The following is a 55595-nucleotide window of genomic DNA, read 5'->3' as shown; positions in this document are numbered from 1 at the left end:
CAGTTCGGCGAGTTCGTAGCCGTCCATCAACGGCATCGAGATGTCGAGCACCGCCATGTCGGGCAGGAAGTCGGCCGCCTCGCGCGCGCCCTGCTCGCCGTCGTAGGCCACCCGGGTCTCGCACGACAACAGGCCGAACAGCATCGCCAGGCTGTCCGCAGCGTCGCGGTTGTCGTCGACGATCAGGACGCGCGGCCGGCGTTCGTCCACTCCCGTGCCGGTCGACCGTGCAAACGGTGCCGACGCCCCTGAACCGCGAAGTGCCGCCTCGTCGTGTGATCGATCGCCAGACTGCCGTGCCATGAAGATGAGGTAAGACTTGCAGGCCCTACTGTCCCCCTTACGGGTTCAGGCCGACGCCGTCCCGGAATCGGGACGCAGACTTGACTTCAAAGCAAGGATCGCTCCTGCGGGGCACAGCGATGGTGAACCGGACGGCGCGGTGGGCATGCCCGTGTCGCGTCTGTCGGTGACCGGTCGTTCAGCGGATCGGGGCGGCCGGAGCCCCCGGCGTCAGCAGGCCGGCGTCGCGCCAGGGGCTGCGCTTGCCGAGCCGGCGCTCGCGCAGGTCCAGGGCGCTCCAGTACAGCGGCGCGCGGCGCGCGGCGATGCCGGGCAAGGACAGCAGGTCGGCGCCGGCCCACGGCAGAAACGGGTTGCGCCGGCCATAGCCCCACAACTCGATGCGCAGCGCAGGCCGCAGCGACGGGCCGCGCGCGTGGAAGCCGAAGGTGTCGGCCACCACCAGCGTGTTGGCCGGCACCGTGAACAACCGTGGTGGCGGCAGTCCGAGCGCCGGGAGCGCTTCGACGCCGACCCTGAAAGAGCCGCGCGAGGTCAGCCGGTCGGCGGTGCGCGCCACCAGGCTCATCTGGCGCTCCCAGGCCAGCCGCTGCGGCGTCAGCCGGTGCGAGCCCGGCACATAGCTGAAGGGCCCCGCGTCTTCTTCGACGTCGGTCAGGAAGTACCAGGCCTTGACGGTGGGGTGGAAGGTGTCGGCATGCAGGTGCGTCTGCGGATCGGGCGGCGCGTCGATCACCTGCGAAAGTATGCTCTGCACATAGGTGACCGGCTCCTGGTCATAGCTGCCGACATAGCGTGTGAGGCCGCGCCACAGCATGCCGTCGACGATCTCCCGCACCTCGGGTATCGCGCGCAGGAAGGCGGGGTCGAGCGCGATGCGACGCGTGATGGTGTCGCCCTGCACCATTTCGCGCGCTGGTGCGCGGTGGCCCAGCACGCGCTCGCGCAGCTGCTCGAAAGCCGCCGCGGGCAGCACGTCGCGCCGGATCACGAAGCCGTCGCGGTCGAAAGCCGCGCGGTCGGCAGCACTGATGCCGGCAGCCAGCCGGGCGCGCCGGCTCGCCGCCAGCGCGTGGGCCAGCTGCACGCGCCCTGCATGCAACCCCCATTCATTGAGGCGGCGCGAGCCGATCAGCGGGTTGTCACGGAACGATTTGGCGCCGGTCAGCAGCGCGAGCGCGTGGATCGGCGCCAGTGCAAAGTTCTTCAGGGCAAGGGTCATGCGGCGAGAAACAAGCGAACAGCCGCTACGGTAGCAGGTCGCGGCACGGCCTGCGCGTTCGCCTCTGCCCGCCGGGTCGAGCCGCTGGCTATCCTGAGCATCGACACAAACGATTGGTTGATTTGTTTGATTAGATTCAAACTATCGAACAGTATCGTTCCCACAACAGCGCAGCCAGGACCAGGAGCCCCTCATGGCCAAGACCGCAAGCTTCGGCGTCATGCACCTCGGCATCGCCTTCTCGGTGAGTTACATATTGACGGGAAGCGTCGCCATCAGTGGCGCCATCACGCTGATCGAGCCGCTTTGCAACACCGTGGCGCACTATTTCTTCGATAAATACTGGGGTCACCCTGAAGTGGTTGCCCGCCTTCAAACGTGGCGTCGACGCCTGCGAGCCCAGCCAAAGTCCCCTGCGTCGGTCGGAATCTGACCGCCGAGGCGCGGTTTTTGCCCTATGGTCGGGGCCATGCAGCCCAGGTCCCACCCCCTACGGCCGCCCTCGCTCGACGCGAACAGCGCCCTTTTTCTCGACTTCGACGGCACCCTGGCCGATCTCTCGCCCCGCCCGGAGTCGGTTCACGTTCCTCCCGAGCTGATCGACACGTTGCAGCGCCTGCAGCATGCGCTGCAGGGCGCAGTCGCGGTCGTCTCGGGCCGCCCCATCGAGCAGCTCGACGCCCTGCTGCGGCCGCTGCGGTTGCCGATCGCCGGGGTGCACGGCGTCGAGCGCCGTTGCGCCGACGGCTATCTGCAGCGTCTGGCGGCGCCGATGCTCGACCATGTCGAGGCCTGCGCCCGCGCGTTGGCCGCGCAGGCCGACGGCCTGCTCGTCGAGCGCAAGCCGGGTGCGGTCGCTCTGCACTACCGGCTGGCGCCCGAATGGGCCGACCGCTGCCGCGACGCGATGACCGTGGCCGTGAGCGAATCGCCCGGTTTGTCGCTGCTGCACGGCAAGATGGTGCTGGAAGCCAAACCCGCCGCCGCCACCAAAGGCCACGCGATCGAAGCCTACCTGCGTGAGCCGCCGTTTCTCGGCCGCCGTGCGGTGTTCGCCGGCGACGACGTCACCGACGAAGCCGGTTTCGTGGCCGTGCAGGCGGTCGGCGGCACGGCGATCAAGATCGGCGACGGCGACAGCGTCGCACAGCACCGCATCGACAGCCCCGCCGATTTGCGCGCCTGGTTGACGGCTGCCGCAGCCGCCCTCGGCCCGGACCGCGACCGGGCGCAGGAAGCGGCGCTGTCCGAGACATGAGTGAAATCTGGCGTCAATTTCAGCTCGACAGAATCGAGGATCCACAACACTCCCAAGGATCCTTTTCATGAGCACGCGAGCTGAACTGCCGTCCACCTCCTCGCTCGAAGTCGGCGCCATCGGCAACTGTGCCTACAGCGCGCTGGTCGACCGCTACGCCCGCGTCGTCTGGTGCTGTCTGCCACGCTTCGACGGCGACCCGGTCTTCAATGCACTGGTCGACCCGTCGCCCGACGGCGCGCTGTGGAGCTTCGAGCTGGAGGATTTCGCGCGCAGCGAGCAGTTCTACGAGCCGAACACCGCCATCCTGCACACGCGGCTGTTCGACTCCCGCGGCCAGGGGGTCGAGGTGGTCGACTTCGCACCGCGCTTTTTCAGCCGCAACCGCATGTTCCGGCCGCTGACGCTGGTGCGCCGCGTGAAACCGATTGCCGGGGCGCCGCGCCTGCGCGTGGTCGTGCGTCCGCGCTTCGACCTCGGCGCCACCCAGCCGACCATCACGCAGGGCAGTCATCACATCCGCTACTGCAGCCCCAGCCAGACGCTGCGCCTGACGACCAACGCGCCGCTGAGCTACATCCTGAACGAAACGGTGTTCGTGGCCGACCGGCCGATGGATTTCATCCTCGGCCCGGACGAGACGCTGATGGAAGGCATCCGCGAGGTGGCGCGCTCGTTCGAGCAAGACACCGCCTCGTACTGGCGCACCTGGAGCAGCCGCCTGCACATCCCGCTGGAATGGCAGGAGGCGACCATCCGTGCCGCCATCACGCTGAAGCTTTCGCTGTTCGAGGACACCGGCGCCATCGTCGCCGCGATGACCACCAGCATCCCGGAGGCGCCGCACAGCCAGCGCAACTGGGACTACCGCTTCTGCTGGCTGCGCGACGCCTTCTTCGTCGTGCGGGCGCTCAACAGCCTGTCCGAGATCGGCACGATGGAGGACTATCTGCGCTGGCTCGGCAACGTGGTCTCGCAGGCAGCCGGCGGCCACATCAAGCCGCTGTACGGCATCGGACTGGAACTCGACCTGACCGAGAACATCGTGTCCCACCTGCCCGGCTACCGTGGCATGGGGCCGGTGCGCGTCGGCAACCAGGCGCATGAGCACTTCCAGCACGACGTCTACGGCAACATCGTGCTGGGCGCGGCGCAGGCCTTCCACGACCGGCGGCTGCTGCGGCCGGCCGGCCTGGCCGAGTTCGAGCAGCTGGAGCTGGTGGGCGAGCAGGCCTGGCGCGTCTACGACTCGCCGGACGCCGGCATGTGGGAGCTGCGCACCCGCGCACGCGTGCACACCTCGTCGGCGCTGATGAGCTGGGCCGCATGCGACCGCCTCGGCAAGATCGCGGCGCGTTTCGGCGTGACGGAACGCGCGCGCTTCTGGCACGACCGCGCCGGCATCATCCGCGAGCGCATCTTGCGCGAGGCATGGAGCGACGAGCGCAAGGCGTTCGCCGAAAGCTTCGGCGGGCGCGACCTCGACGCCAGCGCGCTGCTGATGGCCGAGGTCGGCTTCATCGACCCACGCGACCCGCGCTTCGTGGCAACGGTCGACGCCCTCGAACATTCGTTGTGCGACGGGCCGTACATGCGCCGCTATGAAGCCCCGGACGACTTCGGCAAACCGGAGACGGCATTCAACATCTGCACCTTCTGGCGCATCGACGCGCTCGCGCGCATCGGCCGCAAGGAGCAGGCACGCGAGATTTTCGAGGCGATGCTCGCCGCGCGCAACCATCTGGGACTGCTGTCCGAGGACACGCACCCGGTGACGCGCGAAATGTGGGGCAACTTCCCGCAGACCTATTCGATGGTGGGACTGATCAACGGCGCAGTGCGCCTGTCGGTGCCCTGGGATACGCAGATCTAGGAAGCAGGAAGAGGAGCGCTGCACAACGGCGGGCTTCTTCGTTGCTTCCTTTTCATACTTGGAAAAGGAGCAGTGATGGCACGCGTAGTCGTTGTGTCGAACCGCCTGGCGGACCCCCGCAAGGCAGCGGCCGGCGGGCTGGCCGTGGCATTGGGCGACACGCTCAATGCCACCGGGGGCTTGTGGTTCGGCTGGAGTGGCAAGGTCGTCGATGAAAGCGAGGGGGGCACGCCCGGGGAAGGCGAGCTGCACACCCACCAGGCCGGCAACGTCACGCTCGCCACCGTGGACTTGTGCAAGGAAGACCACGACAGCTATTACCTCGGCTACGCCAATCGCGTGCTGTGGCCGATGTTCCACTACCGGCTGGACCTGGCCGACTTCAACAAGCAGTCGCTGGCCGGCTACCGCCGCGTCAACCAGATGTTCGCGCGCAAGCTGATGCCGCTGCTGAAGCCCGACGATCTGATCTGGATCCACGACTACCACCTGATCCCGCTGGCGGCCGAGCTGCGCTCGATGGGTTGCGGCAACCGCATCGGCTTCTTCCTGCACATCCCGCTGCCGCCGCCGCTGATGCTGGCCGCGTTGCCGGGCCACGAGTGGCTGATCCGGGCCCTGTTCGCATACGACGTCGTCGGCTTCCAGGCGCAGGCCGACGTGAACCACTTCGAACGCTACGTGCACAGCGAAGCCGATGCCGAGATGCTGGGCGATGGCCACTACCGCGCGTTCAACCGCACCGTGCTGGCGCGCGCCTTCCCGATCGGCATCGACGTCGACGAGTTCGCGCAGCTCACGCACGGCAAGGAGGCGCGCGAGACCTACGAGACCATGCGCGAGCAGTACTCGCGCCGGCGTCTGCTGATCGGCATCGACCGGCTCGACTACTCCAAGGGTCTGCCGCAGCGCATCAAGGCCTTCCAGGAACTGCTGGCGAGCTATCCCGAGAACCGCAAGAGCGCCACGCTGATCCAGATCGCCTCGCCGACACGCGAGAGCGTCGACGCGTACGCCGACATCCGCCACGAACTGGAGCACCTGTGCGGCCAGATCAACGGCGATTACGGCGAGCTGGACTGGATGCCGGTGCGCTACATCCACCGCACCGTCGCGCGCAAGCGGCTGCCCGGGCTGTGCCGGGCCGGGCGCGTGGCGCTGGTCACCCCGCTGCGCGACGGCATGAACCTGGTCGCCAAGGAATACATCGCTGCACAGGACCCGGCCGACCCGGGCGTGCTGGTGCTGTCGCGCTTCGCCGGCGCAGCCGAACAGTTGCGCGAGGCCCTGTTGGTGAACCCGTACGACACCGAAGGCAGCGCCCAAGCCATCCAGCGCGCCCTGCAGATGCCGCTCGAAGAGCGCCAGGCACGCCACCAGAAGCTGCTCGAGCGCATCCGCGCGCAGGACGTGCACTGGTGGCGCAAGACCTTCTTGCAGACGCTCGAGAACGCCCAGCCCTGAGCGGCCCGATGAGTTGAACCTGGAGAACCCGATGGAAGAGAACCTGACCGAGACGCTGCAACAGAGCTGGACCACCATGGGCGTGGCGGCGACCACCGGCCTGCGCATCCTGCTGATCGCCGTCGCGGCGTGGATCGCGATCGCCGTGCTGCAACGCATGATCCGCGGCTTTCGCACGCGCCTGGCTGCGCGCATGGCCGACCGGGAGCAGATCAAGCGCGCCGAGACGCTCGGCCGTGTGGCGCGCTACCTGGTGGCGGTGGTCGTGTCGCTGATTGCGGTGATGCTGATCCTGGCCGAACTGGGCGTCTCGGTCGCGCCCATCCTCGGTGCCGCGGGCGTGGTCGGCCTGGCTGTCGGTTTCGGAGCGCAAAGCCTGGTCAAGGACTACTTCACCGGCTTTTTCCTGCTGCTGGAGAACCAGGTGCGCCAGGGCGACGTTGTCAATGTCGGTGGACACGGCGGCCTGGTCGAGGAAGTGACCTTGCGCTACGTGCAATTGCGCGACTATGACGGCAACGTGCACTTCGTGCCCAACAGCGAGATCACCACCGTGGTCAACATGAGCCGCGGCTTTGCCCAGGCGGTGATCGACGCCGGTGTCGCCTATCGCGAAGACGTCGACGAGGTGATGGCGGTGATGAAGGAAGTCGGTGCCGAGTTGCGTGCCGACCCCGCCTTCTCGGTGCGCATCCTGGAAGACCTGGAGATGGCCGGCGTGGAGAAGTGGGACGATTCCGCGGTGGTCATCCGCTGCCGCTTCAAGGTGGCGCCGCTGGAGCAATGGGGCGTGAAGCGCGAATACCTGCGACGGCTGAAGAAGGCCTTCGATGCGCGCGGCATCGAGATCCCGTTCCCGCACATGACGGTGTACGCCGGTGAAGGCAAGGACGGCAACGCGCCGGCGTTCCGCGTGCGCGGCCTGGAGGCGGCCAATGCGCCCGATGGGGCCGACCGTGCGCGGCAGCGGCCGGCAGCACCGCTGGCCAGCTGATCGGGCGTCCGGGTGGCGGCGCATGCGCACCGCCCTGCCCTCGGTGCTTCACGGCGCCGTTTCGCGCTCCACCACCCCGAGCCAGCGCAGCGCCTGTGCGCGGCTGTCACCGCACATGTCGGGGTCGGGCCGCAGCGCCGAGCACACCGCAGGGCGCTCGGGCTGCCCGAACAGCCGGCAGCGCAGGTCTTCGGTGAGTTGCACGCACGGCACACCGGCCGGCTTGCCGTTCGGCATGCCGGGTATCGGGCTGGAAATCGAGGGAGCGATGCAGCAGGCGGCGCAACGCGGCCGGCAGTCCATGGATGAAACTCTGGAGCGGAAAACCCGACTGTATAGCGTGCCGCTCACCAGTGGCAGCTGCCGGGTGCAAAGCGGAAGTCGCTGCCGCGCGCCTGCAGGCGGGCCAGTGCCGCCTGCTTGAAGGCTTCTTCGGTCGGCGGCTTGCCGAGTGCGGCCGTCTGCGCCTCCAGGGCGCGTACCCGCGCTTCGAGCGCGACGACCCAGGCGCTGGACCGTCCCTCGAACAGGCTGGTGAGCAGCAGCAGGCGCTGCTCCCACGACAGCTCCGGCGCGCCCGCACGATGCAGCATGGCCCACGCGCGCCGCAGCTCGGTGAAACACACCGTGGCCGCCTGCCACGCACCGTGCGCAGGGGCGCTCGCGTCCATCGATGAAGGAGCCGTCGCGGGGGACATTGCTCGCCTTGTCGTCCAGGGAAGGTCGATTCTCAAAAAACAGACCCGGGTTGCGCAAGGGCCCGACCCCCTGCATCCCCCATCAGAGGGGGGCGGGCGAAATTCGGGGGTTCACGAATGGAAATGCGGGCGCCTTCCTCCGGCGCCTGTTGCACAGGACGGAACAACGGAGACCCCGCCCATGACTTCCCCCGGGCGGGAAACTAAAATCCGCGGTTTGCCCATGCTCCGCCCCAGGAGCACACTCGGGACGACAGGCCGAGGGGCCGGCGCTCCTTTCAGGGGCCAGCGAGGTGCAGATGCTCTACCCCAAGGAATTCGACGTGATCGTGGTCGGCGGCGGCCACGCCGGCACGGAGGCCGCGCTGGCCGCCGCACGCATGGGCTGCGCGACGCTGCTGCTGACGCACAACATCGAGACGCTGGGCCAGATGAGCTGCAACCCGTCGATCGGCGGCATCGGCAAGGGCCACCTGGTCAAGGAAATCGACGCGCTCGGCGGCGCCATGGCGGCTGCCACGGACGAGGCAGGCATCCAGTTCCGCATCCTCAACGGCTCGAAGGGCCCTGCGGTGCGCGCCACGCGGGCACAGGCCGATCGCATCCTCTACAAGGCCGCGATCCGGCACCGGCTCGAAAACCAGCCCAACTTGTGGCTGTTCCAGCAGGCGGTCGACGACCTGATGATCGAAGGAGACCGGGTGGTCGGCGCCGTCACGCAGGTGGGCGTTCGCTTCCGTTCACGCACCGTGGTGCTGACCGCCGGCACCTTTCTCGACGGCAAGATCCACGTGGGGCTGCAGAACTACGCGGCCGGCCGTGCGGGCGACCCACCCGCTGTGTCGCTGTCGGGCCGGCTGAAGGATTTGAAGCTGCCGCAGGGTCGGCTGAAAACCGGCACGCCGCCGCGCATCGACGGCCGCTCGATCGACTTTTCCAAGCTGACCGAGCAGCCGGGCGATCTCGACCCGGTGCCGGTGTTCAGCTTTCTCGGCTCGGCCGATCAGCACCCGCGCCAAGTCCCGTGCTGGATCACCCACACCAACGAACACACGCACGAGATCATTCGCTCCGGCTTCGACCGCAGCCCGATGTTCACCGGCGTGATCGAGGGCGTGGGCCCGCGCTACTGCCCCAGCATCGAAGACAAGATCAATCGCTTCGCCGACAAGGGCTCGCACCAGATCTTCCTGGAGCCGGAGGGGCTGACCACCCACGAGTTCTATCCGAACGGCATTTCCACGTCCCTGCCCTTCGACGTGCAGCTGGCCGCGGTGCACTCGATGCCGGGCCTTGAGAACGCGCACGTCCTGCGGCCGGGGTATGCGATCGAGTACGACTACTTCGACCCGCGCGAGCTGAAGGCTAGCTTCGAGACGCGCGCCATCGGCGGTTTGTTCTTCGCGGGGCAGATCAACGGCACCACCGGCTACGAGGAGGCCGCGGCGCAAGGCCTGTTCGCCGGCGCCAACGCGGCGCTTCAGGTACAGGGCCGCGCACCGTGGGTGCCGCGGCGCGACCAGGCCTATCTGGGCGTACTGGTCGACGACCTGATCACCAAGGGCGTGACTGAGCCTTACCGCATGTTCACGAGCCGCGCCGAGTTCCGGTTGCAGCTGCGCGAGGACAACGCCGACCTTCGGTTGACCGACACCGGTCGTGAACTCGGACTGGTGGACGACGCGCGCTGGGACGCGTTCAACCGCAAACGGGACGCTGTTTCACGTGAAACAGAGAAGCTGAAGACCACCTGGGTGCACCCCGCGATTCTTCCGGCGGCCGAGGCAGAGCGTCTGGTCGGCAAGGCTCTCGAGCACGAATACAACCTGGCCGATCTGCTGCGCCGCCCGGGCGTCTGGTTCGACAGCATTGCGGCAGCCGCGGCCATCGCCAGGCCAGAAAGCGGTGTTTCACGTGCAACATTGCGCTCGACGCTGGGTCAGAGCACAGCCGACGCAGTCATCGAGCAGATCGAAATCAGCATCAAATACGCCGGCTACATTGACAAGCAGAACGAGGAAGTGACCCGGGCCGCACACTACGAGCACCTGAAACTGCCGGCCGAATTGGACTACATGGAAGTCAAGGCGCTCAGCCATGAGGTGCGGCAGAAACTCAACAAGCACCGGCCGGAGACGTTGGGCCAGGCGTCCCGAATTTCAGGCGTTACGCCCGCAGCCATTTCATTGCTGCTGGTCCACCTGAAGAAGGGCCGCTTCAAGGGTTTCGACCGCGCCGCGAACGACGGCGCCTCACCGGCGGATGCCGCCTGATGACCGACACCCCCCTTCCCTTCGGGCACCTCGCTGACCGGCTGCGCATCGGCGCCGCCGCACTGGGCGTCGCCCTCGACGTGCGACAGCAGCAGCAGCTCCTCGACTACCTGGCGCTGGTCGCAAAGTGGAATCGCGTCTACAACCTGACCGCGATACGCGAGCCCGCCGAAATGCTGACGCAGCATGTTCTCGATTGCCTGGCCGTCGTCAGGCCGCTGCAACGTGAACTCGGTGACCGCGCGTTGAGGGTGCTCGACGTTGGCAGTGGCGCCGGGCTTCCGGGTGTCGTGGTGGCCATCGCACTGCCCGCGTCCACTGTCACTTGCGTCGACACTGTGGCGAAGAAGGCCACGTTCATGCGACAGGTCGCCGCAGAACTCAAGCTCGGCAACCTGCACGCAGTGCATGCGCGCATCGAAGCCATGGCGCCGGCCGCGGCCGACGTGATCACGTCACGCGCTTTTGCCTCACTGCACGACTTCGTCTCACTGACGCGCCCGCACCTCGCACCCGGCGGGTGCTGGATGGCCATGAAAGCCAAACCGGGTGCCGACGAACTCACCGCCCTGGGCGACGACCTGGAAGTGTTTCACGTGGAACAACTCGAAGTCCCCGACCTCGAGGCCGACCGTTGCCTGGTCTGGGTCCGCCCCATCCAGACCGCTTTGCTCTGAACGGAAACCCTATGCTCGGCATCTCTGACTACCCCGCCTTCTGCGCCGCGGTGCTGCTGTTCCTGGCGCTGCCGGGCCCCGGGACCTTCGCGCTGCTGACCGCCACCGGGAAAGGCGGGTTCCGCGCCGGCGCGGCGGCGACGTTCGGCATCATCGCCGGCGATCAGGTCCTGCTTTGGATGGCGGTGGCCGGCGTCGCTGCACTGCTTGCCGCCCACCCGACGGTGTTCCATCTGGTGCAGTACGCCGGGGCCGCCTACTTGTGCTGGATCGGCGTCAAGCTCATTCGCGCTCGCGACGGTGCCGCACCGGTGGTCGACCTGCAACCGCGTCGCTACTTCCGGCAGGCTTGCCTGATCACCTTGCTCAACCCCAAGGCCATCGTCTTCTACATGGCCTTTTTCCCACTGTTCCTCAACCCGGCCGTGCACCAGGGCGCCCTGACGTTTGCAACGATGGCCGTCACGATCGCTGCCATCACCCTCGCCTACTGCCTGACGCTGTGCGCTTGTGCCAACGCGGTGGCCGCACAGGTCAAGGCGCACCGGCGGCTCGCGAAGTGGCTGGAACGCATCGCCGGCATGTTTCTCGTCGGCTTCGGCATCAAACTGACAACGCAATAGGCAAGCGTCCTTGACGCTCGCAAGCCCGGGCCAGGAAAATCCGGGCGTTCACTCCAGCCTCCGGCGCTGCCCCGCCCGTGCGGCGCTCCACCCTGAACCAGCCCTGTCGAGCACCGCCGCCCGCGGCGAGCGCTCTTTGCGCCCCTGCACCGAACCCAGGACCCGATGGCCAAGATTTTTTGCATTGCCAACCAGAAAGGCGGCGTCGGCAAGACGACCACCGCCGTCAACCTCGCCGCCGGGCTCGCCAAGGTCGACCAGCGGGTGCTGCTGATCGACCTCGACCCGCAGGGCAATGCAACGATGGGCTCGGGGGTCGACAAGCGCGCGCTGCCGATGACGGTCTACGACGTGCTGCTGGAATCCGCCCACATCGCCGAAGCCAAGACGCGCTCGGAACTGGGCGGCTACGACGTGCTCGGCGCCAACCGCGAGTTGGCAGGCGCCGAAGTCGAGCTGGTCGACCAGGAACGGCGCGAACGTCGGCTGAAGGCGGCACTCGAAGCCGCCGATGCCGACTACGATTTCGTGCTGATCGACTGCCCGCCGTCGCTGTCGATGCTGACGCTCAACGGCCTGGTCTCGGCGCACGGTGTGATCGTGCCCATGCAGTGCGAGTACTTCGCGCTCGAAGGCCTGTCCGACCTGGTCAACACGATCAAGCAGGTGCACGCCAACTTGAACCCCGACCTGAAGATCATCGGCCTGCTGCGCGTCATGTACGACCCACGCATCACGCTGCAAAGCCAGGTCAGCGAGCAGCTGAAGCAGCACTTCGGCGACAAGGTCTTTCACACCGTGATCCCGCGCAACGTTCGGCTCGCGGAAGCACCCAGCTACGGCCAGCCGGGCGTCGTCTTCGACCCGGCGGCCCGAGGCGCCCAGGCGTATGTCGAATTCGCGCGCGAAATGGTTGCGCGCATCGCCGCCACCTGAAGCAGGGCCCGGGCCGATCCATGCGTGTCCTTGTCCTGCTGCTGATCCTCGCCGGTGTTGGTGCTTACTACTGGAAAGATCGCCGAGAAATCAGCGAAACCAAGATCAGTCGTTACGTACGGGCGCATGTCGACGCCATGCAACGCAAGGACGCCGAGGCCTTGTGCAACCAGCTGGCGCCCGACTTCCAGGGCAACTACCTTCGGGTCGCGGGCGGCTCGCTGCAGGCGCAACAGATCGACCGCAAGCAGAGCTGCCAGAACCTGCAGGAGTTCTTCGACCTGAAGATCTCGATGGACCGCACCCTCCCGGCTGGCTCTGAATACGCCGTCGACTACTCCATCAACGTCGACCGCATCGACATCAGCGCCGACAAGAAGCAGGCGACCGTGCAGACCCGCTCGCGGCTGAACCTGGCAAACCTCATGACGGTCGATTCGACCACGACCGACACCTTGCGCATGCTCGACGGCGCGGTCGTGATGCAAGCCTCCGAGGGCAGGGTCCGGGTGTCCGGCGCTGCCATCGGCGCTCGCCCGTGAACATCCATCTTCCGGAGCCGCACGTGCCCCTCGCCCCCCGCATCCTCACGCTGCCCGGCTGGCTCGGGTCCGGCCCCAGGCACTGGCAAAGCCGATGGGAAGTCCTGTACGGCGACCAGCGCGTCGAACAGGAAGACTGGGAATGGCCGCGGCGCGGCGACTGGATGGCCCGGCTGGAAGAAGTGCTGCTCGCCGACCCACGGCCGACGGTGCTGGTCGCCCACAGCCTTGGTTGCCAGCTGGTCGCCTCATGGGCCGCGCATTCCCGCCACACGCAGCGCGTGCGCGGGGCGCTGCTGGTTGCACCGCCCGACCCCGAGCGCACCGACACGCCGCCGCAACTCTATTCCTGGCGCCCCGTCGTGCGCCAGCCGCTGCCCTTCCCGGCCACTGCCGTGATCAGCAGCGACGACCCCTTTTGCAGCCCCGAACGCGCCATCGACATGGTGGTGCAGTGGAGCGGCACGCTCGTCAATCTGGGCCCGCGAGGCCATCTCAACGCCGATTCCGGGCTGGGCGACTGGCCCGAAGGCCGCGCACTGCTCGAAGCGCTGTGCGCCGCCGGCTGACCGGCTCAACACTTACCTTACATACTGTCCGACATGGTCACCAAGAAACCGAAAGGCCTCGGCCTGGGCCTCGAAGCGCTGCTGGGCCCCAAGGTCAGCGAAGCCCCGGCCGCAGCCTTGCAGAAAGACGGCGCGCCGTCGGTGCTGAAGCTCGCCCAGCTGCAGCCCGGCAAGTACCAGCCGCGCACCCGCATGGACGAAGGTTCGCTGTACGAGCTGGCCGAAAGCATCAAGGCCCAAGGGGTGATGCAGCCCATCCTCGTGCGGCCTGTCGGCCCCGGAAGGTACGAGATCATCGCCGGCGAACGGCGCACGCGCGCTGCCAAGCTGGCCGGCCTCGACGAAGTGCCGGTGCTCGTCAAGGAGGTGCCCGACGAGGCCGCCGCCGCGATGGCACTGATCGAGAACATCCAGCGCGAAGACCTCAACCCTCTTGAAGAAGCGCAAGGCCTGCAACGGCTCGTCAACGAATTCGGGCTGACCCACGAGCAGGCCGCGCAGGCGGTCGGCCGCTCGCGCAGCGCCGCCTCCAACCTGCTGCGCCTGTTGCACCTGGCCGAGCCGGTGCAGAACATGCTGATGGCCGGCGACCTCGACATGGGCCATGCGCGCGCGCTGCTGCCGCTCGATGCAGCGCAGCAAATTCTGAGCGCGAACGAGATCACCGCGAAAAAACTCAGCGTGCGCGAAGCCGAGAAGCTGGTTGCCCGCATCGGCCACGCCCGCCAGTCGCCCCTGTTGCGGGTCAAGAAAGACAAGCCGCGCGACATCGCGCGCATCGAGGAAGAGCTGTCCGACCACCTGACCGCGCAGGTCGAGATCCGCGTCAAGAAGCGCACCAAGCGCGGCGAGCAGGGCGAGATCGCGATCGGATTCGGCTCGCTCGAAGAGCTCAACGGCGTGCTGGAGAAGCTGGGCTTCGGGAGTCGCTAGGCCTGTCGAGCAGGGCGCGCTTGAGCGTGCTCCACGCTCGATCGGCACCAGGGCTGGGCGACATTCAGCGGGCCCGGCTCAAGAGTGCCCACGCGCGGCAGCCCATTGTTCCCGCACACGCAAAAGCGCACCTGCAAGGTCCATCGCCGTCCGCCCCCGCGTCGACACGGTGCAAACCCTCATCGGTGCGCACGCGGCCGGCATGTCTTGCTGCACGATCGCCTGTCGGCATCCGAGCGCACCCGCAGTGCCGCCCACGCGAAACATCGCGACGCCACCCCTCGCTCGAGGGATATGAAGCCCGTCGTCGCGCAACTTGTCACATGCACATGTGGGGTTGACCGCATATACCCGGTGGAACTTTCGCGCTCGCTGTGCTCTCCTTGAGACAGGATGTTGAAGAGTGTCGCGTATGCGCATGAGCCCTCTTCCCAGGGCACGCTCCTTGCACTACAAGACTCGTTAAACAGACTAGTGTTTCACCCTCTGTTCGTAGCATGTCGGCCGCAGTTTTCGCCCATGCTGAAATCATGACGAGGCGCCGTGCCGCACACTGAGCGGCAACGTCGAGTCGGAAAGGGATCTAGGAGGTCTGCGATGGACGTCATCAGCAACTTCGCCGCTCGCTACGAGCGCACCCGTGAAGAGGAACTCTCGCTGCAGGAGTACCTCGAGATCTGCAAGCGCGACCCCCTGGCTTACGCCACCGCGGCCGAACGCATGCTCAAGGCCATCGGCGAGCCCGAACTGGTCGATACGCGCAACGACCTGCGTCTGTCGCGGATCTTCGCGAACAAGGTCATCAAGATCTACCCGGCCTTCCGCGAGTTCTACGGCATGGAAGACTCGATCGAGCAGGTCGTGTCCTACTTCCGCCATGCCGCGCAAGGCCTCGAAGAGAAAAAGCAGATTCTGTATCTGCTGGGTCCCGTCGGCGGTGGCAAGAGCTCGATCGCCGAGCGCCTGAAGCAGCTGATGGAGCACGTGCCGTTCTACTCCATCAAGGGCTCGCCGGTGAACGAATCGCCGCTCGGCCTGTTCGACCCCGACGAAGACGGCGCCATCCTCGAGAAGGAATACGGCATCCCGCGGCGCTACCTGCAGCGCATCCTGTCGCCATGGGCCGTCAAGCGCCTCGAGGAGTTCGGCGGCGACATCCGCCAGTTCAAGGTGGTCAAGCGCTACCCCTCGGTGCTCCGCCAGGTCGCGGTCGCCAAGACCGAGCCGGGCGACGAGAACAACCAGGACATCTCGTCGCTGGTCGGCAAGGTCGACATCCGCAAGCTCGAAACCTTCGCCCAGGACGATCCGGACGCCTACAGCTACTCCGGCGGCCTGTGCCTGGCCAACCAGGGTCTGCTCGAGTTCGTCGAAATGTTCAAGGCGCCGATCAAGGTGCTGCACCCGCTGCTCACGGCGACCCAGGAAGGCAACTTCAAGGGCACCGAAGGCTTCGGCGCGATCCCGTTCGACGGCGTCGTGCTGGCGCACAGCAACGAAAGCGAGTGGAAGACCTTCCGCAACAACAAGAACAACGAGGCCTTCCTCGACCGCATCTACATCGTCAAGGTGCCCTACTGCCTGCGGGTGACCGAAGAAATCAAGATCTACGAGAAGCTGGTGCGCAACTCGTCGCTGTCGCAGGCGCCATGCGCGCCCGGCACGCTGAAGATGATGGCGCAGTTCTCGGTGCTCACCCGCCTGAAGGAGCCCGAGAACTCCAGCATCCTGAGCAAGATGCAGATCTACGACGGCGACAACCTGAAGGACACCGACCCCAAGGCCAAGTCGATGCAGGAGTACCGCGACTACGCCGGTGTCGACGAGGGCATGAGCGGCGTGTCGACCCGCTTCGCGTTCAAGATCATCTCCAAAGTCTTCAACTTCGACAGCACCGAGGTCGCTGCCAACCCGGTGCACCTGATGTACGTGCTCGAGCAGCAGATCGAACGCGAGCAGTTCCCGGCCGAGACCGAGCAGAAGTACCTGTCGTACATCAAGGAGCTGTTGGCGCCGCGCTATGCCGAGTTCATCGGCAAGGAAATCCAGACCGCCTACCTGGAAAGCTACAGCGAATACGGCCAGAACATCTTCGACCGCTACGTTACCTACGCCGACTACTGGATCCAGGACCAGGAGTACCGCGACCCCGACACCGGCGAGATCTTCGACCGCTCCTCGCTCAACGCCGAACTGGAAAAGATCGAGAAGCCCGCGGGCATCAGCAACCCCAAGGACTTCCGCAACGAGATCGTCAACTTCGTGCTGCGTGCGCGCGCCAACAACGCCGGCAAGAACCCGTTGTGGACCAGCTACGAGAAGCTGCGCACGGTGATCGAGAAGAAGATGTTCTCGAACACCGAGGAGCTGCTGCCGGTCATCAGCTTCAACGCCAAGTCCAGCGCCGACGAGCAGAAGAAGCACGAGGACTTCGTCAACCGCATGGTGCAGAAGGGCTACACCGCCAAGCAGGTTCGCCTGCTGTGCGAGTGGTACCTGCGCGTGCGCAAGAGCTCCTGACCGGGCTGAAACGAAAGGACCGCCTCCATGCCCATGCTTCAGCAGATCATCGATCGGCGGCTGTCGGGCAAGAACAAGTCCATCGGCAACCGCGAGCGCTTCCTGCGCCGCTATCGCGAGCAGATCCGCGAGGCGGTACGCAAGGCGGTCAGCGGGCGCGGCATCCGCAACCTCGAACAGGGCGAGGACATCACGCTGCCCAAGCGTGACGTGTCCGAGCCCGTGTTCAGCCACGGCCAGGGCGGCACGCGCGACTACGTCCACCCCGGCAACAAGGAATACGTCAAGGGCGACCGCATCGAGCGGCCCCAGGGCGGCGGTGGCCAGGGCGGTGGCTCCAATGCGAGCGACAGCGGCGAGGGCGAGGACGATTTCGTCTTCCACCTCAGCAAGGAAGAGTTCATGCAGGTCTTCTTCGAAGACCTCGCCCTGCCCCACCTGATCCGCACCCAGCTCGCCGACGTGCCCGAGTGGAAGAGCCACCGCGCCGGTTTCACGAGCGACGGCACACCCAACAATCTGCACGTCGTGCGCTCGATGCGCGGCGCGCTGGCGCGGCGCATCGCGCTCGGTGGCGACGCGCGCCGCGAGCTGCGCCACCTCGAACACCACCTGGCCCGGCTGCTCGAGCGGCCCGGCCCGCGCGACCCGATGGTCGATCGCGAGATCCGCGAGGCCGAAGCGCGCATCGAGGAACTGCGCGTCTACCTCAAGAAGAAGGTCCCCTATCTCGACCCCATCGACCTGCGCTACCGCAGCCGCGTGCGGGTGCCGGTGCCGACCGCCAAGGCCGTGATGTTCTGCCTGATGGACGTCTCCGGCTCGATGGACGAGTCGCGCAAGGACATGTCCAAGCGCTTCTTCATGCTGCTGTACCTGTTCCTGACCCGTCACTACGAGAAGATCGACCTGGTCTTCATCCGCCACCACACGCAGGCGGCCGAGGTGACCGAGGACGAGTTCTTCCACGCCACCGAAACCGGCGGCACCGTGGTGTCGAGCGCGCTGACGCTGATGCACGACATTGCCAAGGCACGCTACCCGAGCGGCGAGTGGAACATCTACGGCGCGCAGGCCAGCGACGGCGACAACTGGCACCACGACAGCGGCCGCTGCCGCGAGCTGCTGGCCGACCAGATCCTGCCGCTGTGCCGCTACTACGCCTATGTCCAGGTGGCCGAAGCCGAGCAGAACCTCTGGGAGGAATACACCCAGTTGCTCGAGAGCCACAAGAACTTCGCCATGCGCAAGGTCGTCGACGCCGCCGAGATCTACCCGGTGTTCCGCGACCTGTTCAAGAAAGAGGGGGCGCCCGCATGAAAGAACGCGCCCATGAGCCGCTGCCCAGCCCGTCGGACTGGACCTTCGACCTCATCGAGACGTACCACGACGCGATCGCCCGCACCGCGCGCGACTACAAGCTCGACACCTACGCCAACCAGCTCGAGATCATCACCGCCGAGCAGATGATGGACGCGTACGCCTCCGTCGGCATGCCGGTGATCTATCGCCACTGGTCTTACGGCAAGCAGTTCATTGCCACCGAAAAGAACTACCGACGCGGTTTCATGGGCCTGGCCTACGAGATCGTCATCAACTCGGACCCGTGCATCTCCTACCTGATGGAGGAGAACACGATGGCGATGCAGGCGCTGGTGATCGCGCACGCGGCGTACGGGCACAACAGCTTCTTCAAGGGCAACTACCTGTTCCGCATGTGGACCGACGCGTCGTCGATCATCGACTACCTCGTCTACGCGAAGAACTACATCGCCGAATGCGAGGAGCGCCACGGCGTCGAAGCGGTCGAGGACCTGCTCGACTCCTGCCACGCGCTGATGAACCACGGCGTCGACCGCTACCGGCGCCCGCAGAAGCTGTCGCTCGCGCAAGAGCAGGCGCGCCGTACCGAACGCGAGGCCTACCTGCAGCAGCAGATCAACGACCTGTGGCGCACCCTGCCGCGCAAGGCGGACCGCAGCAGCGAGGAAGAAGAAGCCGCGCACCGCTTCCCGAGCGAGCCGCAGGAAAACATCCTCTACTTCATCGAGAAGAACGCGCCGCTGCTGGAGCCGTGGCAACGCGAGATCGTGCGTATCGTGCGCAAGGTCGCGCAGTACTTCTATCCGCAGCGCCAGACCCAGGTCATGAACGAGGGCTGGGCCACCTTCTGGCACTACACGCTGCTCAACACGCTGTACGACCAGGGCCGGCTGGCCGATGGCTTCATGCTCGAATGCCTGAAGTCCCACACCAACGTGATCTACCAGCCGCCGGTGGGGCACCGGGCCTACAGCGGCATCAACCCGTATGCGCTCGGCTTCGCGATGTACACCGACCTGAAGCGCATTTGCGAGAGCCCGACCGACGAAGACCGCCACTGGTTCCCCGACATCGCCGGCTCCGACTGGCTGCCGACGCTCGACTACGCGATGCGCAACTTCAAGGACGAAAGCTTCGTCGGCCAGTTCCTGAGCCCCAAGATGATGCGGGACTTCCGCTTCTTCGCGATCCACGACGACGAGGAAGAAGCCGAACTCGAAGTCGCGGCCATCCACGACGACAGCGGCTACCGCGCGCTGCGCGAGTCGCTGTCGCGCCAGTACGACCTCAACCACCGCGAGCCGAACATCCAGGTCTGGAGCGTCAACCTGCGCGGCGACCGCTCGTTGACGCTGCGCCACACGCAGCACAACAACCGCCCGCTCGACGACGACGCCCAGGAAGTGCTGAAGCACGTCGCGCGGTTGTGGGGCTTCGACGTGCACCTCGAAAGCGTCGACAACCGGGGCAGCGTCGCACGCCAGTGGACGGTGCACGCGCCGCGCGCCTGAAGCGCAGCGGTCGTCAAACTGCGGCAACGCCTCCCCCGCGATCTCGGGGGGCAGGCACGCCGCCGCAGCGCCAAGGTTGGCAAAAGCCCGGCAAACCCCACGCCGGCTCCACACCTCCTGGAGCACCTTCGCATGATCTTTCCTTTCGCCTTCGTCCGGCAGACACCGGCGATCTTCATGGCAGCAGCAGCCGCCTGCGTCGCACTCGACACTGAAGCTGCCCCCCGATACACCGGCCAACCGATCGACACACGGGCCTTTGGCCGCTACACCGAGGCCCACGCGCTCAACGATCTCTCCGATGTTCTTCAGCGACGGCGCGATGCAGGCGCTCACCGGCCCGGGTGGCGAAACGCGTGGCTGGGCCATCGACGTCAAGAACAGCGGCACCGTGATCGTCGACTTCAAATCGGACGACGAAACCATCCGCGGAGCGCTTTGGGACAGTGCCACCGGAGCCCGCTACCTGCCGGTCCGCGAAGGGTATGACTACACCTACGCTTACGCGCTCAACGACGCCGGGGACGTGATCGGCTCGGCCTCCAACGGGCTCGAGACCTATTCTTTCCTGTACACCGGCGGTACCAGCCTGGACTTCGAGTCGCTGGTCGACCTGAACAACCGGGGTGAGGTGCTCGCCTTCGCGCGCCGTGTCGGCACCAGCGATGAGTACAGCTACCTGCTGATGACTCCCGTCCCCGAGCCGCAGACCGCGGCACTGCTGCTCGCCGGTCTCGGCGCGCTCGCCCGGAAACGCCGGCGCCGGCCGGGCCACTGAGCCCCGTCGCCTGCTTCAGCTCTCGGGCGTACGCTGCAACACCCACACCCCCGCCGGCGGCACGTTGAGCCACACCGTGCGCCGCCAGCGCCACAGCAGCCGGCTGTGCTCCGGCAGATCGAACGGCCGCCGGGGCTGGTAGGTGTACTGCACCAGGCGGCGCGTCGGGTCGTCTTCCAGGAAGTTGCAGATCGCCTCGACAGTGCGCAGATGCACTTTGCGCGGCAGTGAACGAAAGGGCAGCGAGGACACCACCACCGCTTGCTCAGGCAGCGCCTCGCGGCGCAGCTCGGCGACGAGTCGGTGGGCATGGGCGGCACGCACGTCGACGCCAGGGAAGCGCAGGCGCAGGTGCCAGGCGAGTTCGGCGTCGATCTCGGCAGCGATGAGCGGCGTCGCCGGGCAGGCGTCGCGCAGCACCCGTGTCACCGCCCCGGTGCCGGCGCCCAGTTCCACCAGCAGGCCTGCGCCGGCCGCCTCACGCGCCATCGCGGCCGCCAGGTAGCGCGACGACGGCAGCAGCGCACCGACGCGTTGCGGCCGGGCCAGTGCTTGCTTGAGGAACATCGCGGTCGTCATCTCGTTGCCTCCCCATGGTCAGATCGGCACATCGTGGCGCAATTGCCAGCCGAAGATGTGAGAAAACCTTGGCCGTGCACGCGGCGCGAAGCCGCCGCCCACATCCTGCAAGAGGCCCGCGACACGGGACACCGTGGGTCGGGCCGGGCTACCTCGACGGCTCAGGCACTGCTTGCCAACGCTTGCAGTTGAAACGGCACGTGCCGCCGCAGCGCAACAATGCGGCGGCTACAACGCGAAGATCTTGCCCGGGTTCATGATGTTCTTCGGGTCGAGCGCGTGCTTGATCGAGCGCATCATCGCGACCGCTCCCGGCCCCGCCTCGTCGAGCAGAAATCCCATCTTGTGCAAGCCGATGCCATGCTCGCCGGTGCAGGTGCCTTCGAGCCGGATCGCGCGCGACACCAGCTTCAGGTTCAAGGACTCGGCCAGCTCCCGCTCCTCGGGTTTCGCCGGGTCGATCAGGTAGCCGACGTGGAAGTTGCCGTCGCCGACATGGCCGACCACGAAATACGCCAAGCCGGCGGCATCGGCTTCGTCGATGGTTTCCAGCAGGCATTCGGCCAGCCTCGAGATCGGCACGCAGGTGTCGGTCGTGACCGCCCGGCAGCCAGGCTTCATCTGCAGCGCCGCGAAGTACGCATGGTGTCGTGCCGTCCACAGGCGCGTGCGTTCTTCGGGCGTGGTGGCCCATTGGAAATCTTCGCCGCCGAGCTCCCGTGCAATCTCCTGCACCAGTTCGGCCTGCTCCTTGACGCCTGCCTCGGTGCCGTGGAACTCCATCAGCAGCATCGGCCCTTCGCGCAGCGTCAGCTTGTCGTGGCGATTCACGGCGCGCACGGCATTGGCATCGAGCAGTTCGCAGCGTGCGATCGGCACGCCCATCTGGATGATCTGTATCGTCGTGCGCACCGCCGCCTCGAGCGTCGGGAAGCTGCACACTGCCGCGGAGATCGCTTCCGGCTGCGGATACAGCCGCAGCGTGATCTCGGTCATCACGCCCAGCGTGCCCTCGCTGCCGACGAGCAGCCGGGTGAGGTCGTAACCGGCGCTCGACTTCTTCGCGCGGGTGCCCGTCGGCACGATGTCGCCGTTCGCGGTCACCACCGTCAGCCCGAGCACGTTCTCGCGCATCGTGCCGTAGCGCACGGCGTTCGTGCCGCTGGCGCGCGTGGCCGACATGCCGCCCAGCGTCGCGTCGGCGCCAGGGTCGATCGGGAAGAACAGCCCGGTGTGGCGGATCTCGTTGTTCAGCTGCATGCGCGTGACACCGGCCTGCACCGTGACGGTCAGGTCCTCGGCGTCGACGCTCAACACCTTGTTCATGCGACTCAGGTCGATGCTGACGCCGCCCTGCACGGCCAGCAGGTGCCCTTCGAGCGAAGAGCCGACGCCGAAGGGAATCACCGGCACCGCGTGTGTATCGGCCAGCTTGACGACGAAGGCCACGTCTTCGTTGCTCTCGGCATAGACCACGGCGTCCGGGGGCGACACGTCGAAGGGCGACTCGTCACGCCCGTGCTGCTCGCGCACGGCCAGTGCCAGCGAACAGCGGTCGCCGAAGCGGGCCTTCAGGGCTTCCAGCATCGCCGGCGGCGCGGTGCGCTGTTCGAACTGCGGCAGCAAATGGCTGGCCAGCGGTGCATTCATGCTTGTCTCCTGGTCTGTTTCAAACCATTCTAGGAGCCCGACCCTAAACTGCCGCTGAAAGGAGCAGCTTCCACCATGGGCAACCGACTCACGCAAATCGCCACCCGCACCGGCGACGACGGCAGCACCGGCCTCGGCGACGGCACGCGGGTTCCGAAAGACCACCTGCGCGTGCACGCGATGGGCGATGTCGACGAGCTGAATTCCCAGCTCGGGGTGGTGCTGTCCGAACCGCTGCCCGACGACGTGCGCGAACTGCTGGTGACCATCCAGCACGAGCTGTTCAACCTGGGCGGCGAGCTGTCGATGCCCGGCCACGAGCTGCTGAAGACCGACGCCGTGGCCCGACTCGACGAGGCGCTCGCTCACTACAACGGCACGCTGCCCCGGTTGAAGGAATTCATCCTGCCGGCCGGCACCCGAAGCGCTGCATTGGCGCACGTGGCCCGCACGATGGCGCGACGCGCCGAGCGTGCAGTCGTTGCACTCGGTGGCGCTCAAGCCGTGCGCGAAGCGCCGCGGCACTATCTGAACCGTCTGTCCGACCTGCTGTTCGTGCTGGCGCGCGTGCTCAACCGCGCCAACCTCGACGGCTTGGGCGGCGACGACGTTTACTGGAACAGCGAGCGGCTCAAGCGCAACATCACCTGAGGGCCCGGTCAGCGCACCGGGGCGGTCGCACCGGTGTGGAATTCGTCGGGATCGAGCCCGCCGTCACGGTTGGCATCGATCTCGTCGAAGCGCGCCGAGATGGCCGGCAGCCGTGTGGCCTCTTCTGCGCTCAGCCGCCCATCGCCGTCGGTGTCGACACGGCTGAACAAGCGCTGGATCGCGTCCTGCTTCGGCGCCTGTTGCGCAGCAGGGGTGGGAGTGATGGAAGGCTGGGTTTGCGCGTGGGCGGACAGCGCCAGCGCCCCGAGCGTCACTGCCAATACACGCTTGGCCTGCAACACGACGCCATGGTCGACACGGCAGCCCGCGCGGTGGATGGATCGAGACATGGGCATTCCTCGGTGTCGTTGCACAAGCGTCCTCATTGGACGGTCGAGGCCGGGTTTAAGCCAGCAGTTTTTCCTGGCTTTACCCGCGTTACAACGGTCATTTGCTCGCGGAACCGAATGCGTGTACTCACAAACTTCCGCAGCGTGGCAAAAAAAACCCGCCAGGATCCTGGTGGGGATCGAGGCGGGCGATTACCCACTCGACGTGGGCTCTGCTGAGGGAAATCAGTTCAACAAGGAGACGAAACCGCCGCTCATGCCTGACGAGGGTTCCATGCGTCGCCTGCCGCCACAGTGCCCCGAAGCACCTAACCCCGGCATGCAGAGCGTCGCATGGCACGGATTCCACTACGCCGGCGACCCTGGCGCCAGCCTTCTTGCCGCCTCTTACCGGCCTTACAAACCCGTGGGCCGGCCCTTGAAGCTCATCCGCGCCTCCGCTTGACCGCGCCGGACAAGATCTCCAGCACCTCCAGCGAGTGGTCCCAGCCGATGCAGGCGTCGGTGATGCTCTTGCCGTATTCCAGCTTGCGCGGGTCGTCCTTGCCGGGCGTGAACTTCTGGGCCCCGCCATGCAGGTGGCTTTCGACCATCACGCCGAAAACGCGCTTCGAACCTTCGGCGATCTGGCCGGCGATGTCGCGCGCGACCTCCACCTGGCGCTCGTGCTGCTTGCTCGAATTGGCGTGCGAGCAGTCGACCATCAGCGAGCACGGCAGCTTGGCCGCCTCGAGGTCGCGGCAGGCCGCCTCGACGCTCTGCGCGTCGTAGTTCGGCGCCTTGCCGCCACGCAAGATCACGTGGCAGTCCTTGTTGCCCTTCGTCTCGACAATGGCGACCTGGCCGTTCTTGTGCACCGACAGGAAGTGGTGCGGTCGGCCGGCCGCCTGGATGGCGTCGGTCGCGATCTTGATGTTGCCGTCGGTGCCGTTCTTGAAGCCGATCGGCGCCGAGATGCCCGACGCCAGCTCGCGGTGTACCTGGCTTTCGGTGGTGCGGGCACCGATCGCGCCCCAGGCGATCAGGTCGCCGATGTACTGCGGCGAGATCACGTCGAGGAACTCGCTGCCGGCGGGCATGCCCACGCGGTTGATGTCGATCAGCAGCTGGCGCGCCATGCGCAGGCCTTCGTCGATGCGGAAGCTCTCGTCCAGATACGGGTCGTTGATCAAGCCCTTCCAGCCCACGGTCGTGCGCGGCTTCTCGAAGTACACGCGCATCACGATCTCCAGCGTGTCGGCGTACTTCTCGCGCTGCACCAGCAGCTGCTTCGCGTAGTCGACCGCCGCGGCCGGGTCGTGGATCGAACACGGCCCGATCACGACCAGCAACCGGTCGTCCTTGTGGTTCATGATGTGGCGGATGCGCTGGCGCGTGTCGCCCACCAGCGTCTCGACCGACGTGCCCCGTATCGGGAAGAAGCGGATCAGATGCTCCGGCGGCGGTAGCGGGGTCACGTCCTTGATCCTTTCGTCGTCGGTTTGCGAGGTCTTGTCGATCGGCGCATACCAACCCTCGACGGTGCTGGTGGACTTGGCATTCATGGGACGTGGGCTCCTTGGTGTCGGTTGTCGGGTGGGAGCGTTCCTGGATCGAGACGGGCCGGGGCAAAAAAAAACCGCCGGGGACTCCCGGCGGTTTCTCGGATTCGGTTCGCTCGTGTTCGGTTACGCGCTTGCCTCTCCCCCGCCGGTGCGGTGCGAGAACCAAAAGTAAAAGAAGAAGAAGCGGGCTGCGCGAAGCATGGGCGGTAATGTAGCACGCACCCGCTGCAGCGCGTCAAGCGCACAACCAGGCCACCATCAGTAGCGGCTCCGCCCCAGTGACGCCACGGATCCGGCTCTGCCGGTCCGTCAGCGTCGCCCCCAGGGGGGTCGGCCGAAGGCCGTCGGGGGGCTCCTAGATCACCAGGTCGGGGTCGCCCGGGTCACGGCCTTCCGTCGATTCGCCCGGCCGCAGGCCCCGCGTGATGGCCGACCACCACCCCGGCTTGCGGCCCGGCGGGTCGAGCGCCGGGTCGGGCTGGCGCAGCACCTCCAACTCACCGAGCATGCGCGTCGCGACGTCGATGAAGTCGTGGCGGTATTCCTGCTCGTCCTTGTTACGCTCGGTCGCCTCGATCCAGACGTCGAGCAGCCACTGCACCTCGGTGAACGTGACCGCGTAGTGCCGCAGCGTTTCCGGGATCACGTGCTGGCCGCCGAGCAATGCGGCGCGCTCGGCTTCCAGCCGCGCGCGCATGTCCTGCTGCAGCTTCGCACGCACCGGCCCGGTGGCCGTGCGCACCTGGCGCACGAACTTCATCAGGTCGTTGTTGACCCGTTCGGCGCGCTCCAGCACCGTCCGGTCGGGTGGCGGGCGAGGTGCGGGCGGCGGCGGCGGGTCTTCGGACATGGCGGGCCCAAAGGCACGGAAAGCCCCTGGACGCGTCAGCGTAGCGGCTCGTCCCGGGGGCCGCAAGACGCGCCGTCCTACAGGCGGCGCAGCGCGTGAGAAAGCTCTCGAAGGCCGTGGGCCGGATGCGATCAGGCGGTGCCGCCGACCGTCAGCCCGTCGATGCGCAGCGTCGGCTGGCCGACACCGACTGGCACGCTCTGGCCTTCCTTGCCGCAGGTGCCGACGCCGGTGTCGAGTTCGAGGTCGTTGCCGATCATCGTCACCCGCGTCAAGGCGTCGGGCCCGTTGCCGATGATGGTCGCGCCCTTGACCGGGTACTGGATGCGGCCGTTCTCGACCCAGTAGGCCTCGCTGGCCGAGAACACGAACTTGCCGCTCGTGATGTCGACCTGGCCGCCACCGAAATTGGTCGCGTACAGGCCTTTCTTCATGCTGGCGACGATCTCGTCGCGCGTCTGGTCGCCGGCCAGCATGTAGGTGTTGGTCATGCGCGGCATCGGCACATGCGCGTAGCTTTCGCGGCGGCCGTTGCCGGTGGGCTTGACCTTCATCAGGCGCGCGTTCGTCGCGTCCTGGATGTAGCCCTTCAGGATGCCGTCCTCGATCAGCACGTTGCGTTGCGAAGCGTTGCCTTCGTCGTCGACGTTGAGCGACCCGCGCCGATCGGGCAGCGTGCCGTCGTCGAGCACCGTGACCCCCTTGGCGGCGACCCGCTCGCCGATGCGGCCCGAGAACGCGCTCGAGCCTTTGCGGTTGAAGTCGCCCTCGAGCCCGTGGCCGATCGCCTCGTGCAGCAGCACGCCGGGCCAGCCGGGGCCGAGCACCACGGTCATCTCGCCGGCCGGTGCCGGGCGGCTTTCGAGGTTGGTCAGCGCGGCGTTGACGGCGTCGTTGACATAGCTCTCGATCACGTGGTCATGGAAGTAGCCGAGGCCGAAACGGCCGCCGCCGCCGCCCGAGCCGACCTCGCGCCGGCCGTTCTGCTCGGCGATCACCGTCACCGACAGGCGCACCAGCGGCCGCACGTCGGCAGCGATGGTGCCGTCGGCGCGGGCCACCAGCACCACGTCGTACTCGCCCATCAGGCCGGCCATCACCTGCACCACGCGCGGGTCGCGCGCGCGTGCCAGCTGCTCGACGCGCTCGAGCAGCGCCACCTTCTGGGTGCTGTCGAGCGTGGCGATCGGGTCCATCGGCGCATACAGCACGCGGCTGCCGGCGACGGTGGAGGCGCCGCCGACCTTCACGCGGCGGCTCTGCCCGGCCGCGGCGATGGTGCGCACCGTGCGCGCCGCATCGAACAGCGCGGCCTCGGAGATGTCGTCGGAATACGCGAACGCGGTCTTCTCGCCGGCCACCGCCCGCACGCCGACGCCCTGGTCGATGCCGAAGCTGCCGGATTTCACGATGCCCTCCTCCAGGCTCCAGCCTTCGCTGCGCGTGTACTGGAAATAGAGGTCGGCGTCGTCGATGCGGTGCTCGCCGATCACGCGCAGCGCCCTCGCGAGCTGCGTCTCGTCGAGCCCGAAGGGATCGAGCAGCAGCGATTTGGCGATGGCCAGGCGTTCGAGGGTGGGTTCGCGCGAAATCATGGATCGATTGTAGGCGTCGGGGGCAACACCGCGCGATCAGCAGGGCCGGCGTCCCCGGCCGCCTGCGTGCCCTCCAGCACCAGCCGGCCACGCCCCGCGGACTTGGCCGCGTACAGGGCCCGATCGGCCCGCGCGATCACCGCGCCCAGCCCGTCGTCGTCCGGCTGCAACTGCGTCGCCCCGGCGCTGAAGCCGAGTCGGAACCCGAGCAGCGGCCCGACCTCGTGCTGCAGACGCTCTCGCAGCCGCGCATCGATGCCTCGCACGGCGTCCAACCCGGACATCGGCAGCACGACGCAGAATTCCTCGCCGCCATAGCGGCCGACCAAATCCGGCTGGCGCAGCGTCAGCCGCAGCGCGTCGGCGAACAGCTCCAGCGCCCGGTCACCGGCCGGGTGGCCCCGCGTGTCGTTGATCTCCTTGAAGTGGTCGAGGTCCAGCATCAGCACCGCCAATGGCTGGCAGTGCCGGCGCGCGAGCGCGACCTGCTCTTCGGCTCGCTCCAGCAGCGTGCGGCGGTTGAGCACACCGGTCAGCCCGTCGACGGTGGCCAGGCGGCGCAGCGCCTGTTCCGCCTCGTCGCGATGTGCCAGCAGGAAGGCCAGCGTGCCGATCGTCAGGCAGGCGTTGTTGACCAGCAGGCCGAGCGCGTTGAGCCAATGCGGCGAATCGAAGGCGGGGTAGCGCTCGGGCGCCCACAGCGCAATGGCCATGCGACCGAACACCAGCGGCGCCGACGCGGCGAGCCCGGCGCCCGCCAGCCAGCGCCAACGCCAGCTGGAAGCTGCGGCACCGGGGCGCAGCAGGGCCCACGCGAGCCAGCCCATTTGCACGCCCAGCACGCCGTTGACGACCGCGATGCGAGCGCCGAAATGGGAGAACACCAACCAGTGCACGACCGCCACCGCAAGCGGTGGCACGACCACCCACGCCGGCCGCACGGGCCGCCGCAAATAGGACTGCACGGCGACATACATGCAGCCGACGCTCGCGACCAGCGCCGCCGCACCCAGCGTCGACAGCCCTCGCGGCCAGCCGCGGAACGCCAGCATCAGCAGTGCCCAGCCGGCCGACTGGCACAACAAGGCCGCGCTCCAGGCGTGGATGCCGGTGCGCGAGGTCTTCTGCCGCCAGTGCACGCCGACGGCGAGTGCACAGCTCATCAGGGTCACGTTGACCCACATCGAAAGAAACAGCGTCTGGGCGTCGAGCGTCATGGCACAAGGCAGCGGCCATTCGTTATCGGCGTACCGCGCCTTCACTTGAGCTGCGCACCGGCGAGCTCGCGCAGATAGCCCACACCGGCCGCGGCACGCGGCCCATACCAGCTCAGCAGTTCGCCATCGACCAGGCGCACGTCGCGCCCCAGCCAGCGCCGCACCTCGTCGGCATGCGCCTGGCCGAAACGGTACGGCTCGCTGCTCAGCAGCACCTCGTCGACCTCGGCCAGCCACGGCTCGCTGCCACTGAAGGCCGGGTAGCGTGCCGCGCCATGCGCCCCCCCCTCGACGGCCGGCAGGGTGTGCCAGTTCACGAGCGCCAGCATGCGCGAGATGTAGGTGTCCCGGGCGACGGTCATCCACGGCTCGCGCCAGATGCAATACAACACCTGCCGTCGCGGCCAGGTGCGGGCCGAGGTCAGCTGCAGCTGTTCTTCGAGGGCGCGGCCCAGCGCCGCGCCCCGCTCGAGCACGCCGTCGACATCACCGAAGCAGGCGGCCATCTGCCGGTACAGCGCAAGGTTGTCGTGCGGTGCGCACGGGTGCGTGACCACCACGTGCGGCACGAACTCACGCAGCGCCTCCACCGTCGCCCGCTTGTTCTCGTCGACGTTGACGATCACGTGGGTCGGCGCGAGACGCCGCAGCTTGGGCAGGTTGACGTCCTTCGTGCCGCCGACCTTCGGCACCGCCGCCAGCACCTCGCGCGGATGTATGCAAAAGCCGGTGCGGGCCACCAGCCACGGCGCGAGCCCCAGTGCCGCGAGCAACTCGGTGACCGAAGGCACCAGGCTCGCGATGCGCAGCTTCATGGTGTCGAGCGGGGGTCGTTCACCGGCGTGCCGCAAACGCCGCAGAAGCGGTCGTTGTGCAGCAGCGCATGACGGCACACCGGGCAATGCGCGGGGGCCTCCATCTCGTCGAGCGACAGGTCGACGTCCACCGCGTGGGGCCGCGGCTCGGTGGGCTGCAGCGGCGCCCTCGCCATGGTGATGGTCGTGTCGAGCCCGGACGAATCGGGCGGCGGCGCGAGGATGCCGCGTGGCGCCGCCGGTCGCGGTTCCGTGCGCTGCACCGGCGCGCCGGGCGACGCCGGTGCCGGCAGCGGCGCCACGTCGGCCTGCGCCAGGTACACCGTGCAGGCGCCGCGCAGGTAGACGAGCCCCGGCAGCACCATGCCGGCGGCTGCCACCACCCCGCCGCCGATGACACCGGCCACCGCGTAGGCCTTGGCGCCGACCGGAACCCCGGCGCCCGCGAGGCTGCGCAGGCCGAAACCGAACAGCCCGGCCATCAACTGGTCAGCCGGCGCTTCGGGCCCGAGGATGGCCGCCGAGAGCCGCGCCACCGTCTGCCCGCCGGCCAGCACGACGAACATCACCAGTGCACCGATCACGCCCGCCAGCAGGCCGACGAACAGCATCATCAAGACGACGTCGAGCAGCCGCCGGCGCGCGATCGCGAACAGCCGGCCGACGCATTGCAGCGTGTCGGCCCCGTCCCAGATGGCAGGCGCGGCCAGCGGCACGATCACGGTCGGCACCGCCAGCAGCGCCAGCCCCACCACCACCACCGCGGCCGGCAGCACCAGCGTGAAAGCCACAGGGCCCAGTACCGGCGTCTTGCAGACGAGCAGCACCACCGCCAACACGAAAGCTCCGGCGGCGTAGGTGATGCCGATCAGCAACAGCGCACCGAGCAGGCGGTGTGCGATGCGCAGCGACGTCACGAGCGCACTGGCCACGCTGCGCCGTGGCTGCCCTTTGGCGTCGTCCATCACCAGCAGGCCGGCGGCATTGCCGCCATAGAACGCGGTGGTGAGGGCCAGCAGCCCATAAAGCACCGTCGTCGCGGCCTGTCCGCGCGACAGCGACTGCGCCAGCATCGCCAGCAGCAGGCCGGACGCGGCGAAGGTGCCCAGCAGCACCGCCAGCGCTGGCGCGTTGCGCACGGCATCGACGCAAGCCAGCAGGGCGCCGGCCGATTGGATCTTGTCGCTGCTGAGGGCCATGGGGAAATGGGGCGAGGCGGCCGCGCCGGTGGGGCACGGCCTGACCGGCCTAGCTTAACGGAGCTGGTTCTGCCGCTCGCGCCGCCGCTCGGCTTCGAGGAAGTCGACGCATTTCGGATGCCTGGCCTTGACCGGGTCCTGGCACTCGGACTTCAGACAGCTCAGCAGGGCGATGAAAACGCGGCCTCCGCAGACATCGGCAGGCACCGCGGGCGCGGCCGACGCAGCCGCCGGGGCCGGCGGCGGCACAAATGCCGGCTTGGGCGGCTCCGGTTTTCTGGCGGCGGCGGCGCGTGCGGCGGCCTCGGCGCGGTCGCGCGCCTCGGCATCGGCCTTCGCCTTGGCTCGCGCGCGGGCCTCGGCACGTGCCTTGGCCCGCTCTTCGTCCTTCGCCTTCTTCGCGGCGGCTTCGTCCTCGGCCGACAGGGCGCCGAGCGGGTTGGCTGGCGCCGCGGTCATCTCCGCGGGGGCGCTGGCCGGCTCAGGCGTCGGTTCGGCGACCACCGGCGGCATCGCGGCCGGTGCAGGCGCAGGTTCCGGCGTGGGCGCAGGGGCGGGAGCGGGCGCAGCCATTGGAGCCGGCGGGGCCGCTTCAACCATCGGCTCCTGTGGCTTGTTGCTCTGCAACAACCACCATGCGCCGGCACCCGCCAGCACGCCGGCGGCCACCAGACCCACCAACATCAGCGGCGCCTTGCGCTCCGACGGCGGGGGCTGATCCATGAAGCTGGCGGGTGCGTCGGCCGGCGGCGGCGGTGCGGGCGGCGAAGCCTCTACCGGCGGCAGCACCGACAACGGGTCGACCGCCGGGACCGCGGGCGGCGGCGGGGGCGGCGGCACAGGCGGCAGCGGGGCCGACGCCACCACGGTGGCGTCGTCGAGGGGGGTCGGCGCCGTGTTGCCCAGGCCGAGCAGGAGGTCGACGTCACTGCCCGCCGGCGCAGGCGCCTGCGGGTTCATCGGCAGGCCGCACACCCGGCACTGCAAGGCGCTGGCCTCGTTCGGCGTGCCGCAGGCAGGACAGGGTTTGAGCGGCGTGGTCGCCACGGCGGCGGGCGGCTCGACGGGTGCCGGCGCATCGGCCGCCACACCGGCCAACGAAGCGCCGCAGCCGCGGCAGAACTTCGCCTTGTCGCGGTTGTCGGTCCCGCACTTGGGGCAAATCAAGCTCATGGTGTCCTCCAGAGGCGCCCGCGCCGCGGCGCTCGAGCGGAGGGTGCCGCCCGCTCGCTGGCGTGCACCCGTGTTCTTCGTCAGGCCGCGTCCCGGCCCGGCAGCGCGGGCGATGATACCCAGTGGCCTGCCGATCACCAATCGTCGGGGCGCAGGGGAAACCACCGGCCGAAGCGTGCGATTTTGCCCGCCATCGCGCATGCGGAAACAACACTTTTTCACACATGGTGCTCACATCGCCCCCGGGTGACCACATAATGGCCTTTCGTGTGTGTGGATGCGGCGCCTCGATCTGAGTGGTTCATGATGGGTAGAAGCTCCAACTGACTGACGTGTATTGAAAGGAGCTCTCTCATGGGCAACAAGCTTTACGTAGGCAATCTCGCTTACAGCGTTCGCGACGAAGATCTGAATGACGCCTTCTCGCAATTCGGTACCGTGACCTCCGCAAAGGTCATGATGGACCGCGACACCGGTCGCTCCAAGGGCTTCGGTTTCGTCGAAATGGGCTCGGATGCCGAAGCCCAGTCTGCCATCAACGGCATGAACGGCCAGTCCCTGTCGGGCCGCGCCATCGTGGTCAACGAGGCTCGCCCCCGTGAAGACCGTCCGGGCGGCGGCGGTGGCGGCTTCGGCGGCCCGCGCGGTGGTGGCGGCGGCTTCGGCGGCGGTGGTGGCGGTGGCCGTCGTGAAGGCGGCTTCGGTGGTGGTGGCGGCGGCGGTGGCCGCGGCGGCTTCGGTGGTGGTGGTGGCGGCGGTGGCCGTGGTGGTTTCGGTGGCGGCCGCGGCGGCTACTGATCCCCGGTCACGCTGAGCCTCCGGCTCAGCCCGCAAAAGCGGCGCGGCGCAAGCCCCGTCGCTTTTTCATTTCCACCGCAAGCCCAGGCAAATGCGGCCGGCGCCAGCCCGCCGCCCTTTCGAGTGGCGCCGCAGATCGGCTCCGCCGGTCTGCCAGTGCCGCCCCCTCGGGGGGCGCGCGCAGCGCGTAGGGGGGTCAAAACTTCTCCGGCCTGAGCACCAGCGCGTCGGCAAAAAACATCGTGACGCCGTAGTGGGGTGCATACGCCGTCAGCACATGCTGCGCGATCTGGTCGGCCACGCCGGCCTCGCAGATCACCTTCATCTCGATCGTGCGGTCGGCCTCCCAGGCGCCCTCCCGCACGCCGGACTCGCCCTCGCCTCGCACGTCGTAGACGGTGTAGCCGTGCGCGCCGAGCCGTTTCACGTCGCGCACCAGCGACTTCTCCAGGGCCGCCTCGGCAATGATGACCAGCAGCTGCCGGGGGTGTTTGGTCAGGGCCATCGCCGGGTTCCTTTACGAAGTCAACGCAACCGCAAGCCGGATGTACAGCGGGATGCCAAGCACGATGTTGAACGGGAACGTGATGCCCAGTGCCGCGGTGATCGACAGAGCGGCATTCGCCTCCGGCACCGCGATGCGCATGGCGGTCGGCGCCGCGATGTAGCTCGCGCTGGCGGCCAGCGTCGCCAGCACCGCGACGCCACCGGTCGACAGCCCGAGTGCCACGCCGACCATCGCACCCGCCAGCGCCAGCACCGGCGGCACCAGCAGGCCCACACCGATCACCACCGCGCCGAAGCGCTTCACCTCGGCCAGCCGGCCGCCGGCCACCAGGCCCAGTTCGAGCAGGAACAGCGCCAGCACTCCCTTGAACGGCGTGACGAACACCGCATGGATGGGTGCCGTGCCTTCCTCGCCGGCCACCGCACCGATGAGCAGGCCGCCGAGCAGCAGCAGCACGCTCTTGCCGAACAGCACCTCGTGCAGCAGCGCGCCCCAGCGGATGTCCTGGAGCCGGGACAGACGCGCCAGCAGGATCCCGGCGACGATGCCGGGCGCTTCCATCACCGCCACCCACAACGGCGCGTGGCTTTCATGGGGAATGCCCTGGCGCACCAGCGCGGCGGTGACCACCGCGAAGGTCACCACGCTGACCGAACCGTAGTGCGCCGCGACCGAGGCGCTGTCGGCGCCCGACAGCCGCAAGCCGCGCAACAGCGGGTACAGCGCGAGCGGGATCGCGAAGCTCAGCAGCATCGTCGCGCCCACCTGCGGCGCCAGCGTCAGCAGCGGCTGCTTCGACAGCTCGATGCCGCCCTTCAGCCCGATGGCCAGCAACAGATAAATGGACAGCGTCTCGTACAGCGCCTCCGGCAACCGCAGGTCCGACTTGACCAGGCGCGCGAACACACCCAACAGGAAGAAGAACACCACCACGTCGATCATGGGCCGCGATGGTGCCACGCGTGACCAGGCCCTAGCCGGGGCGTGTCATTTTCAGCGGGTCGATCCAGCGGTCATAGTCCTCGGGGCTGACGTGGCCCGATGCGAGCGCCGCCTCGCGCAAGGTCAGCCCTTCGTGGTGGGCGCGCTTGGCGATCTGCGCCGCGACGTCGTAGCCGATGTGGCGGTTCAGCGCCGTCACCAGCATCAGGTTGCGCTCCAGGTGCTCGTCGATCGCCGCCTCGTTCGGCTCCAGCCCGCGCGCGCAATAGGCGTCGAACGCCGCGCATGCATCGGCCAGCAGCTCCAGGCTCTCGAGCACGTTGTGCACCATCACCGGCTTGTACACATTGAGCTGGAAGTTGCCCTGCGTGCCGGCGAAGGCCACCGCCGCGTCGTTGCCGAACACCTGCACGCAAACCATCGTCATCGCTTCGCACTGCGTCGGGTTGACCTTGCCCGGCATGATGGACGAGCCCGGCTCGTTCTCGGGGATGCGCAACTCGCCAAGGCCACAGCGCGGGCCGCTGGCCAGCCAGCGCACGTCGTTGGCCATCTTCATCAGACCGCCCGCCAGCGTGCGCAATGCCGCTGACGTCTGCACCAGCGCGTCGTGCGCCGACAGCGCGAAAAACTTGTCCGCCGCCGAGACGAAGGGCTGGCCGGTCAGGTCGCCGAGACGTTGCGCCGCGCGGTCGCCGAACTCCGGGTGGGCGTTGAGCCCGGTGCCCACCGCCGTGCCGCCGATGGCCAGTTCGTGCAAGGCCGGCAGGCTGGCGCGCACCGCATTCAAACCGAAATCGAGCTGCGCCACCCAGGCGCCGATCTCCTGCCCCAACGTGATCGGCGTGGCGTCCTGCAGGTGAGTGCGGCCGGTCTTGACGAGATGGTCATAGGTCTTCGCCTTGGCCGCCAGCGTGTTGCGCAGCGCCGTGACGGCGGGGAACAGCTTCGCATGCAGCTGCTCGACCACGGCCACGTGCATCGCGGTCGGAAAGGTGTCGTTCGACGACTGGCCGCGGTTCACATGGTCGTTCGGGTGCACCGGCTTCTTGCTGCCCATCACGCCGCCGGCCATCTCGATGGCGCGGTTCGCGATCACCTCGTTGGCGTTCATGTTCGACTGCGTGCCCGAGCCGGTCTGGAACACCACGAGCGGAAAGTGCTCGTCGAGCCGCCCGTCGATCACCTCGTCGGCCGCCACCTCGATCAGCCGCGCCACGTCTTCGGGCAATTCGCCCAGTTCCGCGTTCGCCTGTGCGGCGGCCTTCTTCAACAGGCCCAGCGCACGGATCATCGGCCGCTGCCATTTGAAGCGCGCGACGCCGATCGGGAAGTGGTGCATGGAGCGCTGCGTCTGCGCGCCCCAGTAGCGGTCGCCGACCACTTCGATGGCGCCCATCGAGTCGGTTTCGGTGCGGGTGACGAGGGACATGGCTGGCGCTCCTTTCGGCGCCGACGATAGCGCCGATGGCCGGCACGCACCACCGCGCCGGGTCAACTCCCTGGTGCTGGCTCGCCAGCAGATTCCAACATGCTGTCGCGCAACGACACAACTTGCTACGCCCGATTTGCTGTTCGCACAGGCGGTTGGTGCTTAGGATGGCCGCGGTTTTTCGTAGAAGTACAACGTTCAAGGTGAGGAAACATGATCAAGACATCTGTGCCCCTTTGCGAAGCGGCGGGCAAGCACATCAGCCATTTCTGCCCGTTCGGCCTGGGCAAGGAAAACTCCGAGAACCACTGCGCGCACTTTGTCGGCCACATGCTGGGCTACGAGTTCGGGGCGACATGCAAGAACCGAACGTCCGCGGAGAAGAAGCGGGCTGAAAAAGGGGCGTGCATCCGAGTCAACGAGATCTTCGATCGGCTGCGAGACACGGGACTCTGGGTGAACCGCCCCGCGCACTTGTCCTGTTGCCTGATCTTTGTCACCCACACCAGCAACATCGTCAAAACAGGTGATCGCTTGAAGATGAACGAACACCCCGCCAAGCACATCGGCATCTATGTGCACGGCTCCGTTTGGCACTACAGCAATACGAGCGACATCGTCGTGCAGGACTCCGTAGCGATGTTCATGCAGAAGTTCCGGCACGCGTACCATGCTGCCGGTCAGACCGTCGAGTACTACTACGGGACCTTCCTGTGAAGCTTCGTTCGAGAACCGCTTGGCTCCTTTGCGTCGTCTCCTGCAGCGCCGCTGCGCAAAGCATCGATCCGCGCACCGGTGATCCGGCGACGATCGATCCCGCGCACCCTCCCGAGCATGCCCAAGTCGTTCAGCTGTTTCTTGAGAATGCGGCCACGCCCTTGTCTGAGCACCCGGCCTGCCTCGGCGCTCCTCAGATCGCAGCAAAACTGACGTTGCGCGAGATCCTGGCTGCAGTACTTGGCTACGGGTTGGAACGAGAACCGAAACAACGGGCCGTACTGCGAGGAGGCTGTGAGCCGGGCAGCCACACCGATCCGTCCGGAAAAACCACCGAGGGATGGACCTGCTCCCTGCATGTACTCGAGATGGACAAGAGGGGAGCGCTTCACCCCGGCGGTTTCGTGAGTGGAACCTTCACCAAGGATCAATGGCGACTTCTGCCTGGTAGCCTCATGTGCCTTTAGCACGGATGCGCGGTCGGTGACCCCCACACCGCCGCCTCGCTGTACCCCAGCGCCTCGAAGTCCCCCGCCCGCAACGCAGCGTCGCTGTCGCAGAAGAACTCGTCCAACGGCGGTGGCGCGACGTCGGTGCCGGCCAGCATCGCGTGCACCTGACCGCGGTGATGCACCTGGTGCTGGAACAGGTGGGCCAGCAGGCGGTCGAGCCGCTCGGGGTGAGGCCCGTGTTCGCGCGGCACCGGCACCTGCAGGCCCAGCCGGGCGTCGTCGAGGGCGCGGCAGATGGCGATCAGGCGTGCGTCGCTGGCCTGCTGGGCGGCGGCCAGTTCGGTGCAGGTCCGGTAGGGCTCGGGCGGGTCGAAGTAGCTGCGCCAGTTGTCGTTGGGTGAACGGCCCTGCAGCGCGCGCTCCATCGCGTCGATGTACTTCCAGTCGACCGTGAGGATGTGGTTCAGCGTGGCCTGGATGGACGGGAAAAAGCCCGTGCGCCGGGCCGCGAATTGCAGCGGTCCGAGCTGCGCGCAGGCCTGTTCGAGCCGATAGTTGGCCCAGCGGTTGTTGAGGGCGCAGGTGAGCAGGTGGTGCGGCAGGCCGGTCATGCGTTGCCTCCAGCAACAGAGCAAACGGCCATTCTGCGCGCGCCGCGCGGCGGCGGCCAGCAACGAGCGGCAGCAGTTTGTGACCGCCCGCACCCCGGGCAACGCGACGGCGCCGGGCTACTCGCCGCGACGCTTCTTGCGCGCGCGGCCGGCCAGCAGCCGGTCGAACAGCGCGTCGGGCAACAGCCGCATCAGCTTGGCGACCACGCCCATCTGCCAGGGGATCACCCGGTAGCTGACGCCCGCCGCGATGGTGCGGAAGGCACGGTCGGCGAAGTCGTCGGGCTGCAGCAGGAAAGGCATCGGGTAGCGGTTCTCGCGTGTCAGCGGCGTGTCGATGTAGCCGGGGCCGATCGTCACCACCTTGACACCGTACGGCCGCAGCTCGCCGCGCAGGCTTTCGCAGTAGCTGACCACCCCGGCCTTGCTGGCGCAGTACGCGCCGTGGCCGGGCAGGCCCCGGATGGCGGCCACGCTGGAAATGCCGACCAGCGTGCCGCTGCGTCGGTCGCGCATCGGCGCCACGAACGGCTGGAAGGTGGCGGCCATGCCGAGGTTGTTGGTCTCGAAGGTGGCGCGTATCACGTCGAGGTCGTCGTACTCGGCCGTGTCGACCCCGACGCTGATGCCCGCGTTGGCGATCACCACGTCGGGCAGGCCTTGTCGCTCCAGGCAGGCGCGGCCGGCACCGGTGATGCTGGCCACGTCGCGCACGTCGGCCGCGTAGACCGCCACGCGCGCCCCGTCGTAGCCCTGCGCACTGACCCAGGCTTCGATCTCGCCGGCACGCCGGGCCACCAATGCCAGCCGGTAGCCGCCGCGGTAGTAGCGCGCAGCCAGCGCCTGGCCGATGCCGCTGGAGGCGCCGGTGATGTAGACGAGGGGCGCGTTCACGAGTTGCCGGCCCCCTGCCCCCGCGGCGGCAGCGTGCCCTGCACCTGCCCTTTCAGCTCCAGCACCTGCTTGGCGTGGTCGTAGTTCAGCGAAGCCGCCCGCACTTCCATGCTGCCTCGCCGCAGCAACACCGGGCGGTTCGACACCACGCGCTGCGCTTCGGTATAGACGTGCAGGAATTCGCCGAGGAATTCCAGCCGCTCGGTGCCGCCCGGTGCACCGGCCGGGCCGCCGGCTTCACGTACCACATGGGCGTTGCCGACCAGCCGCACTTCGCTGGCGTCGCGGTTCGACAAGCCCCGCTCGGCGGTGGCCACGGTCACGCGGCCCAGTTCGTCGGTGCTGCGCACGCGCACGTCGTCGATCTCCAGCGTCTCGGTGTCCGGGTAGTGACGCAGTTCGCGGCCTTCCAGGAAGGTGCTGGGCCGCCCGGCGGGCGTGAAGTGCTGCACCGAGAAGCCGTTCATCACGTAGTCGGGCTCGTGGCGGGGTGGCGCCTCGACGCGTGGGCCATCGGGCACCGGCGTGTTCTTCACCAGCCAGTAGGTGCCGGCGGCCAGCAGCGCCATCAGCAGCAGCGGCAGGTAGATGGTGACCGAGTCGATGGTGCGTGCCCACCAGGACCGCCGCGGCGCGCGCGGCGTGGCCCGCGGCGCTGCCGGTGCCAGCACCACCCGCTCGGCCGGTGCATTCATGCGGCCGGCCCGCTGCGCTGGCCGTCGTCGAGCGTCTGCAGCTGCGTGTGCAGCAGGCTGGCGTAGCGGCCCTGCGCCACCAGCAACAGGTCGCAGAATTCGCGCGCGGCGCCGTGGCCGCCCGCCGCTTCGGTGACGTGGTGGGCGGCCGCGCGCGCCTCGATGTGTGCGTTGGCGGGGGCACAGGCAAAGCCGGCGCGCACCAGCAGCGGCAGGTCGGGCCAGTCGTCGCCGATCACCGCCAGCTGCGGCCAGTCGATCTGCAACTCGGCCAGCACCGCCTGCGCGGCGGCCAGCTTGTCGTGCACGCCGTAGCGCGCGTGCTGCAGCCCCAGGTCGGCCACCCGCCGGCGCACGGCCGGCGAGTCACGCCCGGTGATCACCACGGGCACCACACCCGCCATGGCCAGCAGCTTGAGCCCGTGGCCGTCGAGCGTGCTGAAGGCCTTGAAGACCTCGCCGGTTTCGCCGATGTAGACGCGGCCGTCGGTCAGCACGCCGTCGACGTCGAAGATGGCTGCACGCATGCCCTGCGCCTGCAGCAGCAGCTCGGGCGGAAAATTCAGGTGGGGTTCGATCGGGCGCATGGGGGCGTCAAATGACCTTCGCGCGCATCAGATCGTTGGAGTTCAGCGCCCCCACCAGTTGCTCGGATTCGTCGATCACCAGCACCGAGGTGATGCGCGCCTCTTCCATCACATCGGCCGCCTCGACGGCCAGCGCGTCTTCGCGCACCAGCCGCGGGCCGCGCGTCATCACGTCCTCGGCCGTCAGGTTGCGCAGGTCGCGGCCTTTCTCGATCTGGCGGCGCAGGTCGCCGTCGGTGAAGATGCCGACGACGTGGTTGTTCTCGTCGACCACCGCGGTGGCCCCCAGCCCCTTCGACGACATCTCGCGCATCATCGCGGTGAAGCTGGTGGACGTGCGCACGCGCGGCACGGCGTCGCCGCCGCGCATCACGTCGCGCACGTGGGTCAGCAGCTTGCGGCCCAGCGCGCCGCCGGGATGCGAGCGGGCGAAGTCCTCTTCGCGGAAGCCGCGCGCGTCGAGCAGCGCCACCGCCAGCGCGTCGCCCAGCGCCATCTGCGCGGTGGTGCTCGCGGTGGGGGCCAGGTTCAGCGGACAGGCTTCCTTGGTGACCGAGGTGTCGAGCACGACGTCGGCATGGCGCGCCAATGAAGAGGTGGCGCGGCCGGTCATCGCCACCATCGGGATGAACAGCCGCTTGAGCACCGGCAGGATGGCGTTGAGCTCGTCGCTCTCGCCCGAGTTGGAGATGGCCAGCACCAGGTCGTGGGTGGTGATCATGCCCAGGTCGCCGTGGCTGGCCTCGGCCGGGTGCACGAACATCGCCGGCGTGCCGGTGGACGCCAGCGTCGCGGCGATCTTGCGGCCCACATGGCCGCTCTTGCCCATGCCCATCACGACCACGCGCCCGGCACATTCCAGGATCGCCTGCACGGCGCGGGCGAAAGCCTCGCCCTGGCGGGCCTTCAGGCCCAGCAGCGCCGCCGCTTCGATCTCCAGCGTTTCGCGCGCCAGCGCCACGGCGCGGTCGACGTCGAAGGGGCCGACGGGTTTGGGGGAAGAGAAACGTTCTGACACGGGGCGGGACTCTCGACTACGATCCACGGATTCTAGGCTTCACGCTCCTGACCCGCCCGCCGGATGGCCTCCACCCTCGAACTCGTCCTGCTCTACCTGCTCGCCGCCGTGATCGGCGTCGTCGCCTGCCGCACCCTGAAGCTGCCGCCGATGCTCGGCTACCTCGCCATCGGCGTGCTGATCGGGCCGAATGCGCTGGCGCTGGCCAAGGACAGCGCCGGCATCCGCTACCTGGCCGAGTTCGGCGTGGTGTTCCTGATGTTCGTGATCGGGCTGGAATTCAACCTGCCCAAGCTCAAGAGCATGCGCAAGCTGGTGTTCGGGCTGGGCCTGAGCCAGGTGGTGCTGACCATCCTGGTGACGGTCGCCGCCAACGCCGCGCTGGCCTGGGTCTACACGCTGCTCGGCCGCAGCTGGGGCCTGCCGTGGCAGCCCGCCGTGGCGCTGGGGGGCGCGCTGGCCATGTCGTCCACCGCCATCGTCGTCAAGCTGATGGCCGAGCGGCTCGAACTCGAAAGCGAGCATGGCCGCCGCGTGATGGGCGTGCTGCTGTTCCAGGATCTGGCCGTGGTGCCGCTGCTGGTGCTGGTGCCCGCGCTCGGCTCGTCCGGCGAAGAGATGGCCGCCGCGTTGGGCTGGGCCACGCTCAAAGCCAGTGCGCTGGTGGTGGTGCTGCTGGTGGGCGGCCAGCGGGTGATGCGCTGGTGGTTGACGCTGGTGGCGCGGCGCAAGAGCGAGGAGCTGTTCATCCTCAACCTGCTGCTGGTCACACTGGGCCTGGCCTGGCTGACCGAGCACGCCGGGCTGTCGCTGGCGCTGGGCGCCTTCATCGCCGGCATGCTGATCGCCGAGACCGAATACAAGCACCAGGTGGAAACCGACATCCGGCCCTTCCACGACGTGCTGCTCGGGCTGTTTTTCATCACCATCGGCATGCTGCTCGACTGGCGGCTGGTGCTGCAGCAATGGCCGCTGGTGCTGCTGCTGACGGTGCTGCCAGTGGCCTTCAAGTTCGTGCTGGTGGCCGGCCTGACGAAGCTGTTCGGCGCCACCACCGGCGTGGCGTTGCGCACCGGGCTGTACCTGGCGCAGGCCGGCGAATTCGGCCTGGTGCTGCTCAACCTGGCCACCGACCGCGGCCTGGTCGGCACCGAGCTGCGCAGCGTGGTGCTGGCGGCGATGGTGCTGTCGATGCTGGCGACGCCCTTCATCATCCAGTACAGCAACCGCGTCGTGATGCGGCTGTCGGCTACCGACTGGCTGATGCAGTCGGTGGCGATGACCAGCATCGCCAAGCGCTCGATCAACACCGACCGGCACGTGATCATCTGCGGCTACGGCCGCAGCGGGCAGAACCTGGCGCGCATGCTGGAAACCGAGCACATCCCCTACATGGCGCTCGACCTCGACCCCGACCGCGTGCGCCAGGCCGCCGCCGCCGGCCAGAGCGTGGTGTTCGGCGACGCTGCCCGGCTGCAAAGCCTGATGGCCGCAGGCCTGGCGCGCGCCAGCGCGGTGGCCGTCACCTACCCCGACACGCCGTCGGCGCTGAAGATCCTGCAGCTGGTGCACGAGCACGCGCCCAAGGTGCCGGTGGTCGTGCGCACCATCGACGACGCCGACCTGGAGAAGCTGCGCAGCGCCGGTGCCGCCGAGGTGGTGCCCGAAGCGATCGAGGGTTCGATGATGCTGGCCTCGCATGCGCTGGCGCTGGTCGGCGTGCCGATGCGCCGGGTGATCCGCCTCGTGCAGCAGCAGCGCGACGCGCGCTACAGCCTGCTGCGCGGCTACTTCCACGGCGCCGACGACGACACCGCCGACGAGCTGCAGCACGAGCGGCTGCAGTCGGTCACGCTGCCGGCCGGCTCGTCGCTGTGCGGCCAGCCGCTGCTGCATGCCACGTTGCACGCCATCGGCGTCACGGTGGTGTCGGTGCGCCGGGCGCACGGCGGCGTGATCAAGCCGGACGACGCGCTGGTGATGGCCGCCGGCGACACGCTGGTGCTGTCCGGGCTGCCCGAACCGCTGGCGCTGGCCGAGCAGAAGCTGCTGGTGGGCTGACACCGCACGCGCGACAATCGACGCCCCATGCCCACGACGCCGCCTGCCATGGACGACCGCGCCTACATCAAGAGCCACATCCGCACCGTGCCCGATTGGCCCGAGCCGGGCGTGCAGTTCCGCGACATCACGCCGCTGCTGCAAAACCCCAAGGTGTTCCGCGTGCTGATCGACCAGTTCGTGCACCGCTACTTCGACGTGCGTCCCGACGTGATCGCCGGCCTCGACGCGCGCGGCTTCATCATCGGCTCGGTGCTGGCCTACGAGCTCAACGTCGGCTTCGTGCCGATCCGCAAGAAGGGCAAGCTGCCGTTCACGACGGTGGAGGAAACCTACGAGCTGGAATACGGCTCGGCCACCGTCGAGCTGCACACCGACGCGGTGAAGGCCGGCGACAAGGTGGTGCTGATCGACGACCTGATCGCCACCGGCGGCACCATGATGGCCGGCAAGCGGCTGCTGGAGCGGCTCGGCGCGCAGGTGATCGAAGGCACCGCGATCGTCGAACTGCCCGAACTGGGCGGGGCCGACAAGCTGCGGGCCGCCGGCCTGCCGCTGTTCACGCTGGTGTCCTTCGAGGGCCACTGAACCCGCCGGGCCGCCCGGCAGCCATGCAAAAGGCCACCCTCGGGTGGCCTTGTTGCTGGCGGCGGCGCAGCGCTCAAGTCACCGGCATCTGGCGCGCCAGGTTGGCCCGCATGCGCACCGTCATCACTGCACCGGCCGCGCGCAGCAGCTCCAGCGCGATGGCCGGCACCCGCTGCGACAGCTCGTCGAAGCGCGGCAGCCGCAGGGCCCACACGGCGCCCGTCGTCATTGCCTCGACGTTGGCGGTGCGCGCGCCGTCGGCGAACAGGCTGGGCTCGCCCACCACCGAGCCGGGGCGCAGGATGGCCACCTTGCTCGAGCCCGGCGGGCCCCCGGTCATGTAGACCTGCAAGGTGCCTTGCGCCAGGAAGTACAGCGCCCGGTCGTGATCGCCCTGGCGGATGATCACGTCGCCCATGCGCATTTCGTGGCGGGTGAGGTATTGGGCCACGGTGCGCCACTGCTGCGCGTCGAGCCGCGCTCGCAAGGCGTCTTCCGTGTTGAGCGACTGGATCGCTTGCACGACCTCGCTGAAATCCATGGTCGGGTCCTCTACTGCTGTCCCTGGGGTGACGACCCGCCGCGCCAGCGCGCTGCGGTCTTCGTGAGTGGCGGAATTATCTGCCTGCCACCGCAGGCCCACAATGGCGGTCCCCCGTAGATTGCACCACCCATCGGCGTTCCGCCCCCCTTCGTCCGCGGGGTCGACAGGCCTTACTTTCCGATACAGAAGCGGCTGAAGATCTCGCCAAGCAGGTCGTCGGCCGTGAACACACCGGTGATCTCGCCCAGCGCGTCGTGTGCCAGGCGCAGTTCCTCGGCGAACAGGTCCAGCGCCTGGTCGGCCGCCGCCGCATGGCCCTGCGCCAGCGCCAGGTGCTCGGCCGCGCGGCGCAACGCCTGCACGTGGCGCTCGCGCGCGATGAACACGCCCTCGGGCTGCGCATGCCAGCCGGCCAGTTGCAGCAGCAGTTGGCGCAGCGCGTCCAGGCCGGTGCCGGCCTTGGCCGAGAGGGCCACCGCACGGTTGCCCGGCTCGGCCGCCGGCGGCTGCACACCGGCGTCGAGCTTGTTGTAGACATGGACCACCCGCGCCTTCGGCGGCAGCCTGGCCGCGATCTCGCGTTCGCCGGCGTCGTAGCCCGGCTGACCCAGCCGCGTCAGGTCGTGCAGGAAGAGCACCGCGTCGGCGCCCTCGATCTCGGCCCAGGTGCGCGCAATGCCGATGCGCTCCACCTCGTCGGTCGCCTCGTCGCTGGAACGCAGCCCTGCCGTGTCGATCACGTGCAGCGGCACGCCTTCTATCTGTATCGTCTCGCTGACCTTGTCGCGCGTGGTGCCCGGGATGGGGGTGACGATCGCCAGCTCGGCACCGGCCAGCGCGTTCAGCAGCGAGCTCTTGCCCACGTTCGGCTGCCCTGCCAGCACCACCTTGATGCCTTCGCGCAGCAGCGCGCCCTGACGCGCGCGGTCCAGCACAGCGTCGAGCGACTGGCAAATGCCGCGCAGCTGCCCCGTCGCGTCGGCCTTCTGCAGGAAGTCGATCTCCTCTTCCGGAAAGTCCAGCGTCGCCTCGACCAGCATGCGCAGCCGGATCATGCGTTCACGCAACTCGTTCACCTGCTGCGAAAACGCACCCGTCAGCGAGCGGCTCGCCGACCGCGCCGCGGCCTCGGTGCTGGCCTCGATCAGATCGCTCACTGCCTCGGCTTGCGCCAGGTCGAGCTTGTCGTTCAGGAACGCCCGCTCGGTGAATTCGCCCGGCTCTGCCAGCCGCAACCGCGGCAAGTGCCCGCGCGCCACCTCCAGGCAACGCGCCAGCAGCAGCTGCAACACCACCGGCCCGCCGTGCGCCTGCAGCTCCAGCACGTCTTCGCCGGTATACGAGTGCGGCCCAGGGAAGTGGATCGCCAGCCCATGGTCGATCGGCTGCCCGTCCGCCCCTTTGAACGGCAGATAGCTCGCATGACGCGGCTTGAGCGCCGACCCGAGCAGCGCTTGCACGAAGGCCCCGATCCCCTGCCCCGACACCCGCACGATGCCCACCGCCCCGCGCCCGGGCGCCGTGGCAATCGCAACGATGGGATCCAGATGACGACTCAGCATGGCAAAGATTGTCGAGCAGAAAGAAAAATCGCCTTGAGGAAGGACTCCTCAAGGCGACCCATTGAACATCCGCCGTCAGCCAGCGTCTCGATCACGCCCCAACGATAGGCGCGCGGCTTGTGCCGGCCCAACGAACACCGCGGATCCGGCTTTGCCGGTCCGCTGGTGTTGCCCCTTGAGGGGCCGGCGCAGCCGGTAGGGGTGGTCTTACTTCGTGACCCCCAGCCGCTTGTTGATCATGTACTGCTGCGCGATCGACAGGATGTTGTTCGTCAGCCAGTACAGCACCAGGCCGGCCGGGAACAGGAAGAACATCACCGAGAACACCAGCGGCATGATCCACATCATCTTGGCCTGCATCGGATCCGGCGGGGTCGGGTTCAGCCAGGTCTGCAGCATCGTCGATGCGGTCATCAGCAACGGCAGGATGAAGTACGGGTCCTTCACCGACAGGTCGGTGATCCACAGCACCCATGGCGCGTTGCGCATTTCCACGCTCGACAGCAGCACCCAGTACAGCGCGATGAACACCGGGATCTGGATCAGGATCGGGAAGCAGCCGCCCAGCGGGTTGATCTTCTCTTCCTTGTAGATGCGCATCATCTCCTGCTGCATCTGCTGCGGCTTGTCCTTCAGGCGCTCACGCATCTCGGTGATGCGGGGGCTGATGGCCTTCATCTTGGCCATCGACGAATACGCCTTGGCGTTCAGCCAGTAGAAGGCGATCTTCAGCAGCACCACCAGCGCCACGATGGCCCAGCCCCAGTTGCCCAGCAGCGCGTGCAGCTTGTCGAGCAGCCAGAACAGCGGCTTGGACAAGATGGTGAACCAGCCATAGTCCTTCACCAGGTCGAGCCCGGGGGCCAGCGCCTCCAGCTTCTTCTCTTCCTGCGGGCCGGCGAACAGCGTGGTGTCGACCACCTGCGTCGCGCCCGGTGCCACGGCCGGCAGCGGCTGCACCATCGCCACCGAATACAGGTTGCTCGCCACCTTGGCGGTGCGGAACTCGCGCGGCATCGGCGCGGTGTTCAGCCAGGCCGTCGCAAAGTAGTGCTGCACCATCGCCACCCAGCCGTTGTCGGCCGGCGGCGCGGTTTCGGCCTTGCCCTTCTCGATGTCGCTGAAGTCGATCTTGTGGAACTTCTTGGCGTCGGTGTACACGGCCGGGCCGGTGAAGGTGTGATAGAAGCTCGACTCCCCCGGAGGCGCATTGCCGTCGCGCACCAGTTGCAGGTACAGCTGCGGCTCGCGCGGCTCGGTGCCGGCATTGACGATCTCGTGCTTCACGCCGATGGCGTAGTCGCCGCGCTTGAAGGTGTAGGTCTTGCGGTACTGCAGTCCGTTGACCGGGGCCGATTCCAGCGCCAGCTGCAACTGCGCTTCGCCGTCGTCCAGCGTGCGGTCGCCGGGCAGCGCGGTCATCGCCGTCAGGTGGTTCGGGAAGGCGCCACCGGTGTCGTTCTGGTTGATCAGGCCCGACTGCGCCAGGTAGACCCGCTGTGCCGACTGGTCCAGCAGCACCACCGGGTTGCCGCGGTCGTGCTGGTCTTCGTACTTCGACAGCTCCAGGCGCACCAGCGAGCCGCCCTGCGTGTCGATCACCGCCTTGTACAGGTCGGTCACCAGCGTGATCTTCTCGGAACTGCTGACGGCCGGCGCCTGGGTGGCGATGCCGCCGGTGGCCCCGGCCGTGCCGCCCGAGGCGGTGGCCGCCGGTGCCGGCAGGGCGGCGGCAGAGCCGCCCGGCTGCGGCGGCGCGGCCGACGAACTGGCGGCGGGCGGCGCCGGCGAGAACATCGACGGGCGGCCGGTGTGCTTGTTCCAGGCGTCCCACAGCAGGACGAGAGACATCGTGAACACCACCCAGAGGATGGTGCGGCGCATATCGGTCATGGAGACGACTCGCTGGTAGAGGGAGAGGGAACGGTGGCCGGCGTCACGGGTACGGCCGGCGACGGGCGCATGAAGCGTGTGAACAAGCGAGGCGGCTGCTCGGGCACGGCATCGAAGCCGCCTTCGCACCACGGGCCGCAGCGCACCAGGCGGCGCGCCATCAGGTAGCTGCCCGCGGCAGCGCCATGGCGCTCGATCGCCTCGAGCGAGTAGGCCGAACAGGTCGGGTGGAAGCGGCAGCCCGCGCCGAGCCAGGGGCTGAGCAGCAGCCGGTAGCCGCGGATCAGAACCAGCAACGCTCGTTTCACCATCGCCCGGCCTTCGTGTCGGTGTGGCGCGTCAGGACGACGCGGGCGGCCGCGGCGCGGAGGCTCGGCGCACACGCGCCAGGCCCTGGCCGAGCAGGCTGTCGAGTTCGCCGCGTGCGGCGCGCTTCAGGGTGTCGGACGCCGGACTGTGGAACTGCTCGCGGTCGAAGGTGACGCGCAGGCGCACCACCCACACCCCGGGCGGGATGGGTACCGGCTGGCGCTCGAAAGAGGCAAACACCTGGCGCTTCAACAGGTTGCGGGTGACCGAACGGCGCGCCCAGCGCTTGGGAATCACGGCACCCACCAGCGGCTGCAAGCCTGCGCGGGCCGGGCAATCCACAGCCTGGTTGTCACTCGGCACAAGCCCTGTTGACAACTCGGCCGCAGCCGACTTTGCAGCGGGGGCGGCAGCCGCCGCCGGCGGCACGAAATGCAACACGAAGTGTGTGCTGCGTGCCACCACGCCGGCCGGCCCGGCACCGAGCGCCCGTTCGAAATCGGCGCGCTGCTTCAGGTGCTGGACCGGGGTGCGGCCCGTGTCTGCTTCAGCAGGCACGGCAAGCGCAGCCGGCATCGGGCTCAGGCCCTTCGGGCCGCCAACCGATTACAGGCCCAGACGCTTGCGGCCCTTGGCGCGACGGGCGTTGATGACCTTGCGGCCACCGCGCGTCTTCATGCGGACCAGGAAGCCGTGCGTACGGGCGCGGCGAACCTTGGAAGGTTGGTAGGTGCGTTTCATGATCGAGTCCTCGTGTCGCCCTGCCCCCGCCCGTCGACCACAACGAACAACAAGGGGGACAGGAGCCTCAAACCAAAGCCCGCCAAAAGCCTAGGCTTCGTGCGGGCTTGATGCCTTCCCGAGCATCGGGCCGGGCCACAGGGGCCCATCGTGAGGGTGCAGCCTATGCCACCCCCGGATTCGGGAAACCCACGATTACAACAAAAACCCCTTTTGCGGTCAACGACTTGGGCCCGAAGCCGGTCTGCGGCGCAGGGATTAGGCCGCCAAGAAAGACTGTGGATAACTTGCCTTGCGCAGCCGGTTGAGGGGTAGAATCGCGCGGCTCCAGAAAAAGGTTTTCCACAAATACATGAGCTCCGACCTGTGGCAACGCTGCTGCGAGCGACTCGCGGCGGAGATGCCCGAACAGCAATTCAACACCTGGATCCGACCCCTGCCGCCCGGCACGGTCTCGACCGCAGAGGCCGGCCCGGTGGTGAGCGTGCGCGTGCCCAACCGGTTCAAGCTCGACTGGATCCGCAACCAGTACGCCCCCCGCATCGAAAGCCTGCTGGCCGACTTGGCCGGCCACCCGGTCAAGCTGGAACTGTCGCTGGCCCCGCGTGAAGCCGCGCCCGCCCCGGTGGCGCACAGCAGCGCCCGCGTGCTGGTCACCGCCGTGGCGGCCAGCGGCCCGGTGGCGGCCGTGCATGCCCTGAACGGCGCCGCAACGCACGCACCCCGGCCGGCCGCGGCCCCCGCACCGGCTCCGGCCGCCAGCAGCGCTTCGCGCAACCGCCTCAACCCCGGCCTGACCTTCGACACGCTGGTGCCCGGCCGCGCCAACCAGATGGCCCGCACCGCGGCGCTGCATGTGGCCGGTGCGCCGGGGCAGATGTACAACCCGCTGTTCATCTACGGCGGCGTGGGTCTGGGCAAGACGCACCTGATGAACGCCGTGGGCAATGCGCTGCTGGCCGACAAGCCCGACGCGCGCATTCTTTACCTGCACGCCGAGCAGTTCATCAGCGACGTCGTCAAGAACTACCAGCGCAAGACCTTCGACGAGCTGAAGGCCAAGTACCACCAGCTCGACCTGCTGCTGATCGACGACGTGCAGTTCTTCGCCGGCAAGGACCGCACGCAGGAGGAGTTCTTCAACGCCTTCGAGGCGCTGCTGGCCAAGCGTGCGCACATCATCATGACCAGCGACACCTACCCCAAGGGGTTGGTGGACATCGACGAGCGCCTGACCTCGCGCTTCGACTCCGGCCTGACGGTGGCGATCGAGCCGCCCGAGCTGGAAATGCGCGTGGCCATCCTGATCAAGAAGGCCGAGGCCGAAGGCACACAGATGCCCGAGGACGTGGCCTTCTTCGTGGCCAAGAACGTGCGCGCCAACGTGCGCGAGCTGGAAGGCGCGTTGCGCAAGATTTTGGCTTATTCACGGTTTTCCCACAAGGAAATCAACATCCAGCTGGCGCGTGATGCGCTGAAAGACCTGCTGTCGATCCAGAACCGGCAGATCTCGGTCGAGAACATCCAGAAGACCGTGGCCGACTTCTACAAGATCAAGGTCGCCGACATGTACTCGAAAAAGCGACCCGCCAGCATTGCGCGCCCGCGCCAGATCGCGATGTACCTGGCCAAGGAACTGACGCAGAAGAGCCTGCCCGAGATCGGCGAGCTGTTCGGCGGGCGCGACCACACCACGGTGCTGCACGCGGTGCGCAAGATCGGCGGCGAGCGCAGCAAGAACACTGAACTGAACCAGCAGCTGCACGTGCTGGAACAGACACTGAAGGGCTGAGACGGTGCCGAACCGGCCTATGCCTCAGAGGGAGTCGTGCGGTCAAGTGACAAACCTGGGGACAACTTTCGAACAAGCGAAGAGATGTCCACAGGCGCGAAGCCCGGAACGAAGTTGTTATCTGTTCATGCGAAGTAAACGGCGTGCGGCTGCACATGGTTGTCATCGCGCTAAGGCGTTGACGCCGCAAGACAAAATAGCGTTGTCCACAAAAAACCGGCCACCCTACTACGGCTACCACCTTTAAGAGGTTCAAATGATTGTGTTGAAAGCACCCCAGGAAAAAGTGCTGGGCGCCCTTCAAGCCGTCTCCGGCATCGTGGAACGCCGCCACACATTGCCCATCCTGGCGAACGTGTTGATCCGCAAGACCGGTGGCCAGGTCGAGTTCACCACCAGCGATCTCGAGATCCAGGTGCGCACGATGGCCGAGCTGGAAGGCGACGCGGGCAACTTCAACACGTCGGTCGGGGCACGCAAGCTCATCGACATCCTGCGTTCGCTGCCGGCCGACCAGGTGGTGTCGCTCACCGCCAACCAGAACAAGCTGACGCTGCAGGGCGGCAAGAGCCGCTTCACGCTGCAGACGCTGCCCGCTGAGGACTTCCCGCTGGTGCAGGAAGCCGCCGACTTCGGCCCCACCTTCAGCGTGCCCCAGAAGACGCTCAAGAGCCTGATCGGCCAGGTGCACTTCGCGATGGCTGTGCACGACATTCGCTACTACCTGAACGGCATCCTGTTCGTGGCCGAAGGCAAGCAGCTGACGCTGGTGGCCACCGACGGCCACCGCCTGGCGCTGGCCCAGGCCACGCTGGAAGTGGAAATGCCGCGCCAGGAAGTGATCCTGCCGCGCAAGACCGTGCTGGAGCTGCAGCGCCTGCTGAAAGACGAAGACACCCCCATCGAGATGCGCTTTGCCGGCAACCAGGCCAAGTTCAGCTTCAGCGGCATGGAGTTCGTCACCAAGCTGGTCGAGGGCAAGTTCCCCGACTACAACCGCGTGATCCCCAAGAACCACAAGAACAGCGTGACGCTGGGCCGTGCGCCGCTGCTGGCCAGCCTGCAGCGCGCCGCCATCCTGACGAGCGAGAAGTTCAAGGGCGTGCGCCTGAGCGTCGAGCCCGGCACCTTGCGCATTGCGTCCAGCAACGCCGAGCAGGAAGAGGCCAAGGAAGAACTCGAGATCGACTACGGTGGCGACACCATCGAGATCGGCTTCAACGTGACCTACCTGGTGGACGCGCTGGCCAACATGAGCCAGGACATGGTGAAGCTGGAGCTGCAAGACGCCAACAGCTCGGCGCTGATCACCATCCCCGAGCAGGCCGGCTTCAAGTACGTCGTGATGCCGATGAGAATTTGACGGCCGGCGTTTCTTCAGTCACCAGTGACTGAACCCCCCAGGCGGGCCGCGTGCCCGCTTAGGTGCTTTTGATGGGGCTGTGCAGCCACCCTGCGAGGCCCCGAGCGATTGAATAGAGACCCCTCATGACCGACGCAACGAACGAGCAACCGAAGCAACCCGGCACCCCCGCCGACACCGGCTACGGCGAAGGCAGCATCCAGATCCTGGAAGGCCTGGAAGCCGTGCGCAAGCGCCCCGGCATGTACATCGGCGACACGTCCGACGGCACCGGCCTGCACCACCTGGTGTTCGAGGTGGTCGACAACTCGATCGACGAGGCGCTGGCCGGGCACTGCGACGACATCGTCGTCACCATCCACACCGACAACTCCATCAGCGTCATCGACAACGGCCGCGGCATTCCCACCGGCGTGAAGATGGACGACAAGCACGAGCCCAAGCGCAGCGCCGCCGAGATCGCGCTGACCGAGCTGCACGCCGGCGGCAAGTTCAACCAGAACAGCTACAAGGTGTCGGGCGGCCTGCACGGCGTGGGCGTGAGCTGCGTGAACGCGCTGAGCAAGTGGCTGCGCCTGCAGGTGCGCCGCGAAGGCAAGGTGCACTTCATCGAATTCCGCAAGGGCGTGCCGCAAGACCGCGTGCTGGAGCAGCGCGACGGCTTCGAGATCAGCCCCATGAAGGTCATCGGCGAGACCGAAAAGCGTGGCACCGAAGTGCACTTCCTGCCCGACGACGAGATCTTCAACAACATCGACTTCCACTACGACGTGCTGGCCAAGCGCCTGCGCGAGCTGAGCTTCTTGAACAACGGCGTCAAGATCAAGCTGGTCGACGAGCGCAATGCCAAGGAAGACAACTTCGCCTTCGCCGGCGGCGTGAAGGGTTTTGTCGAGTTCATCAACCAGGGCAAGAAGATCCTGCACCCCAACGTCTTCCACGCCATGGGCGAGAAGATGAGCGAGCAGAGCACCAACATCGGCGTCGAAGTGGCGATGCAGTGGAACGACAGCTACAGCGAGAACGTGCTGTGCTTCACCAACAACATTCCCCAGCGTGACGGCGGCACCCACCTGACCGGCCTGCGCGCCGCGATGACCCGCGTCATCAACAAGTACATCGAAGACAACGAGCTGGCCAAGAAGGCCAAGGTGGAAGTGAGCGGCGACGACATGCGCGAAGGCCTGGCCTGCGTGGTGAGCGTGAAGGTGCCCGAGCCCAAGTTTTCAAGCCAGACCAAGGACAAGCTGGTGAGCAGCGAAGTGCGTGCCCCGGTGGAAGACATCGTGGGCCGCCTGCTGACTGATTGGCTGCTGGAGAACCCCAACGACGCCAAGATCATCTGCGGCAAGATCGTGGAGGCCGCCCGCGCCCGCGAAGCCGCCCGCAAGGCCCGCGAAATGACACGCCGCAAGGGCGTGCTCGACGGCCTGGGCCTGCCCGGCAAGCTGGCCGACTGCCAGGAAAAAGACCCGGCGCTGTGCGAGATCTACATCGTGGAGGGCGACTCGGCCGGCGGCAGCGCCAAGCAGGGCCGCGACCGCAAGTTCCAGGCGATTTTGCCGCTGCGCGGCAAGATCTTGAATGTGGAAAAGGCGCGCTACGAAAAGCTGCTGGCCAGCAACGAGATCTTGACGCTCATCACCGCCCTGGGCACCGGCATCGGCAAGACCGGCTCGGGCGGCGACGACTTCAACCCCGACAAGCTGCGCTACCACCGCATCATCATCATGACCGACGCCGACGTGGACGGCGCCCACATCCGCACGCTGCTGCTCACCTTCTTCTACCGCCAGATGCCCGAGCTGGTGGAGCGCGGCCACATCTACATTGCGCAGCCGCCGCTGTACAAGGTAAAGCAGGGCAAGAACGAGCAGTACCTGAAAGACGCCCACGAGCTGGACGCCTACATGCTGAAGGTGGCGCTGAACGACGCCCACCTGTACACCGGCATCAACGACACCACGCTGAAGGGCGAGGCCTTCGAACAACTGGCGCGCCAGTACGTGCTGGCCGAAAACGTGATCAGCCGCCTGGCCAACTGGATGGACGGCGAAGCCCTGCGCGTGCTGGCCAACGGCGTCGAGATCAACATGGACACCAAGGACCAGGCCGAAGCCAGCGCCGCTTCACTGAAAGCCGCGCTGCACGGCGCCGAGGTGGAAGCCGCCTACGACGAGCGCACCGACAAGCACGTGCTGCGCATCAGCCGCAAGCACCACGGCAACACCAAGAGCAGCATCATCAGCGCCGACTTTGTGCACGGCGCCGACTACGAAGTGCTGAGCACGGCAGGCAAAACCTTCAAGGGCCTGCTGGGCGCCGAAGCCGTGATCCGCCGCGGCGAAGGCGACAAGCAGAAAGAGCAGAAGGTGACCGACTTCCGCCAGGCCATGCAATGGCTGATGAGCCAGGCCGAAAACAGCGTGGGCCGCCAGCGCTACAAGGGCCTGGGCGAGATGAACCCCGCCCAGCTGTGGGAAACCACGATGGACCCCACCGTGCGGCGCCTGCTGCGCGTGCAGATCGAAGACGCGATCGAGGCGGACCGGGTGTTCACGATGCTGATGGGGGATGAGGTGGAGCCCAGGCGCGATTTCATCGAGAGCAATGCGTTGAGGGCGGCGAATATTGATGTGTGACGGTGTAGGTTCTCATTTGATTTGCAAACTTTCTCAGTATTTGCAAATTTCCGAGAACCATCTGGCATCGGCGTAGGGCGTCAAAGTAATTGCAACTGGCCTAAGGGCTCACACAGGCTCTTGAAAGGCAAGGCGTCGTTACGAATCTAAGGTCGCCGTAGAGCCCCAATAAAGTCGGCTGGTGTCACAGTCTTATGAGAAATGTGGAGGGACAGTAGATGAGGCTGTTGGTCATTGCAGGCAATGGTCTCTCTATGGCAATGCTCGGTCGGAAGCCTGTCGAGAGCGTTGATCTTTCTAACCTCTTCGCTATGGGCGGTGATGTCACCTGGCCGGCCAGTGGCAAGCCTGGATTTTTGAGCTACGAGCACTGCCCCAATCTTTGGGCACTTGGTGCGAGGCAGACCGTATCCGCAAAGACCGCATATGAGGTGATTGAGCAGACCATCACCGCTGTCAATGCTTGCTGCTTGGCAGATCCATCATCTCTAGATGACGGCATTTACATACGCGCTTACAAAGAGTTGGTCGCGTATTTGCGTTATTTGTTTGTCCACTATGACGCCACGCTGCAGGCCAGCGGTTTCTTTGACGCCGCGGAAGTATTTGAGCCTGTCGACTGGCTTCTCGAGGCTATTGATGCACCCGCGGTGACGGATATTGATGTTGTTAGTTTCAACTACGATGCCTTCCTAGAGAGAAGTTTGCAGAAGAAAGCTGTGCACTTCTCCATCCCATTACTCGCCGAGTCACCAGGAAGCAAGGTTCGAGTTCACAAGCCACACGGTTCCATCACTTTTTGTGGCAAGACGCCAATCGATAAGTCTGCTTTCTCGATCAACTACAGCGGTGGCAGTACGTTTACAGAGGGAGGCATCGATGAGCTGGAGGTGCGCTACGACAGCCTCGACAGTCACTTCCCTATGGTCGGCATCCTTCCTCCAGCTGGAGAATCGGAGCGATACAAGCACAGGTGGATCCGGCAGATTTGGGACAAGGCGATTGCTGCTGCACAAAAGCTCGGAGAGAACGACCTGGTAGTGCTTTATGGGCTCAGCTATTGGCATGTAGACCGCAAAGAGATTGACATGCTGTTGGGCGAGGTGTCGCGGCGGGCACGTGTGATCTCGGTCAATCCGTATCCGAACCCTCAATTTGAAGCGGTTTGTTGTAGCCTGTTTAGGTCGTACCACTCCTATAGCAACGCCAAGCAGTTGAAAAGGATGATCAAGTGACTATCAAGAAACTTGAGCGGAACGCGACAACCGTATCCATCGCAAGCTTTCACGAGCAGAACCAGCTCAAGAAGTTCAACTACGAGCCCCC

Annotated in this window: 54 protein-coding genes (1 of these 54 running past the window's edge); 26 read left to right on the top strand and 28 right to left on the bottom strand. The window is 67.2% G+C overall.

Features of this window, described 5'->3' with window-relative positions; all coding sequences use genetic code 11:
- Positions 1-210: the 5' portion of a response regulator gene (locus tag M8A51_RS24160; protein WP_251781185.1), read on the bottom strand. Its footprint begins 174 nt before the window's first position; only the first 210 of its 384 coding nucleotides appear in the window; the start codon lies at positions 208-210; its stop codon lies off the left edge, out of view.
- Between the two features lie 271 nt (positions 211-481).
- Complete coding sequence (locus M8A51_RS24155) at positions 482-1525, bottom strand: phytanoyl-CoA dioxygenase family protein (RefSeq protein ID WP_251781184.1); 1044 nt, start codon at positions 1523-1525, stop codon at positions 482-484.
- Between the two features lie 193 nt (positions 1526-1718).
- Between M8A51_RS24155 and M8A51_RS24150 the strand changes: the two genes are divergently transcribed.
- From M8A51_RS24150 to M8A51_RS24130, 5 genes are all read left to right on the top strand, one after another.
- A complete protein-coding gene (locus tag M8A51_RS24150) occupies positions 1719-1958 on the top strand; it encodes a DUF2061 domain-containing protein (RefSeq protein WP_251781183.1) in 240 nt (79 codons plus the stop codon).
- A 36-nt stretch (positions 1959-1994) separates the two neighbouring features.
- Positions 1995-2783: a trehalose-phosphatase gene (gene otsB / locus M8A51_RS24145; RefSeq protein ID WP_251781182.1), complete on the top strand. Its 789-nt coding sequence runs from the start codon at positions 1995-1997 to the stop codon at positions 2781-2783.
- Positions 2784-2850: 67 nt separating this feature from the next.
- Entirely contained in the window at positions 2851-4656 is a 1806-nt protein-coding gene (locus tag M8A51_RS24140; protein WP_251781181.1) for a glycoside hydrolase family 15 protein, read from the top strand.
- Between the two features lie 75 nt (positions 4657-4731).
- Positions 4732-6120: an alpha,alpha-trehalose-phosphate synthase (UDP-forming) gene (gene otsA, locus M8A51_RS24135; protein ID WP_251781180.1), complete on the top strand. Its 1389-nt coding sequence runs from the start codon at positions 4732-4734 to the stop codon at positions 6118-6120.
- A 31-nt stretch (positions 6121-6151) separates the two neighbouring features.
- Positions 6152-7114, top strand: a complete 963-nt coding sequence (locus tag M8A51_RS24130; RefSeq protein ID WP_251781179.1) for a mechanosensitive ion channel family protein — start codon at positions 6152-6154, stop codon at positions 7112-7114.
- A gap of 48 nt (positions 7115-7162) precedes the next feature.
- Here the strand turns inward: M8A51_RS24130 and M8A51_RS24125 are convergent, their stop codons facing one another.
- Both M8A51_RS24125 and M8A51_RS24120 read right to left on the bottom strand, forming a co-directional pair.
- Positions 7163-7417, bottom strand: a complete 255-nt coding sequence (locus tag M8A51_RS24125; RefSeq protein WP_251781178.1) for a YkgJ family cysteine cluster protein — start codon at positions 7415-7417, stop codon at positions 7163-7165.
- 44 nt (positions 7418-7461) lie between these two features.
- Entirely contained in the window at positions 7462-7812 is a 351-nt protein-coding gene (locus M8A51_RS24120) for a hypothetical protein (RefSeq protein ID WP_251781177.1), read from the bottom strand.
- 299 nt (positions 7813-8111) lie between these two features.
- On the opposite strand from M8A51_RS24120, the gene mnmG reads away from it, so the two are divergent.
- From mnmG to M8A51_RS24065, 11 genes are all read left to right on the top strand, one after another.
- Positions 8112-10085, top strand: coding sequence for a tRNA uridine-5-carboxymethylaminomethyl(34) synthesis enzyme MnmG (gene mnmG / locus M8A51_RS24115; RefSeq protein ID WP_251781176.1), 1974 nt, complete (start codon positions 8112-8114; stop codon positions 10083-10085).
- On the top strand, positions 10085-10762 hold the full coding sequence (gene rsmG, locus M8A51_RS24110; RefSeq protein WP_251781175.1) for a 16S rRNA (guanine(527)-N(7))-methyltransferase RsmG: 678 nt from the start codon (positions 10085-10087) through the stop codon (positions 10760-10762). Before mnmG ends, rsmG begins: the two co-directional genes overlap by 1 nt.
- Before the next feature lie 11 nt (positions 10763-10773).
- Positions 10774-11385 (top strand): LysE family transporter, encoded by a 612-nt coding sequence (locus M8A51_RS24105; protein ID WP_251781174.1) that lies wholly within the window; start codon positions 10774-10776, stop codon positions 11383-11385.
- A 165-nt stretch (positions 11386-11550) separates the two neighbouring features.
- Positions 11551-12321 (top strand): ParA family protein, encoded by a 771-nt coding sequence (locus M8A51_RS24100; protein WP_251781173.1) that lies wholly within the window; start codon positions 11551-11553, stop codon positions 12319-12321.
- Between the two features lie 20 nt (positions 12322-12341).
- Entirely contained in the window at positions 12342-12863 is a 522-nt protein-coding gene (locus tag M8A51_RS24095; protein ID WP_251781172.1) for a hypothetical protein, read from the top strand.
- Positions 12864-12886: 23 nt separating this feature from the next.
- Positions 12887-13432 carry an RBBP9/YdeN family alpha/beta hydrolase gene (locus M8A51_RS24090; RefSeq protein WP_251781171.1) on the top strand — a complete coding sequence of 182 codons (546 nt, stop codon included), beginning with the start codon at positions 12887-12889 and terminating at the stop codon, positions 13430-13432.
- A gap of 33 nt (positions 13433-13465) precedes the next feature.
- Entirely contained in the window at positions 13466-14365 is a 900-nt protein-coding gene (locus M8A51_RS24085) for a ParB/RepB/Spo0J family partition protein (protein ID WP_251781170.1), read from the top strand.
- Positions 14366-14962: 597 nt separating this feature from the next.
- Positions 14963-16885 (top strand): PrkA family serine protein kinase, encoded by a 1923-nt coding sequence (locus tag M8A51_RS24080; protein ID WP_251781169.1) that lies wholly within the window; start codon positions 14963-14965, stop codon positions 16883-16885.
- Positions 16886-16912: 27 nt separating this feature from the next.
- Positions 16913-18205 carry a YeaH/YhbH family protein gene (locus tag M8A51_RS24075; protein ID WP_251781168.1) on the top strand — a complete coding sequence of 431 codons (1293 nt, stop codon included), beginning with the start codon at positions 16913-16915 and terminating at the stop codon, positions 18203-18205.
- Positions 18202-19719, top strand: a complete 1518-nt coding sequence (locus M8A51_RS24070) for a SpoVR family protein (protein ID WP_251781167.1) — start codon at positions 18202-18204, stop codon at positions 19717-19719. The genes M8A51_RS24075 and M8A51_RS24070 overlap by 4 nt, the downstream gene beginning before the upstream one ends.
- A gap of 301 nt (positions 19720-20020) precedes the next feature.
- Positions 20021-20497: a PEP-CTERM sorting domain-containing protein gene (locus tag M8A51_RS24065; RefSeq protein ID WP_251781166.1), complete on the top strand. Its 477-nt coding sequence runs from the start codon at positions 20021-20023 to the stop codon at positions 20495-20497.
- A 15-nt stretch (positions 20498-20512) separates the two neighbouring features.
- On the opposite strand, the gene M8A51_RS24060 is transcribed toward M8A51_RS24065, so the two are convergent.
- The gene (locus tag M8A51_RS24060; RefSeq protein WP_251781164.1) at positions 20513-21076 is read right to left on the bottom strand and encodes a class I SAM-dependent methyltransferase; all 564 of its coding nucleotides are present in this window, start codon (positions 21074-21076) and stop codon (positions 20513-20515) included.
- Between the two features lie 228 nt (positions 21077-21304).
- Positions 21305-22726, bottom strand: a complete 1422-nt coding sequence (locus tag M8A51_RS24055; RefSeq protein WP_251781162.1) for an FAD-binding oxidoreductase — start codon at positions 22724-22726, stop codon at positions 21305-21307.
- Positions 22727-22801: 75 nt separating this feature from the next.
- On the opposite strand from M8A51_RS24055, the gene M8A51_RS24050 reads away from it, so the two are divergent.
- Positions 22802-23377 (top strand): cob(I)yrinic acid a,c-diamide adenosyltransferase, encoded by a 576-nt coding sequence (locus M8A51_RS24050; protein ID WP_251781161.1) that lies wholly within the window; start codon positions 22802-22804, stop codon positions 23375-23377.
- A gap of 8 nt (positions 23378-23385) precedes the next feature.
- Here the strand turns inward: M8A51_RS24050 and M8A51_RS24045 are convergent, their stop codons facing one another.
- The 8 genes from M8A51_RS24045 to M8A51_RS24010 form a co-directional block, all read right to left on the bottom strand.
- Positions 23386-23727 (bottom strand): EF-hand domain-containing protein, encoded by a 342-nt coding sequence (locus M8A51_RS24045; protein WP_251781160.1) that lies wholly within the window; start codon positions 23725-23727, stop codon positions 23386-23388.
- A 425-nt stretch (positions 23728-24152) separates the two neighbouring features.
- On the bottom strand, positions 24153-25271 hold the full coding sequence (locus M8A51_RS24040) for a 3-deoxy-7-phosphoheptulonate synthase (RefSeq protein ID WP_251781159.1): 1119 nt from the start codon (positions 25269-25271) through the stop codon (positions 24153-24155).
- A gap of 355 nt (positions 25272-25626) precedes the next feature.
- Entirely contained in the window at positions 25627-26121 is a 495-nt protein-coding gene (locus M8A51_RS24035; protein ID WP_251781157.1) for a hypothetical protein, read from the bottom strand.
- A 131-nt stretch (positions 26122-26252) separates the two neighbouring features.
- Positions 26253-27716 (bottom strand): metalloprotease TldD, encoded by a 1464-nt coding sequence (gene tldD, locus M8A51_RS24030; RefSeq protein ID WP_251781155.1) that lies wholly within the window; start codon positions 27714-27716, stop codon positions 26253-26255.
- A complete protein-coding gene (locus M8A51_RS24025) occupies positions 27713-28933 on the bottom strand; it encodes a GGDEF domain-containing protein (RefSeq protein WP_251781154.1) in 1221 nt (406 codons plus the stop codon). The genes tldD and M8A51_RS24025 overlap by 4 nt, the downstream gene beginning before the upstream one ends.
- A 41-nt stretch (positions 28934-28974) precedes the next feature.
- A complete protein-coding gene (locus M8A51_RS24020; RefSeq protein WP_251781152.1) occupies positions 28975-29748 on the bottom strand; it encodes a helical backbone metal receptor in 774 nt (257 codons plus the stop codon).
- Positions 29745-30947 (bottom strand): zinc ribbon domain-containing protein, encoded by a 1203-nt coding sequence (locus M8A51_RS24015; protein WP_251781150.1) that lies wholly within the window; start codon positions 30945-30947, stop codon positions 29745-29747. The genes M8A51_RS24020 and M8A51_RS24015 overlap by 4 nt, the downstream gene beginning before the upstream one ends.
- A gap of 54 nt (positions 30948-31001) precedes the next feature.
- Entirely contained in the window at positions 31002-32120 is a 1119-nt protein-coding gene (locus M8A51_RS24010; protein WP_251781148.1) for a zinc-ribbon domain-containing protein, read from the bottom strand.
- A 354-nt stretch (positions 32121-32474) separates the two neighbouring features.
- On the opposite strand from M8A51_RS24010, the gene M8A51_RS24005 reads away from it, so the two are divergent.
- Positions 32475-32918 carry an RNA recognition motif domain-containing protein gene (locus tag M8A51_RS24005; protein ID WP_251781146.1) on the top strand — a complete coding sequence of 148 codons (444 nt, stop codon included), beginning with the start codon at positions 32475-32477 and terminating at the stop codon, positions 32916-32918.
- Between the two features lie 196 nt (positions 32919-33114).
- Here M8A51_RS24005 and M8A51_RS24000 read toward each other — a convergent pair whose 3' ends face one another.
- Genes M8A51_RS24000 through fumC form a run of 3 tightly spaced genes read right to left on the bottom strand, consistent with a single transcriptional unit; the run spans position 33115 to position 35800 of the window.
- Complete coding sequence (locus M8A51_RS24000; RefSeq protein WP_251781145.1) at positions 33115-33423, bottom strand: P-II family nitrogen regulator; 309 nt, start codon at positions 33421-33423, stop codon at positions 33115-33117.
- A gap of 12 nt (positions 33424-33435) precedes the next feature.
- The gene (locus M8A51_RS23995) at positions 33436-34368 is read right to left on the bottom strand and encodes a sodium-dependent bicarbonate transport family permease (protein ID WP_251781143.1); all 933 of its coding nucleotides are present in this window, start codon (positions 34366-34368) and stop codon (positions 33436-33438) included.
- Between the two features lie 31 nt (positions 34369-34399).
- Positions 34400-35800 carry a class II fumarate hydratase gene (gene fumC, locus M8A51_RS23990; protein WP_251781141.1) on the bottom strand — a complete coding sequence of 467 codons (1401 nt, stop codon included), beginning with the start codon at positions 35798-35800 and terminating at the stop codon, positions 34400-34402.
- Positions 35801-36013: 213 nt separating this feature from the next.
- On the opposite strand from fumC, the gene M8A51_RS23985 reads away from it, so the two are divergent.
- A complete protein-coding gene (locus tag M8A51_RS23985; protein WP_251781139.1) occupies positions 36014-36517 on the top strand; it encodes a hypothetical protein in 504 nt (167 codons plus the stop codon).
- The gene (locus M8A51_RS23980; RefSeq protein ID WP_251781137.1) at positions 36514-36984 is read left to right on the top strand and encodes a hypothetical protein; all 471 of its coding nucleotides are present in this window, start codon (positions 36514-36516) and stop codon (positions 36982-36984) included. The genes M8A51_RS23985 and M8A51_RS23980 overlap by 4 nt, the downstream gene beginning before the upstream one ends.
- On the opposite strand, the gene M8A51_RS23975 is transcribed toward M8A51_RS23980, so the two are convergent.
- The 5 genes from M8A51_RS23975 to M8A51_RS23955 all read right to left on the bottom strand — a co-directional run bounded on the left by M8A51_RS23975 (position 36981) and on the right by M8A51_RS23955 (position 40774).
- Positions 36981-37580, bottom strand: a complete 600-nt coding sequence (locus M8A51_RS23975; protein WP_251781134.1) for a DinB family protein — start codon at positions 37578-37580, stop codon at positions 36981-36983. The genes M8A51_RS23980 and M8A51_RS23975 overlap by 4 nt on opposite strands.
- Positions 37581-37697: 117 nt before the next feature.
- Complete coding sequence (locus M8A51_RS23970; RefSeq protein WP_251781132.1) at positions 37698-38474, bottom strand: SDR family oxidoreductase; 777 nt, start codon at positions 38472-38474, stop codon at positions 37698-37700.
- Complete coding sequence (gene lptC / locus M8A51_RS23965) at positions 38471-39169, bottom strand: LPS export ABC transporter periplasmic protein LptC (RefSeq protein WP_251781130.1); 699 nt, start codon at positions 39167-39169, stop codon at positions 38471-38473. The genes M8A51_RS23970 and lptC overlap by 4 nt, the downstream gene beginning before the upstream one ends.
- Positions 39166-39756 carry a KdsC family phosphatase gene (locus M8A51_RS23960; protein ID WP_251781129.1) on the bottom strand — a complete coding sequence of 197 codons (591 nt, stop codon included), beginning with the start codon at positions 39754-39756 and terminating at the stop codon, positions 39166-39168. Before M8A51_RS23960 ends, lptC begins: the two co-directional genes overlap by 4 nt.
- A 7-nt stretch (positions 39757-39763) precedes the next feature.
- Positions 39764-40774, bottom strand: a complete 1011-nt coding sequence (locus M8A51_RS23955; RefSeq protein WP_368408594.1) for an SIS domain-containing protein — start codon at positions 40772-40774, stop codon at positions 39764-39766.
- Positions 40775-40837: 63 nt separating this feature from the next.
- Between M8A51_RS23955 and M8A51_RS23950 the strand changes: the two genes are divergently transcribed.
- Positions 40838-42835 carry a monovalent cation:proton antiporter-2 (CPA2) family protein gene (locus M8A51_RS23950; protein WP_251781127.1) on the top strand — a complete coding sequence of 666 codons (1998 nt, stop codon included), beginning with the start codon at positions 40838-40840 and terminating at the stop codon, positions 42833-42835.
- Between the two features lie 48 nt (positions 42836-42883).
- Positions 42884-43423 carry an adenine phosphoribosyltransferase gene (locus M8A51_RS23945; RefSeq protein ID WP_251781218.1) on the top strand — a complete coding sequence of 180 codons (540 nt, stop codon included), beginning with the start codon at positions 42884-42886 and terminating at the stop codon, positions 43421-43423.
- A gap of 73 nt (positions 43424-43496) precedes the next feature.
- Here M8A51_RS23945 and M8A51_RS23940 read toward each other — a convergent pair whose 3' ends face one another.
- The 6 genes from M8A51_RS23940 to rpmH form a co-directional block, all read right to left on the bottom strand.
- Positions 43497-43964 carry a cyclic nucleotide-binding domain-containing protein gene (locus tag M8A51_RS23940; RefSeq protein ID WP_251781125.1) on the bottom strand — a complete coding sequence of 156 codons (468 nt, stop codon included), beginning with the start codon at positions 43962-43964 and terminating at the stop codon, positions 43497-43499.
- Between the two features lie 173 nt (positions 43965-44137).
- Positions 44138-45529: a tRNA uridine-5-carboxymethylaminomethyl(34) synthesis GTPase MnmE gene (gene mnmE, locus M8A51_RS23935; protein ID WP_251781124.1), complete on the bottom strand. Its 1392-nt coding sequence runs from the start codon at positions 45527-45529 to the stop codon at positions 44138-44140.
- Positions 45530-45736: 207 nt separating this feature from the next.
- On the bottom strand, positions 45737-47422 hold the full coding sequence (yidC, locus tag M8A51_RS23930) for a membrane protein insertase YidC (protein WP_251781122.1): 1686 nt from the start codon (positions 47420-47422) through the stop codon (positions 45737-45739).
- Positions 47419-47733, bottom strand: coding sequence for a membrane protein insertion efficiency factor YidD (yidD, locus tag M8A51_RS23925; protein WP_251781120.1), 315 nt, complete (start codon positions 47731-47733; stop codon positions 47419-47421). Before yidD ends, yidC begins: the two co-directional genes overlap by 4 nt.
- 28 nt (positions 47734-47761) lie before the next feature.
- Positions 47762-48289, bottom strand: coding sequence for a ribonuclease P protein component (locus M8A51_RS23920; RefSeq protein WP_251781118.1), 528 nt, complete (start codon positions 48287-48289; stop codon positions 47762-47764).
- 48 nt (positions 48290-48337) lie between these two features.
- On the bottom strand, positions 48338-48472 hold the full coding sequence (gene rpmH, locus M8A51_RS23915; protein ID WP_251781116.1) for a 50S ribosomal protein L34: 135 nt from the start codon (positions 48470-48472) through the stop codon (positions 48338-48340).
- Positions 48473-48824: 352 nt separating this feature from the next.
- Between rpmH and dnaA the strand changes: the two genes are divergently transcribed.
- The 4 genes from dnaA (at position 48825) to M8A51_RS23895 (ending at position 55504) form a co-directional block, all read left to right on the top strand.
- Complete coding sequence (dnaA, locus tag M8A51_RS23910) at positions 48825-50264, top strand: chromosomal replication initiator protein DnaA (protein ID WP_251781115.1); 1440 nt, start codon at positions 48825-48827, stop codon at positions 50262-50264.
- A gap of 256 nt (positions 50265-50520) precedes the next feature.
- Positions 50521-51627 (top strand): DNA polymerase III subunit beta, encoded by a 1107-nt coding sequence (dnaN, locus tag M8A51_RS23905; RefSeq protein ID WP_251781113.1) that lies wholly within the window; start codon positions 50521-50523, stop codon positions 51625-51627.
- A gap of 125 nt (positions 51628-51752) precedes the next feature.
- Positions 51753-54269 (top strand): DNA topoisomerase (ATP-hydrolyzing) subunit B, encoded by a 2517-nt coding sequence (gene gyrB / locus M8A51_RS23900; RefSeq protein WP_251781111.1) that lies wholly within the window; start codon positions 51753-51755, stop codon positions 54267-54269.
- A 218-nt stretch (positions 54270-54487) separates the two neighbouring features.
- Positions 54488-55504: a hypothetical protein gene (locus M8A51_RS23895; RefSeq protein ID WP_251781109.1), complete on the top strand. Its 1017-nt coding sequence runs from the start codon at positions 54488-54490 to the stop codon at positions 55502-55504.
- The last annotated feature ends 91 nt before the right edge of the window (positions 55505-55595 follow it).

Source organism: Caldimonas mangrovi (assembly GCF_023721835.1).
In the GTDB taxonomy this organism is placed as follows: Bacteria; Pseudomonadota; Gammaproteobacteria; order Burkholderiales; family Burkholderiaceae_C; genus Caldimonas; species Caldimonas mangrovi.
The sequence above is the reverse complement of the archived record's forward strand: the minus strand, read 5'-3'. Positions and strand labels throughout refer to the sequence as shown.

What these genes read in the sequence shown, in the direction of transcription:
- M8A51_RS24155 (WP_251781184.1), bottom strand. Translation starts at nt 1,525, where the DNA reads ATGACCCTTGCCCTGAAGAACTTTGCACTGGCGCCGATCCACGCGCTC.
- M8A51_RS24150 (WP_251781183.1), top strand. Translation starts at nt 1,719, where the DNA reads ATGGCCAAGACCGCAAGCTTCGGCGTCATGCACCTCGGCATCGCCTTC.
- otsB (WP_251781182.1), top strand. Translation starts at nt 1,995, where the DNA reads ATGCAGCCCAGGTCCCACCCCCTACGGCCGCCCTCGCTCGACGCGAAC.
- M8A51_RS24140 (WP_251781181.1), top strand. Translation starts at nt 2,851, where the DNA reads ATGAGCACGCGAGCTGAACTGCCGTCCACCTCCTCGCTCGAAGTCGGC.
- otsA (WP_251781180.1), top strand. Translation starts at nt 4,732, where the DNA reads ATGGCACGCGTAGTCGTTGTGTCGAACCGCCTGGCGGACCCCCGCAAG.
- M8A51_RS24130 (WP_251781179.1), top strand. Translation starts at nt 6,152, where the DNA reads ATGGAAGAGAACCTGACCGAGACGCTGCAACAGAGCTGGACCACCATG.
- M8A51_RS24125 (WP_251781178.1), bottom strand. Translation starts at nt 7,417, where the DNA reads ATGGACTGCCGGCCGCGTTGCGCCGCCTGCTGCATCGCTCCCTCGATT.
- M8A51_RS24120 (WP_251781177.1), bottom strand. Translation starts at nt 7,812, where the DNA reads ATGTCCCCCGCGACGGCTCCTTCATCGATGGACGCGAGCGCCCCTGCG.
- mnmG (WP_251781176.1), top strand. Translation starts at nt 8,112, where the DNA reads ATGCTCTACCCCAAGGAATTCGACGTGATCGTGGTCGGCGGCGGCCAC.
- rsmG (WP_251781175.1), top strand. Translation starts at nt 10,085, where the DNA reads ATGACCGACACCCCCCTTCCCTTCGGGCACCTCGCTGACCGGCTGCGC.
- M8A51_RS24105 (WP_251781174.1), top strand. Translation starts at nt 10,774, where the DNA reads ATGCTCGGCATCTCTGACTACCCCGCCTTCTGCGCCGCGGTGCTGCTG.
- M8A51_RS24100 (WP_251781173.1), top strand. Translation starts at nt 11,551, where the DNA reads ATGGCCAAGATTTTTTGCATTGCCAACCAGAAAGGCGGCGTCGGCAAG.
- M8A51_RS24095 (WP_251781172.1), top strand. Translation starts at nt 12,342, where the DNA reads ATGCGTGTCCTTGTCCTGCTGCTGATCCTCGCCGGTGTTGGTGCTTAC.
- M8A51_RS24085 (WP_251781170.1), top strand. Translation starts at nt 13,466, where the DNA reads ATGGTCACCAAGAAACCGAAAGGCCTCGGCCTGGGCCTCGAAGCGCTG.
- M8A51_RS24080 (WP_251781169.1), top strand. Translation starts at nt 14,963, where the DNA reads ATGGACGTCATCAGCAACTTCGCCGCTCGCTACGAGCGCACCCGTGAA.
- M8A51_RS24075 (WP_251781168.1), top strand. Translation starts at nt 16,913, where the DNA reads ATGCCCATGCTTCAGCAGATCATCGATCGGCGGCTGTCGGGCAAGAAC.
- M8A51_RS24070 (WP_251781167.1), top strand. Translation starts at nt 18,202, where the DNA reads ATGAAAGAACGCGCCCATGAGCCGCTGCCCAGCCCGTCGGACTGGACC.
- M8A51_RS24065 (WP_251781166.1), top strand. Translation starts at nt 20,021, where the DNA reads ATGTTCTTCAGCGACGGCGCGATGCAGGCGCTCACCGGCCCGGGTGGC.
- M8A51_RS24060 (WP_251781164.1), bottom strand. Translation starts at nt 21,076, where the DNA reads ATGACGACCGCGATGTTCCTCAAGCAAGCACTGGCCCGGCCGCAACGC.
- M8A51_RS24055 (WP_251781162.1), bottom strand. Translation starts at nt 22,726, where the DNA reads ATGAATGCACCGCTGGCCAGCCATTTGCTGCCGCAGTTCGAACAGCGC.
- M8A51_RS24050 (WP_251781161.1), top strand. Translation starts at nt 22,802, where the DNA reads ATGGGCAACCGACTCACGCAAATCGCCACCCGCACCGGCGACGACGGC.
- M8A51_RS24045 (WP_251781160.1), bottom strand. Translation starts at nt 23,727, where the DNA reads ATGTCTCGATCCATCCACCGCGCGGGCTGCCGTGTCGACCATGGCGTC.
- M8A51_RS24040 (WP_251781159.1), bottom strand. Translation starts at nt 25,271, where the DNA reads ATGAATGCCAAGTCCACCAGCACCGTCGAGGGTTGGTATGCGCCGATC.
- M8A51_RS24035 (WP_251781157.1), bottom strand. Translation starts at nt 26,121, where the DNA reads ATGTCCGAAGACCCGCCGCCGCCGCCCGCACCTCGCCCGCCACCCGAC.
- tldD (WP_251781155.1), bottom strand. Translation starts at nt 27,716, where the DNA reads ATGATTTCGCGCGAACCCACCCTCGAACGCCTGGCCATCGCCAAATCG.
- M8A51_RS24025 (WP_251781154.1), bottom strand. Translation starts at nt 28,933, where the DNA reads ATGACGCTCGACGCCCAGACGCTGTTTCTTTCGATGTGGGTCAACGTG.
- M8A51_RS24020 (WP_251781152.1), bottom strand. Translation starts at nt 29,748, where the DNA reads ATGAAGCTGCGCATCGCGAGCCTGGTGCCTTCGGTCACCGAGTTGCTC.
- M8A51_RS24015 (WP_251781150.1), bottom strand. Translation starts at nt 30,947, where the DNA reads ATGGCCCTCAGCAGCGACAAGATCCAATCGGCCGGCGCCCTGCTGGCT.
- M8A51_RS24010 (WP_251781148.1), bottom strand. Translation starts at nt 32,120, where the DNA reads ATGAGCTTGATTTGCCCCAAGTGCGGGACCGACAACCGCGACAAGGCG.
- M8A51_RS24005 (WP_251781146.1), top strand. Translation starts at nt 32,475, where the DNA reads ATGGGCAACAAGCTTTACGTAGGCAATCTCGCTTACAGCGTTCGCGAC.
- M8A51_RS24000 (WP_251781145.1), bottom strand. Translation starts at nt 33,423, where the DNA reads ATGGCCCTGACCAAACACCCCCGGCAGCTGCTGGTCATCATTGCCGAG.
- M8A51_RS23995 (WP_251781143.1), bottom strand. Translation starts at nt 34,368, where the DNA reads ATGATCGACGTGGTGGTGTTCTTCTTCCTGTTGGGTGTGTTCGCGCGC.
- fumC (WP_251781141.1), bottom strand. Translation starts at nt 35,800, where the DNA reads ATGTCCCTCGTCACCCGCACCGAAACCGACTCGATGGGCGCCATCGAA.
- M8A51_RS23985 (WP_251781139.1), top strand. Translation starts at nt 36,014, where the DNA reads ATGATCAAGACATCTGTGCCCCTTTGCGAAGCGGCGGGCAAGCACATC.
- M8A51_RS23975 (WP_251781134.1), bottom strand. Translation starts at nt 37,580, where the DNA reads ATGACCGGCCTGCCGCACCACCTGCTCACCTGCGCCCTCAACAACCGC.
- lptC (WP_251781130.1), bottom strand. Translation starts at nt 39,169, where the DNA reads ATGAATGCACCGGCCGAGCGGGTGGTGCTGGCACCGGCAGCGCCGCGG.
- M8A51_RS23960 (WP_251781129.1), bottom strand. Translation starts at nt 39,756, where the DNA reads ATGCGCCCGATCGAACCCCACCTGAATTTTCCGCCCGAGCTGCTGCTG.
- M8A51_RS23950 (WP_251781127.1), top strand. Translation starts at nt 40,838, where the DNA reads ATGGCCTCCACCCTCGAACTCGTCCTGCTCTACCTGCTCGCCGCCGTG.
- M8A51_RS23945 (WP_251781218.1), top strand. Translation starts at nt 42,884, where the DNA reads ATGGACGACCGCGCCTACATCAAGAGCCACATCCGCACCGTGCCCGAT.
- M8A51_RS23940 (WP_251781125.1), bottom strand. Translation starts at nt 43,964, where the DNA reads ATGGATTTCAGCGAGGTCGTGCAAGCGATCCAGTCGCTCAACACGGAA.
- mnmE (WP_251781124.1), bottom strand. Translation starts at nt 45,529, where the DNA reads ATGCTGAGTCGTCATCTGGATCCCATCGTTGCGATTGCCACGGCGCCC.
- yidC (WP_251781122.1), bottom strand. Translation starts at nt 47,422, where the DNA reads ATGACCGATATGCGCCGCACCATCCTCTGGGTGGTGTTCACGATGTCT.
- yidD (WP_251781120.1), bottom strand. Translation starts at nt 47,733, where the DNA reads ATGGTGAAACGAGCGTTGCTGGTTCTGATCCGCGGCTACCGGCTGCTG.
- rpmH (WP_251781116.1), bottom strand. Translation starts at nt 48,472, where the DNA reads ATGAAACGCACCTACCAACCTTCCAAGGTTCGCCGCGCCCGTACGCAC.
- dnaA (WP_251781115.1), top strand. Translation starts at nt 48,825, where the DNA reads ATGAGCTCCGACCTGTGGCAACGCTGCTGCGAGCGACTCGCGGCGGAG.
- dnaN (WP_251781113.1), top strand. Translation starts at nt 50,521, where the DNA reads ATGATTGTGTTGAAAGCACCCCAGGAAAAAGTGCTGGGCGCCCTTCAA.
- gyrB (WP_251781111.1), top strand. Translation starts at nt 51,753, where the DNA reads ATGACCGACGCAACGAACGAGCAACCGAAGCAACCCGGCACCCCCGCC.
- M8A51_RS23895 (WP_251781109.1), top strand. Translation starts at nt 54,488, where the DNA reads ATGAGGCTGTTGGTCATTGCAGGCAATGGTCTCTCTATGGCAATGCTC.